This is a genomic window from Aeromonas sp. s9 (assembly GCF_040907765.1).
GTDB classification, from domain to species: Bacteria; Pseudomonadota; Gammaproteobacteria; order Enterobacterales; family Aeromonadaceae; genus Aeromonas; species Aeromonas caviae.
Map to the genome: position 1 here is coordinate 167986 of NZ_JBFOCK010000015.1, position 55331 is coordinate 223316.

Below are 55331 nucleotides of genomic sequence, written 5' to 3' on the forward strand. Positions count from 1 at the left end.
CCGAGGCGATGATCACGACGCCAAACAGATCCATCCGTCGCCGACCCGCTGCCAGCGCGCCAGTCATCCCTTCGGCCACCAGGCCGAGCAAGAAGAGTGCATGTAACATGAGATATCCCAGGGTGCGAGAAAGGCCCGCATCCTAACAACCCTGCGCTGGGGCGACAAGCTATCTTGGTTATGCATTAGATTAAGTAATGAAAAGGGGGCTTTCGCCCCCTCTTTTGATCATGATGACGCGGTTCAGCGTCCAAGTTGCTCGCTGCGGTATTGGTCTACCCACATGGCGGTGGCGCCACAGATGGCCACCGGCATCACGAAGAGATTCACCACCGGGATGGCGGAGAAGAGGGTCACCAGGGCGCCGAAGCTCAGGCACTTTCCACGACGTTGCTTGAGGGCGTCGCGCATGGTGATGAAGCCGATCTTGTGGTTGTCGAACGGATAATCGACATACTGGATCGCCATCATCCAGGCGCTGAGCAGGAACCAGAGCACGGGTGCCAGGGTCTGGCCCACTACCGGGATCAGGAAGAGGATCAGGCAGCCGATGGCCTTGGGCAGATAGTATTTCAGCTTGGTCCATTCGCGGCCGAAGGTACGGGGCACATCTTTCACCACATCCAGCATGCCGGTGTCATTCATGGCTTCACCGGTGAGGATCTGTTCCACCTTCTCTGCCAGCAGGCCGTTGAAAGGGGCAGCTATCCAGTTGGCCACCGAGCTGAAGATGAAGGAGAAGACCACCAGTATGGTGATGAGGGCGATGGGCCAGAGCAGGTAATCAAGCCAGGAGAGCCAGCTCGGGATCTGCTGGTGCAGCCAGGCGAACAGGCCGTCCAGTTGTAGCAACAGGGCGTAGAAGGCACCGGCAAAGAGCACGAAGTTGACCAGCAGGGGGATCAGCACGAAGGTGCGGATGCCGGGCTGGCGGATGAGTGAGAACCCGCGCAGGAAGTAGTCTGCACCGCTGACCGAATCTTTGACCATGTGGGGTGATTGGCTCATGTGAGCTCCATCAGTGAATGGGGAAAGTGCCAGCATATTACAAACAAGCCTTTGATTTGGTAAAGTTGCCTGCCCGCCTCCTCTTTATTTCGTTACCCACATAGGCCGCCATGCGTCTGAAATTGATCAAACTCGCCGGTTTCAAGTCGTTTGTCGAGCCGACCCGCATCGAACTCAACGCCGACATGACCGCCGTGGTGGGCCCCAACGGCTGCGGCAAATCCAACGTCATCGACGCCGTGCGCTGGGTGCTGGGGGAGAGCTCCGCCCGCCATCTGCGCGGCGAGAACATGACCGACGTCATCTTCAACGGCTCCATCAACCGCAGCGCCCATGGCCGCGCCTCGGTGGAGCTGGTGTTCGACAATCCCCACAACCGGGTACCCGGCGAGTTCGGCCGCTTTACCGAGATCTCGGTGCGCCGCGAAGTGCTGCGCGACGGCTCCAACCACTACCAGATCAACGGCCAGAAGTGCCGCCGCAAGGACGTGACCGACCTCTTCCTCGGCACCGGCCTTGGGCCCCGCAGTTACGCCATCATCGAACAGGGCACCGTCAGCCGGCTGGTGGAGTCCCGCCCCGCCGATCTCAAGCTGTTCATGGAAGAGGCCGCCGGGGTCTCCCGCTACAAGGAGCGGCGCCGCGAGACCGAGCAGCGCATCCGCCATACCCAGGAGAACCTGGAACGCCTTGGCGATATCCGTAGCGAACTGGGCTCGCGCCTCGAACATCTCAAGGCCCAGGCCGAGACCGCCGAGCGCTACAAGCAGCTCAAGAGCCGCAGTCGCGCGGCCCGCAGCGAACTGATCGGCTCGGAACTGTGGGCGCTGGAGACGCGTCTTGGCGAAGCCAAGACCGAACTGGCCCAGACTGAACAGGCGCTGGCGGCCCTCGATGCCAAGCGCACCGCCGACGAGGGGCGCCACGTCACCCTGTCGGTGGCCCGCCAGGAGGCGCAGGCCGAGCAGGCCAGCCGCCAGCAGCAGATTTTTCTCGGCGGACAAGCCATCGCCCGCCTCGAGCAGCAGCAATTGCACCAGAACGAACTCGGTCGTGACTGGCAGGCGAGGCGGCAGGCCCTCGGCGAGCGTATCGACGGCCTCAAGGCCCAGCTGGCCGGCCAGCTGGAACAGCTGAGCGACAGCACGTTGCAGGGCGAGGTCTCGTCGGCGCGCCTCGAGCAGTGTGAGCAGTTGCTTACCGACCAGCAGAGCGTGCGTGCAGCAGCGGGCGATCGGCTCGAGCAGGCGCGCCAGCGCCAGCAGCAGTGGCAGCAGCAGCTGAGCCAGTTACAGGGGCGGCTCAACCAGACCCGCGCCGAGGTGAACGGTCTGCAGGAGCTGCAGGCCAAGACCCGGCTGGCCCGTCTCAAGTTGGAGGATGAACAGGCCGGCCCCCTCGGCGGCGAAGGGGAGAACCTGCAACCGGCCCTCGATGCCCTGGCGGCGGAACTCTCGCTCTCCCGCGCCCGCCATGAGGAAGCCGATACGGCGTGGCAGGCCGGTGTGTCGCGCCATGAAGCACTCAAGGCAGAGCAGGGTCGCCAGCAGGGCCTGCTGCGCGAGCTGGAGGCGCGCCTCGCCACCCTGGATCAGATCCTGGGGGAGCAGATGGCGGGCGCGACCCTGGCGGATCGGTTGCAGGTGCCCCCCGAGTGGGCCCGGGGACTGGACAAGGTGCTCGGCCGCTGGCTCACCGCAATCCCGGCGGACGAGTGCAACCTGGCGCAACCCGGGCTCTGGATTGGCCCGGCCCAGCCAGCCAGGGCCGATACCCTGGCGGCGCAACTGGGGGGCGAGCACATTCCGGCTTTCCTCAACGCCATCTGGCTGGCAGAGAGCAGGGAGGAGGCGCTGTCCCGCCTGCACAGCCTCTCTGCCGGTGAGTCGCTGCTCACTCCCGCTGGCGACTGGTTCGGCCCCAACTGGGCGGATCTGGGGGAGGGCATGGCCCTCGGTACGCTGGCGCTGCTCGGTGAGCGTGAGCGGCTGCACACCGAGCTGGCCGCGGGTCGGGAGGCGCTGCACAGACTCGACGAGCAGCTTGTCGCCGCCGATGCAGCGCGGGCCCAGCTGCACAGCGCCCATGAGCTGGCTCAGCGCACCCTGCGCGAGCAGGAGCTGCGGTGGCAACAACTGCGCGAAGCCTGGAGTCTGCGCGAGGGGCAGCGCCAGGAGCGCTTGCAGCGCCTGGGCCAGCTGGGGGAAGAGCTGGCCCGGCTCGATAAGGAGCAGGCTGAGGAGGCGCAGCGGCTGGCGTCGGCCGGGGAGAGGCTTGAGCAGGATGAAGCGGCCCTTGGCGAGCAGCAGGAGCAGGGGGAGGTACTCGCCGAGGCGCTGCTGCTCGCCCAGGAGCAGGTGAGCGGGGCGGAGCGGGCGCTGGAAGAGGTGCGCCTTCGCCGGGAGCAGCAGCAGGCGGCCTGCCAGCGGTTGCAACTGGAGCAGCAGAACCAGCGCCAGCTCATCACGCTGCGCGAGCAGGAGCTGGCCCGTCTCGGCCTGGAGCTGGCGGAACTCAAGGAGCCAGGGGCCGCTCCGAGTCAGGATCTGTCGCCCCTGCTGGTCGAACAGCGCAATCTTGAGGCGCAGCAACTGACCTGTCACCAGCGGCTCGCAGAGCTGGATCGTCAGCTGACCGAGCTGGAGCAGGCCAGAAGCGCAGATCACAAGCAGCTGGTGAAAATTCAGGAGAAGCTGGCGACTTTGCGGCTCGAGCGCGAGCGCAACCTGACGCGCAGGCAGGGATTGCACGAGCAGTTCGAAGAGCTGGGCGTTCGCTTGGTGGACCTCGATCAGGCTGTGCTGATTGCCGCTGATCGCGGCAAGCTGCGCCAGGAGATCCAGACGCTGGAGGCGCAGGTGGAGGCGCTTGGCGCCATCAACCTGGCGGCACTGGAGGAGTATGAGGAGGCGAAAACCCGTTCAAGCTACCTGGAAAATCAGTGCCAGGATCTGGAGCAGGCCCTCGACACCTTGAGCCAAGCCATTAAAAGAATTGATAAAGAAACACAAATACGCTTCCGCGACACTTTCGATAAGGTCAATGAAGATTTAAAATCCCTGTTCCCAAAAGTGTTCGGGGGGGGCAGTGCCTGGCTTGAGCTGACCTCGGATGATCTTTTGGAGGCCGGAGTGAGCATCATGGCAAGACCTCCGGGCAAGAAGAATGCTACCATTGCCCTGCTTTCCGGGGGGGAGAAGGCGCTAACCGCCCTTGCGCTGGTTTTTGCCATCTTCAGACTCAATCCAGCACCATTTTGTCTGCTGGATGAGGTGGATGCACCGCTCGATGAAGTGAACGTCGGTCGCTTCTGTTCTCTTGTCAAAGAGATGTCGAGCACAGTACAGTTCGTTTACATCAGTCATAATAAGGTCTCCATGGAGATGGCCGAGCAGCTGGTTGGCGTCACGATGCAAGAGCCCGGGGTTTCGCGCATAGTGTCGGTCGATATCGGTGAAGCCGTCGCTTTGGCTGAGCAAAACTAGAAAGAGAAGCAGCTAATGCAGGAATTGCGTTACATCTTGGTTGCCCTGGGCGGTATTGCCATCGCGGCATTGCTCATTCACGGGTTGTGGAGCAACAGAAAGAATCGTCAGGCACCGATCAAGGAGAAACCCCTGGGTCGGATGGAGTCCAAGTCCCGTGAGCGTGACAACGACGCCTTCGACAGCGATGGCATCGGTCAGGTGCGTGTGGTGAGCGGTGGCCGTCGTGCCGAGCCCAAACTGCGCAGCGACGAGGCCCGTCAGCCCGAACCCCGCCGTGTCGCCCCCGTTCCCGCCTTCGATGATGAAGATGACGACGCCGATCTGCCGCCTCCCGTGGTGCGCAAGCCTGCCGCTCGCCCTGTCCCCCCTCAGCCTGTGTATGAGGAAGAAGAGGACTATGACGAGCCGGTTGCCGCCCCTGTTGAAGAGGCCCCTGCCGCGCCGGTGCGCAAACCTGCACAGGTGATCCGCCGTACGCCGGTACACCGTTCCCGTCCGCAGCGCGAGCCCATGATGCAGCCGCTGGACGAAGAGCCGCTGGTGGAGCCGGCCTATGCCCAGGCGCCGACCTTCGGTGCACGCGAGCCGGCACCGGTTGCCCAGCAGGCTCCCCGCTACGCCCAGCCGGCTTATGAAGAGCCCGCTTACGATGACGAGCCAGCCTATGAAGAGCCGGTTCACGCAGCCGAGTCAGAACCCGCCCCGGCCCCGGTCGAGAAGATCTGGCAGGATGTCTATGTCATCAACCTGATGGCCCGTCCCGGCCACGATCTGCAAGGTGCGACCCTGCTCTCTTCCCTGCTGGCGCTGGGCTTCAAGTTTGGCGAGATGGACATCTTCCACCGTCACGAAGATCTGGGCGGCAAGGGGGAAGTGCTCTTCTCCATGATCAACATGGTCAAGCCGGGTACCTTCAACCCCTATCGCATGGAGCAGTTCAGCACCCCGGGTGTGTCCCTCTTCATGCAACTGCCCCTTCGCAGCAATGCCGCCTTCGCCTTCGAGCACATGTTGCAGGCCGCGGATCAGCTGGCGAGCGATCTCGATGCCATGCTGACCGACGCCTCGCGCAGTCCCCTCAGCGACGACGACATCGCCCGCTACCGTCACGAGCTGGCGGCCTACGAGGCCAGCCGCGACTGATGCGCCATGGGGCTTGAACAATGAAAAGTGCGGTACCCCGGTGCCGCATTTTTGTTTCTGCCCCAGACTGAATGTTCCATCACACTTCGAGACTTTTTCATGAGCGATATCCTCTCCCGCCACCGTCAACTGTGTGAGCTGCTGACCGAGTACGGCCATCAGTACTATGTGCTGGACAACCCCACGGTGCCGGACGCCGAATACGATCGCCTGATGCGCGAGCTGATCGCGCTGGAGGCCGAGCATCCAGAGCTCAAAACCCCGGCCTCGCCGAGCGTGAGGGTGGGGGGCCAGCCGCTGACCGCCTTCAAGCAGGTACGCCACGAGATCCCCATGCTGAGTCTGGACAACGTCTTCAGCAGCGAGGAGTTGCAGGCGTTCGAGCAACGCATGGGTGATCGCCTCAAGCGGGAGGTGACTTTCACCTTCTGTTGCGAGCCCAAGCTCGACGGTCTGGCGGTGAGCCTGCTCTACGTGGATGGCCAGCTGGTACAGGCCGCCACTCGCGGGGACGGCACCACGGGGGAGGAGATCACCGAGAACGTGCGCACCATCAAGGCCATTCCTCTGACCCTGCGCGGCCAGGGGTGGCCGGCGCGGCTGGAGGTGCGTGGGGAGGTCTTCATGCCCAAGGCGGGGTTCGAGGCGATGAACCGCGATGCACTGGCGGCGGGGGAGAAGGTGTTCGTCAACCCGCGCAACGCCGCTGCCGGCAGCCTGCGCCAGCTCGATTCACGCATCACCGCCAGCCGCCCCCTCAGCTTCTATGCCTACGGCGTGGGAGTCGGTGGCGACGAGCTGGGGGAGTCTCACTTCGGTCGCCTCAATCAGCTCAAGGCCTGGGGTCTGCCGCTCAGCCCGGAAGTGAAGCTCAAAGAGGGTGCCGCCGGCTGCCAGGCGTTTCACGATGATATCCTGGTGCGCCGCGGGGATCTCCCCTACGAGATCGACGGCGTGGTCTACAAGGTGGATGACGTCGCCCTGCAAGGGGAGCTCGGTTTCGTTGCCCGCGCGCCGCGCTGGGCCACTGCCCACAAGTTCCCGGCAGAAGAGGAGATGACGGCGCTTGAGAACGTCGAGTTCCAGGTGGGCCGCACCGGTGCCATCACCCCGGTGGCCAAGCTCAAGCCGGTGTTTGTCGGCGGCGTCACCGTTTCCAACGCTACCCTGCACAATGCGGACGAGATCGCGCGCCTTGGCGTCATGATCGGCGACACCGTGATCGTGCGCCGGGCCGGGGACGTGATCCCCCAGGTCGTGGCTGTGGTGGAGGCGCAGCGCCCGGCGGATGCCCGCGCGATCCTCTTCCCGACCGAGTGCCCGGTGTGCGGCTCGGCGGTGGAGCGGCTGGAAGGGGAGGCCGTGGCCCGCTGTTCCGGCGGTCTCTTCTGCGAGGCCCAGCGGGCGGCCGCCATCAAGCACTTCGCGGCGCGTCGCGCCATGGATGTGGATGGCCTTGGCGACAAGATAGTGGAGCAGCTGGTGGACAAGGGGCTGGTGAAGACCCCGGCGGACCTGTTCAGCCTCAACGCCATCCAGCTGGCCGGGCTCGATCGGATGGGGCAAAAATCGGCCCTCAACCTGGTGGCCGCCATCGATGCCGCCCGCAGCACCACCCTGCCCCGCTTCCTGTTTGCCCTGGGGATCCGCGAAGTAGGGGAGGCGACCGCCTTGAACCTCGCCAACCACTTCCTCACCCTGGATGCCCTGCGCGCCGCCTCGGTGGAGCAGTTGCTGGAAGTGGCCGACGTGGGAGACATAGTGGCCAAGCACGTCTACTACTTCCTGCGCCAGCCCCACAACATCGAAGTGCTCGACGCCCTGCTGGCCGCCGGTATCCATTGGCCGGTCATCGAGAAGAAAGAGGCAAGCGATCAGCCCTTTGCCGGCAAGACTTTCGTGCTGACCGGCACCCTCACCGCCTTGTCCCGCAACGACGCCAAGGCGGCGCTGCAGGCCCTGGGAGCCAAGGTGGCGGGCTCGGTGTCGGCCAAGACCGACGTGCTGGTGGCGGGGGAGGCGGCAGGCTCCAAGCTCGCCAAGGCCCAGGAGCTGGGGATCACCATCTGGACCGAAGCCGAGTTGCAGGCGGCCATTCAGCCCTGAGAATGCACGTTTGAGCAGACAAACCCGGCCCACTGGCCGGGTTTGTCGTTGGTGGGCTCACTCGATGTAGCTCACCTTGTCCTGCCAGGCATCGGGAGCCGTCAGGTGCCAGCGTGCCAGTTCGCTCTTGCTGAACAGGTATTCCCCGCGGGATGCGGCGCGGGGGGAGAGGGCGCCGGGCGCCGTGCCCGAGAGGATGGCATTGGCCAGTTCGGCGGCTCTCTCTCCCTGGCTGTGGCCATCGAGCACCAGACCGCCGATGGCGGCTCCCCTGCCCACCGCAAAGGCCCAGAAACAGAACAGTGGCACCGGGCTGTTGGCGCTGGTCCATGCCAGCACCTGTTGCTCGCTCACATGCTGGCCCTGCGCGTCGGTGAGAGTGTGGTAGAGGCCGAGGAAGAGCGCCTGATAGCCGTTTTCCCGGCTGGCGAGCACTGCCTCCTGCCAGCGTCCGTAGTCGGTGAACTGGCGGCTGCTGACCCGGGTCTGGCCGATCGTCAGCTCGCCTCGCCCCTTGAACTCGTGGGCGACGGCGGTGCGGGACACCTCGCTTTCGTCAAACAGCACCAGGGCGCGCTCCAGCCCTCCCATCAACTGACTCATCTCGCTGATGCTGCGCTTTAGCAGGGGGCGTTCCAGTACGCCGGTGATCAGGGGGTGGCCGACCAGCCCCTTGGGGCGCGGATTCTCGTTCATCCCGAGAAACACCACGGGCGTTCCCCGGGCGGCGATGGGTCGGGCGAGGGCGTTGATGGCGTTGTCATCCCCCAGGATCACCAGCGCCGGCTGGTGGGTCCGGTAGGCGGCCATTCCCTTGGCGAGCAGTTCGTCACGGGTCTGGCCGGGCTGGCGCTTGGTGTCCAGATAGAGATAGCCGAGGTGATGCGCCTGCTTGAGGTGTTGCTCGAGGCCGGCACTGTAGCTCTGATCCCACTGGTTGCTCTGGTAATAGCTGCTGATCACCAGGATCTCGGCGGCCAGCAGCGGGAGGGAGAGGAGGGAGAGCAGGAGCAAGACCTTGGTCACGTGTGTTTTCCGCAAGGGAGAGACTGTTCCCCAGTATGTGCTCTCCCGCTCTCTGGCGCCTCGGTCAATTGTTGTCGGAAGGCGTGCCCCTCTCTTTTTATCCCTTGCCGGGCGGGAGCCCGCATCCCGTCTGGGGTGAGCAAAAAGAGCGCCTTTTGGCGCTGGTCGTGAACTGCCCCACTCCTTCCAAAACCTGTTCTGGATCAAGAAACAGGGTACCGCTTTGGTGCCTAATAGACCCCACATATAGGGGTAAACATAAAAAAAACACCCATATATAGTGTCATAAAGCTGTGCATAAGTGGTCGCCCTCTCAGTGTCAGCCCAGGTGTTTCAAGCCTTGGCTGACCTTGTTTGCGCCGGGGACGGGCGTGGAGAAGGGGACTCAACGAGGGTGAGCCGAGGGTGGCCACCAGGTCTTTCAATACGGGGAAAATCGATGAAACCGGTAGTGATCAAACGCGATGGATGTCGTGCACCATTCAATGGCCAACTGATCCGCGATGCGGTCAGCCGAGCGGCGGCAGCGGTCAATCAGGCCAGTCCGGCGCTGGCAGAGCGCATTGCCGCCGCTGTCAGCCAGGAGCTGGAGGGGCGAGGGGAGGTAGACATCCACGAGATCCAGAACCGGGTCGAGAACCACCTGATGGCCTCCGACGACAAGGCCATCGCCCGTGCCTACATCGAATACCGTCACGACCGGGATCAGGCCCGCGAGGCCCGGGGTCGCCTGGCCCAGGAGATCCGCGGCCTGGTGGAGCAGACCAACGCGGCCCTGCTCAACGAGAACGCCAACAAGGACTCCAAGGTGATCCCGACCCAGCGTGACCTGCTGGCGGGCATCGTCGCCAAGCATTACGCCATCAGTCACATGCTGCCCCGTGACGTGGTGCAGGCCCACGAGAGCGGCGACCTGCACTTCCACGATCTCGACTACTCCCCCTTCTTCCCCATGTTCAACTGCATGCTGATCGATCTGCAGGGGATGCTGACCCACGGCTTCAAGATGGGCAACGCGGAGATAGACACTCCCAAATCCATCAGCACCGCCACCGCGGTGACCGCCCAGATCATCGCCCAGGTGGCGAGCCATATCTATGGCGGCACCACCATCAACCGCATCGACGAGGTGCTGGCACCCTATGTGACCATCAGCTGGCACAAGCACCGGGAGGTGGCCGAGGAGTGGGGGATCCAGGATGTGGACGCCTATGCCATGGCCCGCACCGAGAAGGAGTGCCACGACGCCTTCCAGTCCCTCGAATACGAGGTCAATACCCTGCACACCGCCAACGGTCAGACGCCGTTCGTCACCTTCGGCTTTGGCCTGGGGGACAGTTGGGAATCGCGCCTCATCCAGCGCGCCATCCTTGGCAACCGCATCGCCGGCCTTGGCAAGAACAGGAAGACCGCCGTCTTCCCGAAACTGGTGTTCGCCATCAAGGATGGCCTGAACCACAAGCAGGGGGATCCCAACTACGACATCAAGCAGCTGGCGCTGGAGTGCGCCTCCAAGCGGATGTACCCGGACATCCTCAACCACGACCAGGTGGTCAAGGTGACCGGCTCCTTCAAGACCCCCATGGGGTGTCGCTCCTTCCTCGGTGCTTACGAGGAGAATGGTGAGCTGGTCCACGAGGGGCGCAACAACTTAGGTGTCGTGAGCCTCAACCTGCCGCGCATTGCCCTGAAATCCCGCGATGAAGCGGACTTCTGGGACAAGCTGGACGCCGCCCTGCGGGTGGCCAAGACAGCGCTCATGTACCGCATCAAGCGCCTGGACGGGGTCAAGGCCCGGGTCGCCCCCATCCTCTACATGGAAGGGGCCTGCGGGGTGCGCCTCAAGGCCGATGACAACATCAGCGAGATCTTCAAACATGGCCGCGCCTCCATTTCGCTGGGTTACATCGGGGTACACGAGACCATCAACGCCCTCTATGGCACAGACGTCCACCTGTTCGACAGCGAGACCCTGCGCCAGAAGGCCATCGCCATCATCGCGCGGCTCAAGGCGGCCACCGACGAGTGGAAGGAGGAGACCGGCTACGGCTTCAGCCTCTACTCCACCCCGAGCGAGAACCTCTGCACCCGTTTCTGCCGCATCGACGCCAAGGAGTTTGGCGTGGTGGTCGGGGTGACCGACAAGGGCTACTACACCAACAGCTTCCACCTGGACGTGGAGAAGCAGGTGAACCCCTACGACAAGCTGGACTTCGAGGCGCCCTATCCGCCCATCGCCAGCGGCGGCTTCATCTGCTACGGCGAGTACCCCAACATCCAGCACAACCTGGAGGCGCTGGAGAATGTCTGGGACTACAGCTATGACAAGGTGCCCTACTACGGCACCAACACCCCCATCGACGAGTGCTACGACTGCGGCTTCACCGGCGAGTTCGAGTGCACCTCCAAGGGCTTCACCTGCCCGCGCTGCGGCAACCACGACCCGGCCAAGGTGTCGGTGACACGCCGGGTGTGCGGCTATCTCGGCAGCCCGGATGCGCGCCCCTTCAACGCGGGCAAGCAGGAAGAGGTCAAACGCCGCGTCAAGCATATGTAAGCGAGCAGACCCCACCCCAGCCCTCCCCTTGGCAGGGGGGGCAAAGAAGCTCCTCCCCCTTTCGAAGGGGGAGGTTGGGAGGGGGTTGGCCGTTAACCCAGAGAACTCGAATGCACTACCACCAGTACTACCCGGTCGATGTGATCAACGGCCCCGGCACCCGCGCCACCCTGTTTGTGTCGGGTTGCGAGCACCAGTGCCCCGGTTGCTACAACCAGAGCACCTGGCGGCTCGATGGGGGCAAGCAGTTCGATGAGGCGATGAGCGATCGCATCATTCACGATCTCAACGACAGCTGCATCAAGCGGCGCGGACTGTCGCTCTCCGGCGGCGATCCGCTCCACCCCGCCAACGTGCCGCATGTGCTGGCGCTGGTGAAGCGGGTGCGGGCCGAGTGCCCCGGCAAGGACATCTGGTGCTGGACCGGCTATCTGCTGGCCGATCTCAGCCCGGCCCAGCGGGAGCTGGTGGCCTTGCTGGACGTGCTGGTGGATGGCAGGTTCGAGAAGGCCCTGGCGGATCCCGGTCTGCTCTGGCGTGGCAGCAGCAACCAGATGGTTCACGACCTCAACGCCTGGCGGAAAGGAGGAGAGCGGATCCCCTGTCTGGTTTGCAGTTGAGGCCTTGGGTGTTTATGGTTAGGCCAACCCCAAGCGCTGTTTACACGAGGAATCCCGATGAACAATCTGCTCAAGATCCTGCTGGCCATCTTTCTCCCCCCGGTCTGCGCCTTTATCCAGGTAGGCTTCAGCCTCCATTTCCTCATCAACATAGTGCTGACCCTGCTGGGCGGTCTGCCCGGCATGGTTCATGCCCTCTGGCTGGTGGTAAGCGACAAGCGCGCCTGAGCCGTGAGAGATCACAAGGCCAGCCCTCCGGGGTTGGCTTTTTTTTGCCTGCCAGATGGGGGCTTCCCGGATGAGCCCCTTTGCCTGACACTGGCGCGTCGCTCATGGAGTCGAGCGATACAACGAAGAGGGAATGTCGAGTGCGAGTGAAAGGGTTGTTGCTGTGGGCCGCCCTGGCCCTGCTCGGGGGCTGTGCCAGCCCCACCGCCAAGCTGAATCAGCCTCCGGTGGATGTCACCTGGGAAACGCTGCCCGAATACTGGGTGCTGGTGGGGGATGCCATCAGTTTTAACCCGGTCGGGGGGCTGCCGGCGAAGAGGCCGGTCAAGGGGTATGTGACCCTTCGCTACCTCATCGATTCCAATGGCACGTTGTTCAGCCCAGAGGTACTGGAGTCCCAGCCCCCCGGCGTGCTGGATCTCATCGCCATCTCCGGGCTGGCGCAGCTGCGCTACCGGCCATCAGAGCAGAATCAGCAAGCCATTCCGGCTCGGGTTGTGGCCCGATTCGAAGTGGAAGTGAAATGACAAACACCCCGGCCAGGCCGGGGTGTTTCGTGTGGGCTCTGTGCCATGACGGCGCGGATCACTGCTCCTTGCAGTCGTTGTAGCGGCTCTGCCACTCCCCGGCGTCATCACGCATCTCGACGAACCCCTCCTTGCCCTTGTTCCACCAGACCACCTCGTGATCGTCGGTATAGCGGGCGCCAGAGGCGGAAACCGCCTGGGGCAGGGTGTAATCCTTGCCATCGGGGAGGGAGAGCTTGACGAAGTTCAGGCTCTCGTCCGAGAGGGAGAAGTAGCGAACCTGCACTTTCTGGTTCTGTTCACACAGATAGGTGACGGGATCGCCGCCGGTCACTCCCAGCTTGCCGCTGCCCAGATCGCAGCCGCCGAGCAGGGTGATGGCGCACGCCCCCAGTAGAAAGAGCTTGGCGTGTTTCATGTTTGATCCTCACAACGGTGTCATATGGCCTTGAGCCTAACAGGATGAGGCACAACTGCAACCTCGTGGCGGGAGCCCTGCGTCGGGATGCGTCCGTCTCCCTCTGGTCCGTGGGGCAGGCAAAAAAACGCCCCGGCAGGCAAGCGGGGCGAAAGGGAGCCGTCCAATGGCTGCAGAAAAGGGTCAGTGGCCGAACCGTGTCGCCTCGAAGCGATTGAGCAGCCGGTGGATGAGGTAGCAGGCGAGCAGGGTGACCACGATGGCAAAGAGGATGCTGCTCACCCGATAGAGGGCGCTGAACACCAGGTCGTTGCCCGGGGTCAGGTACTGGCCGAACAGGATGCCGAGGGTGGTGAGGGCACCGAAGCCGACTCCGGAGCCGCTCGCCTCCTTCACATGGGCATAGCTGAACAGCATGGCGCCGAGCCAGAGCACCGGGGTCACCAGCAGCAGCAAGCCGGACCAGTCATAGAGCACCAGCTGCCCCAGGATGCCGAAACTCACCCCCAGCAGGGTGCCCATGGCCCGCTTGCGGGCATAGTCCAGGGCGCCGTTCCAGTGCATGGGGAAGAGCAGCAGCAGGGTGGTGGCCTGGGCGGACATGGAGTCGCGCAGATCGAAGATCTGGAACACCAGGAACGAGAGGGTTGCGATGGACGCCCCCAGCAGGGCTTCGTGGCGCATCCGGTGCGGCGCCTTGGGGGAGGGGGCCGGCCTGGGGCGCTCCTCCACGTCCGGAATGAGGGCCGTCATCAGATAGGCGATGAGCACCGACAGGACGCTGGCCCAGAGGTTGCTGAAGATGAGGTCGTTCAGATCAATCCCGGGGTAGCTGGCAAAGTGCAGCATGATGCTGAGGCTGAGCACCCCGTTGGCACCGAACAGGAACAGGCTGCCCCGGGACATGGCGGCGAAACGGTAGAGGAAGAGCAAAAAGACCAGGGGGGTCATGAGCCCCGGGTGGCCGCCGAACAGGCCGCCGAGCAGCCCCACTTCCAGACCGCACATGGCGGCGGAGGCGATGAGCTGGCGGGCGGCGTGACCGTTCATCACCGGCACCAGGCCGAGCAGCAGCACCGGGGTGACGGTGAAGAAGACCCCGTTGCTCCAGCCGAAGATCTTGCACAGCACAAACCCCAGGGTACAGCCAAAGGCGATGCGCAGACACTGGCGCAGTTCGTTGGGGGTGAGGGGTCTGTGCCACAGGTTCATGGTCGTCATCTCAATAGATGTAGTGCAGCAGGCTGAGCAGACGGATCTGGCCGCGGGCCAGCAGCCCGGTCAGGATGTTGTCCGGCAGCAGCTGCACCGTGGCGCGGGCCCCGGCCGGCAGGTGAGTGGGCAGTTGCTCCAGGGTCAGGTGCAGGCGCAGGCGCTGGGCATCCCGCACCCAGCGATCGGACTCGACAGGGTTCGCAAGCTGGCCGTTTGCGTCAAACTGGCCGGCGCTGACCCCGGCATCCAGGCTGGCGACGCGGGCCGGATAGAGACGACCGGGCTCGCCGTCGAAGGCGACGAGGGCCTGACTGCCGGCGCTGACATGGCGCAGGCTCTTCTCGCGAAAATCGGCGATCACGTCCACCTGCTCGGAGACCAGGGCCAGCAGGGGGGAGCCCGCATTGGCCACGCTGCCAGGCTTGAGCTGCAAATTGGTGATGATGCCGTCCTGGCTCGCATGAACCCGGCTGTAGGCGAGGTTGAGCTCGGCCTGGGCGAGGCGGTTGCGGGCCTGGCGCAGCAGCAGGTTGTCTTCCCCTGGCAAGCCGCGGTTAACGCGGGCCTGCTCTACCCGGGCCTGGCTGCCGAGCAGGTTGGCACGGGCGGTGCGGGCGGCGCTGTCGGCGTCATCTTTCTGCTGTTCAGAGACCATGTGACGGCGGTAGAGGGCGTCGATGCGCGCCGCTTCCCGCTGTTTCTGGTCGGCCTGGGTGCGCAGCGAGCTGTACTCCGCCTCATAGGCGGTCAGGGTCGCGTCCAGCTGGCGGTTCTGCTGCCTGGCCTGATCCAGGGCGAGCCTGGCCTGATCCACGGCGAGCTGGAAGGGTTCCGGGTCGAGGGCGAACAGCAGATCCCCCTGCTTGACGTGCTGGTTGTTGGCGACGGCGACTTCGACCACCTTGCCGCTGACCTGGGGGGCCATCCGGGTGACGACCCGGGTGGCCATGGCCTGGGGGGTCAGGGGCATCTTGATGTCGGCCAGCAGAAAGTAGCCAAACACCAGGACGAAGCAGACGATGGCCCACTTTATCCAGCGCTTGAATTGTTGATCCGGTGTCATCTTATTCTCTCTCTTCATGCTGTGCGGCTATCTTGCCGAGGGCGTTGGCGGAGATGCGGTGCACAATGTCTTCAAACTGGGCCAGCTCCTGCTGGCTGATGCCGGTGAGCAGTTCCCGGCGCACGGCGATGATGCGGCCCTCGATCTGATCGAGCAGCGCCTTGCCCGTCGGGGTCAGGGTGACGATGCGGGCCCGCTTGTCCTGGCTGCAACAATGGCGCTCGATCAGCCCCTGCTCCTCGAGCTGACCCAGGGTCCGCATCAGGGAGGGGAGCTCTATCTCCAGGGCCTCGGCCAGGGTCTTCTGGCTGAGGTGGCCGCCGAGGCGGCTGAGTTTCCACAGGGCGGTCCAGCGGGGATGGGTGAGCCCCAGAGGTGCCAGCTCGAGATCGGCCACGGTGCGCCAGAGCCGGTGCAATCGCCCCAGCTGCTCGGCGAGGGAGAGTTCTCGCAACATCTCCAGATCCTTTTTCATGACGGGCACCTCAATTACTTAGCTTGCGAAGCATTATATTTATTTCGCAGGCTAAGTAAATAGTGTGATACAGCTCACGTTCAGGTTTTTTGCCCGGGCCGTGGTGTTTAAGTTTTTATATGGCTTTGCGGGCCAGCTAACCGACAACGGCCGGAGGAGGCGTTAGAGTGGCCACCTTTGAGGTGCGCCAGGCTGGCCATTGACCCGGCCGGGGGACACCCTCACCCTGGGCTTTCCCGTCCGCTGCAAGGTTGAACGATGAAACTGCGCCACCAGCTAGTCACCCTCTCGCTTGGCTTGTCACTGCTGCTGATCCTGATCCTGGGCTGTCTGCTCGCCCTCTTCATGCGCCACCTGCTGGAGAACAACCTGAAGGAGAAGGGGAGCGATCTGGCCCGGGTGCTGGCTGCGGACAGCCGGGTGGTCCAGGCCCTGGAGAAGGGGAGCGATCCCGGGCTGCGGGATTATGTGCAGGGGATCTGCAGCCGCACCGACGCCGCCTACATGGTGGTGACCGACGAACATGCCAGGCGCCTGAGCCACCCCTCACCCGAGCTGGTGGGCCAGACCTTCCGGGGGGAGGACATCTGGCCTGCACTCCAGTCGCGCGAGAGCTACTGCTCCCGGGACGTGGGCACCTTGGGCCCCGCCATCCGCTGCTTCGCTCCCGTGGTGGGGCCCGATGGCCAGGCCATTGGTGCGGTGGCGGTGGGTTATCTGATGCGCACCGTGGAGGGCACCTATCAGGAGCGGATCGCCCTGCTGGTCGGCGCCATCGCAGCGGTGCTGGGGTGCGGCCTGCTGCTGGCGCTCTGGGTGCAGCACCTGCTGCGCCGCACCCTGCTGGATCTGGAACCGGAGACCATTGCCAATCGCTTCGCCCAGCAGGATCTGGTGCTGGAGGGGATCTCGGAGGGGATAGTGTCCCTGGACAACCAGCACAGGATCACCATGCTCAACAGCGCCGCCTTCTATCAGTTGCGACTGCCCGGCACCGGGCGCCACGCCCTGCTGGGCCGCTCCCTGGCGGAGCTGGCCCCCGGCCTCGTGCCCACGTTGCAGCAAGGGGGGGCGGTCAGGTTCACCGTGCAGGGGGATGACTTCGTCGGCCACTGGCAGGAGCTCAGCGGTCGCGAGCCGGGGCGCATGCTCATCTTCAGCCGGCCAGACGGCACCGGCAGCCTGGGCATGCAGGTGACCCACCTGCGCCAGTACGGCGAGATGCTGCGCATCCAGACCCATGAATTCGCCAACAAGCTCAGCAGCCTCTCCGGTCTGCTCCAGCTCGGCCACGTGGATCAGGCGGTAGACCTCATCCAGCAGGAGAACGAAGCCTGCCAGAACATGTTGCAGGATCTGCTGCGGGTCATCGAGAACAAGCCGGTGGCCGGGCTCATCCTCGGCAAGTTCAGCCGGGCGCGGGAGCTGGGGGTGGAGCTGGTGTTGGATGCGGGGTCGGCCCTCGGGGAGTATCCGGCCGAGGTGTCGGCGGATCTCATCACCTGCATCGGCAACCTGCTGGACAACGGCATTCGCGCCGCCTGGGGGAACCGCGAGCACGCCGCGCCCAGGGTGCTGCTCTCCCTCGATGATCTGGGGCGGCGGCTGGTGATCGAGGTGGAGGACAGTGGCGAGGGGGTGGACGAGGCGCTGGCGGATCACCTGTTCGACTACGGTGTCAGCCGCCAGACCGGGGATCACGGGGTCGGCCTCTTCCTGGTCAAGAAGACGGTGGCCAGGCGGGGGGGCGTGATAGAATGGCGCCGCACCGCCGAGCAGACGACCCTGTTCGGTATCTATTTGAATAAAAACCAATTGGTGTAAGTCATGAAGCCAATCTTCACGCTGATTATCGAGGATGACGAGCGGATAGGCGCCATGTTGGGGGAGCTGGTCTCCTCCACGGCCGGGTTCTCCCTGATGGGGCGGGCCGGCACCCTGGCCGAGGCGGATCGCCTGATGGCGGGGAGCGAGCCCCGCTTGCTGATGGTCGACATCTCCCTGCCCGATGGCTCGGGCCTGGAGTGGGTGAGCCGGCTGCGCAGCCACAACCGGGAGGTGATGGTGATGATGGTGACCGCCTCCTGCGACGTGGAGACCATACAGCAGGCCCTCAACCTGGGCGTGCAGGACTACGTCATCAAGCCGCTGCGGCTGTTTCGCATCCAGCAGAGCCTGGAGGAGATCCTGGTCCTGCATCGCCGCCTGTGCGAGCCGGGGGAGCTGGCCCAGAGCGACCTGGACCGCCTGATGGGCAAGGCGCGCAACCAGGGTCGGGAGGCGCGGGAGACCCCCAAGGGGATCGACGCCATCACCCTGCGACAGGTGCTGGATCTGCTGGCGGGGGAGCCGGACAACACCTTCTCCACCGACACCGTGGCCCTGCGCCTCTCCCTGAGTCGCACCACGGCCCGCCGCTACCTGGAGTTTCTGGAGTCAGAAGATCGGCTGGACGTGGAGCTCAACTACGGCCAGCGTGGCCGCCCGGAGCGGCGTTACCACTGGCGCCGGGAGTCGTGACCCCGTCGTGGGCACAACGCCGAAGAGGCCGCGCACACCATGCTGCGCAGGCTGCGCAGATAAAAGGGAGCCTTTGAGCTCCCTTTTGTTTTGCCCCGATGCGACCCGGCCCCTCTATCTGGGGTCGCCCGAGAAGGGGTGCAGGGCGGAGCGGGCGCGCTCGAACAGGGCGATGAGGTGATCCGCCACGGCCCGCACCCGCCGGGAGTGGGCGAGATCGCTGTGGAGCACCAGCCAGATGGGCTGATCCACCCCGAGCTCCGGCAGCAGGCAGACCAGATCCGTCTGGCGGGCTAGGTAGTGGGGCAGCACCGCGAGCCCCAGACCGGCCTGGGCGGCGGCGAGCTGGGCTGCCAGGGTGCCGGTCTCCACCCGGCAGGGACGGCCGCGCAGCATGCGGGTCATCCATCTGGCGGCGGGCAGGTGGCTCTGGGTTTCGTTCCAGCCGATGAAGTCATCCTGATCGAAGCTGGCGGCATCCACGCCGGGGCTGCGGGCATCCAGGTAGGTGCCGGTCCCGTAGAGGCCAAAGCCCAGGGTGCCCAGGCGCCGCTGGGTGAGGTGGCCGGCATCGGGCTTGACCATGCGCACCGCGAGATCGGCATCGCGCCGGTGCAGGTTCACCGTCTGCACCCCGGTGACCAGCTCCACCCTCAGCTCGGGGTGCTGGGCAAAGAGCGTCGGCAGGGAGGGGATGATGAGGGGATTGGCCAGGTTCTCGGCGGTGGCGAGGCGCACGGTGCCAGCCACCTGTCCCTGCAACTGCCCCGCCTCGCCAAAGGCCAGCCCCGCATGTTCCAGCGCTTCGGCTCGCTCAAGCAGGGCCTCCCCGTCGTCGGTCAGGCGATAGCCCTGCTGGTGGCGGCTGAACAGGGGCAGGCCGAGGGCCGCCTCCAGCCTGTCCAGGCGCCGGGAGACGGTGGCCACCCCCATGCGCAGGGCGTGGGCGGCACCGCTCAGGGTGCCGCTGCGGGCGATGGCCAGGAAGACGCGGGCGTCGTCCCAGAGCAGGGGATCGTGCATAGTGTTTCCATAATCGGAAGATAGGTTGCCAGTTACCTCTATATTTCATTCATTTTCGGAAGACCATACTCCCCTGCAACTTGTCAGGGAGAAAATGCGATGCAACGACGAACACTGGGAGCCAACCTGCAGGTCTCTGCCCTGGGGCTGGGCTGCATGGGGATGAGCGAATTCTACGGGCCGCGGGACGATGAGACGTCCTTGCGGGTGCTGGCGGAGGCGGTGGAGCGGGGCATCGACCTGCTCGACACCGCCGACATGTACGGCCCCCACCACAACGAGGCGCTGATCGGGCGTTTTCTCGCGACCCGGCGGGGGCAGGTGAAGGTCGCCACCAAGTTTGGCATCGTGCGCCAGCACGGTGAGTACAGGCGTACCCTCGACAACAGCGCCCGCTATGCGCGCCAGAGCTGCGAGGGCTCCCTGCGCAGCCTCGGCATCGAGCAGATCGATCTCTACTATGTGCACCGCCTCGATCCTGCCCATCCCGTCGAGGAGACCATGGCCGGGCTGGCGCAGCTGGTGCAGGAGGGCAAGATAGCCCGCATCGGTCTGTGCGAGGTGAGCGAGGCCACCCTGAGGCGCGCCCATGCCGTGCACCCGGTGGCGGCGGTGCAGACCGAATACTCCCTCTGGACGCGGGAGGTGGAGGCGGCGGTGCTGCCCACCTGCCGGGCGCTGGGGATTGGTCTGGTGGCCTACTCCCCCCTGGGGCGCGGGTTTCTGACCGGGCGCTACCAGCAGGAGGCGGTGTTTGAGGAGGGGGATTTTCGGGCCGGCCTGCCGCGGTTTCAGGGGGAAAACCTCGCCACCAACCGCACCCTGGTGCAGGCGGTCATGGCCCTGGCGCAGCAGAAGGGATGCTCGGCGGCGCAGATAGCCCTGGCCTGGCTGCTGGCGCAATGGGAGGGGATAGTGCCCATCCCCGGCACCCGGCGCCTGACCCACCTTGAGGATAACCTCGGCGCCCTCTCGGTGCGCCTCTCCCCTGCAGAACTCGGGGCCCTGGGACAGGCCGTCCGGACCCTGCCGGTGGCGGGGGAGCGCTACACCCCGGAGGGGATGAAGGGGGTGAACGCATGAGCGGCTCGCACACGGATCGCCGTGAACGGGCGTTCGCGCTGCTGGCCCGGCTCGATCCCCAGGCGCCCACGCGGGTCGCCGCCAGCCTGGATGCCCTGTCACCGGAGCTTGCCGAGCTGGTGCTGGGGTTTGCCTTTGCCGATGTGCTCGCCCGTCCCGGCATCGATCTCTGCACCCGCGAGATACTCACGGTGGCGACCCTGATGGGAATGGGCACGGCGCCCGGACAGCTCGAGTTCCATATCCGGGCCGCCCTCAATGTGGGGGTCAGCCGGGAGACCATCATCGAGATCCTGCTCCAGGTCGCCGTCTATGCTGGAGTGCCCGCCTGCATGAATGGCATCCGTGCGGCCCGCAGCGCCTTCGCCGCCCATGACAAGGGGCGGGGGGGCAGGGATTAAGGTGGAGACGTCACCCTGGCGAAAAGGTCAGGTGTGCCCTGACGAGGGCAGCAAGAAGGGAGCCGAGGCTCCCTTCTTTATGCTGCCACGGCGATGGCTTATGCCCCTTCCGGCAGAGGACGGCGTACCCTCGGCTTGAGCTGGGAGAGCATGACCCCGGTCAGGATGAGGCCGCCCCCCAGCAGGTGATAGCCGTGGATGGGCTCCCCCAGGGTGATGACGGCGATGAGGGCCGTGCACAGGGGCATCAGGTTCATGAAGACCGAGGTGCGCTCCGCCCCCAGGGTGGCGAGGCCGCGCATCCAGCAGTAGGCGGCGAAGATGGAGGAGGCGAGGCCGGCGAACAGCACCATGCTCCAGCCCTGGGCGGGAATGGCCAGGGAGTCGGCAGAGAGGGCCACCGGGATGAGCAGCAGCACCGCCAGCAGGATCTGCAGGTAGAGGTTGAGCCAGGGGCCGAACGGCAGTTGCCAGCGGCGGATCAAGAGGCCATAGAGGGCATAGCTGGCTGCCCCCAGCAGCATCATGCCGTCGCCGGGGTTGATGCCGCTGTGCAGCAGTGCCAGGAGGTTGCCCTGACCCAGCAGCCAGAGCACCCCGAACAGGGAGAGGCTCATGCCGAGCAGCGCCTGCTTGCCCGGCTTCTGGCCAAAGCAGCAGGCCCCGATGAGCAGGGTGAGCAGGGGCAGCAGGGAGCCGATGACCCCCATGTTGGTGGCCGAGGTGCTGTGGGCGGCGTAGTAGGCGAGGCACTGGTAGAGCACCATGCCGAGCAGGGAGAGCACCAGCAGCTTGCCGAGCCAGGGGTGGATGTCGGCCCGGCGGCGCCAGAGCTGCGGCAGGCAGAAGGGGGAGAGCGCGAGGGCGGCGATCACCCAGCGATAGAAGGAGATGGCGGCGGGATCCAGCACGCCGGCGGCGGCCTTGGAGACCACGGTATTGGCGGCCCAGATCAGGATGGCGAGCAGGGGGAAGAGAAAAGGCATAGGCACTCCTTGGTACGATGGGGAGAGTCTAGCCTTGTCTTGAACGAGGTAAGTAGCGTAAATAAGACATGTCATAACCGCTTTGGGACAATCTGCATGGGCGCCCTCACCCTGGCCGAGCAGGATCGCCTGCTGGCCGACCCCAACCCCCTCTACTTTCGCTACAGCCAGATCCAGGGGGGCAACGCCTGTGCCGAGCACGCCCACCCCTGGGGTCAGCTCAGCCTCATCAGCCTGGGGGTCATGGTGGTGGAGGTGGGGGGAGAGCGGCTGGTGGCGCCGCCGGACTACCTCATCTGGGTGCCGGCGGACCTGCCCCACACCGCCTTCAACGAGCAGACCCTGGATTACACCTCCATCTACGTGAGCCACGCCTTGGCGCCGCGCCTGCCACGGGAACCCCAGCTGCTGGCGCTCACCCCCTTGCTTCGAGCCCTGCTGGAGGATTTCACCCAGCGCCGGGTCGGCCACATGGAGGATGAGTGGGATGCCCGTCAGGGTGAGCTCTTCATCGAGAAGCTGGCCCGCACCCGTTGCCAGCCGAGCTACCTGCCCCAGAGCCGGGATCGCCTGCTGGCCCCCCTGCTGGCGGCATTGCAGGCGGCGCCGGAGGACAACCGCACGCTGCTGGAGTGGGCCAGGGTGCTGCACACCACGGAGCGCACCCTGGCGCGGCGCTGCCAGAAGGAGCTTGGCATGAGCCTCGGCCAGTGGCGCACCCGGCTGCGGCTGGTGAAGGCGCTGGACTGGCTGCGGGGTGAGATGCCGGTGCAGGAGATCGCCTGGCGCCTCGGTTACGCCTCCACCTCGGCTTTCATCGCCATGTTCCAGCGCGAACAGGGCTGCGCCCCCCAGCGCTATCGCCAGCAACTGGGCCAACCCGTGGCCTGAACCGCATGAAAAAGGGCGCCCGCAGGCGCCCTTGTGGATCACGGGATGGGCTTAGAAGAAGCCGAGGGGGTTGATGTCGTGGCTCACCAGCAGGTTCTTGGTGTTCTGGTAGTGGTCCAGCATCATCTTGTGGGTCTCGCGACCGATCCCCGACTTCTTGTAGCCGCCAAAGGCCGCGTGGGCCGGGTAGGCGTGGTAGCAGTTGACCCAGACCCGGCCGGCCTGGATGCCGCGCCCCATGCGCCAGGCCAGATTGCTGTCCCGGGTCCACAGGCCCGCCCCCAGCCCGTACTGGGTGTCGTTGGCAATGGCCAGGGCATCCGCCTCGTCCTTGAAGGTGGTGACCCCGAGCGCCGGCCCGAAGATCTCCTCCTGGAACACCCGCATCTTGTTCTGGCCCGAGAAGATGGTGGGCTGGATGTAGAAGCCCCCCTCCAGCCCGCTCACCTTGGCCGGGCCGCCGCCCAGCAGCATTTTTGCCCCTTCGCCGCGGCCGATCTCCATGTAGCTCAGGATCTTGTCGAACTGCTCGCGGGACGCCTGGGCCCCCACTTGGGTCGTGGTGTCGAGGGGGTTGCCCTGCACTATGGTGCGGGCGCGGGCCAGCACCTTGTCCATGAAGTCGTCATAGATGCTGGCCTGCACCAGGGCGCGGGAGGGGCAGGTACACACCTCCCCCTGGTTGAAGAAGGTCATCAGCATCCCTTCCACCGCCTTGTCGATGTAGCTGCTCTCGTGCTGCATCACGTCGGCGAAGTAGATGTTGGGAGACTTGCCACCCAGCTCCACGGTGGAGGGGATCAGCTTGTCGGCGGCGCAGCGCAGGATATGGGCGCCCACTTCAGTTGAACCGGTGAAGGCGAGCTTCTGGATCCGGTTGCTGGTGGCGAGCGCCTGGCCCGCCTCGGCGCCGAAGCCGTTGATCACGTTGACTACGCCAGGGGGCAGGATGTCCTTGATGAGATCCATCATCAGCATGATGGTGACCGGGGTCTGCTCGGCGGGCTTGAGCACGCTGCAGCAGCCGGCCGCCAGTACCGGGGCCAGCTTCCAGGCGGCCATCAGCAGGGGGAAGTTCCACGGGATGATCTGGCCGACCACGCCGATGGGCTCCTTGAAGTGGTAGCTGACGGTGTTCTGGTCCAGCTCGGCGGCGGAGCCCTCCTGGGCGCGGATGCAGCCGGCGAAGTAGCGGAAGTGATCCACCACCAGCGGCAGGTCGGCGGCCAGGGTCTCGCGCACCGCCTTGCCGTTCTCCCAGGTCTCGGCGACGGCGAGCCGCTCGATGTTCTGTTCGATGCGATCGGCGATGCGCAGCAGCAGGTTGCTGCGCTCGGTGACGCTGGTCTTGCTCCAGCTGGCGAACGCCTTGTGGGCCGCGTCCAGGGCGAGCTCGATGTCGGCGGCGTCGGAGCGGGCCACCTCGCAGAACACCCGGCCATCCACCGGCGAGATGTTCTCGAAATAGCGGCCGGCGCGCGGCGCCACCCAGTCGCCACCGATGAAGTTGTCATAACGGGATTTGAAGCTGACCAGGGCACCTGCCTGACCGGGAGCGGTATAAATCATCTCATCATCCTTATGTGTGTGTGGTCCTGACCGGCCTGGCGGGCAGTCCGGTTGCTTCCTGTCATCGCAAGGGGCGTGCCAGCGGGCGGCGCTCTACACAAAAAGGTTGCAAAAACGTTATCAAACGGGGTGCCAAGGGGTATCTTGGTTAACCAGTGCCCCCCAGGACGGCCCCCGAACTGTGCCGTTTCTGAACATCGGGTGTGACACTGTGCCGTTTGTGAACAGGAGACGTGATGAAGGCGCTCCCCCAAGGCGGCCCTATTCGCGAGTGTGTAGAAGGAGGTGTGATGAGCGAGTTGCCTCAATCCGGTGCCAGCCCAATCCAGCGCTCCTGGGAGCGCTGCCTGCATCAGGGGCTGAGCCGCCAGCAGAGCGCCGAGCTGGACTTGCTGCCCCAGGGGGAGCTGTCGGCTCGCCAGGAGCAGCACAGGACGCTCATCGCCTGCTTCCAGCGCTTCGTGCTGCCGCTCTTTGGCCAGTTGCTGGCGGGCAGACCCTGTCGTCTGCTGTTGTGTGACGGCGAGGGTGCCATCCTCGCGGTGAGCGGAGACGACCGGTTTGCCCGCCATGCCGAGCGCATTTTTTTGCGCAGCGGCGCCCGCTGGGGGGAGGCGAGCAAGGGCACCAACGCCATCGGCACCGCGCTGGCCGAGCAGAGCGAGGTGCAGGTGCTGGGGGCGCAGCACTTCTTCGCCCAGCACAGTTTTCTCAGTTGCAGCGCCTGTCCCCTGCTCGGGCCGGACGGGCAACTGCTCGGCGTGCTCGACATCTCCACCGATGCGGCCCACCACGGCGGCGACATGCTGGGCACCGTGCGCCTCCTGGCCATGACCCTGGAAAACGCCCTGCTGGCCCGCCAGCCGGGCTGGCTGGTGGATCTCGATCCCCAGAGCCTCTGGTCTGCCCGCCTGCTGCTGGGGGAGGGGGGCGAGTTGCTCGGGGCCAACCGGGCCGGTCGGCTCTGGCTCGGCCAGCACCCCTTCGACGGTCAGCAGTTGCTGCGCGAGCGCCGCGGCCTGCGGCTGGTGCCGGAGGCGGGGGAGCGCGCCGCCAGGCTCCCCCTGCCGAGCGCGGTTGAGGAGGAGGGATCGCAGGCGCAGCAGGTGCCGCTCAAGATGCTGGAGCGGGGCATCTCATTGCTCATCGAGGGGGAGACCGGCAGCGGCAAGGAGCACCTGGTGCGCACCCTGCACGCCCGTTCGAGCCGTCGGGAGCGGCCTCTGGTGTGCGTCAACTGCGGCGCCCTGCCAGCGGAGCTGGTGGAGGCCGAGCTGTTCGGCTACGTGGGGGGGGCTTTCAGCGGTGCCCGCAGCCAGGGCAGCCAGGGCTATCTGCGCGCCGCCCACGGCGGCATCCTGATGCTGGATGAAATTGGCGAGCTGCCGCTCCAGGCCCAGACCCGGCTGCTGCGGGTGTTGCAGGAGCGCGTCGTCACCCCGGTGGGCAGCCACAGACCCGAGGCGGTGGATTTCTGGCTGGTCAGCGCCAGCCATCGGGATCTGGCGGCCATGGTGGCGGCCGGCACCTTTCGCGAAGATCTCTACTACCGCATCTGCGGCTGGCGCCAGCAACTGGCACCCCTGCGGGCCTGGTCGGTGCCCGAGCGTCAGGGGCTGATCCTGAACCTGCTCGCCCAGATGGACCCGGCACTGCAACTGAGCCGGGAGGCGGAGCAGCGGCTGCTGGCCCACCCTCTGCCCGGCAACGTGCGCCAGCTCAAACAGGCGCTGGAGGTGGCCTGTGTACTGGCAGAGGGGCAGAGCTGGATTGAACCTGCCCATCTGCATCTGCCCGCCGTGGCGGGGGGAGCGAGCTCACCTTTGGGAGGGAGTACCCTGCGCGAGCAGAGCCGGCAGCGGGTGCAACAGACCCTGGCAGAGTGCGGCGGCAACGTGAGCGAGGCGGCGCGCCGTCTTGGCATCAGTCGCACCACCCTCTATCGGGCGCTGCGGGAGGAGGGGTGAAGGGTGTCGCGCCGTCCAGCGCTTGTGTAGACTGCGGTGGCAAGGACGTTTTTTCGTTATGTTTCCATCGCAGGGAGTGCGCAATGACCCATCTCACGACCGACGAGGCCCCCCGCCTCTCTCCCGGCGGCTGGCCGATGCCGCTTGCGCCCCATGGGGCCCGTGCCGGTTAGTCGGCACCCGTCTGCGCCCGGTGCGGCGCGTGTAATAACCTTGGATCTGGATCAGCGCGGTCCGGCGCTTCAAGGTGTAGGGTAAAAGCCCTTTTTCAGGTGTGATGCCGATGATCCCTTCCTATTCCCGCATGACGACGCTGTTGTTCTGGTGCCTGCTGGCGGCGAGCCTGCTGGCCATGGCGATATTCGAATTCGGACCCGAGCGGCGGCTCGACATCCTGAGCCAGGCAGGTTTGTCCGTGCGTGCCCAGGATGACAGGGCCCACAAGGGCTCCTCCGTCGCCACCCTGAGTCAGGGGGGCGACAGACCCGCCATCCAGTGCACTCTGCGAAGCCAATATGCCTATCCTTTCTGCGAGCTGGTTCTGACCCTGACCGATCCCGAGCAGGGGCTGGATCTCTCCGACTTCACCGGGGTGCGGGTGAGGCTGGATGTAGAAGGGCAGGGGGTACAGGCCTGGCGCCTTTATCTGCGCAACTACGATCCCGTCTACTCGACGCGGGAAGACGAGAGTTCCCACAAGTTCAACGAAGTGCTCTTCACCGCCAGGGATTTTGGTCGTGAGCAGGATGTCCCCCTGAATGTCTTTGCCCCCAGCTCCTGGTGGGTGCAGCAGTACGATATTCCGCTGGTCCAGCAGGGGCCGGATCTGCACCATGTTTAGGCCATCGAGATCGCCTCCGATGACAAGATGCTGCCGGGGGAGTACCGGTTGCGGCTCGAGCGGCTGGAGTTCTATGGCCGCTGGTGCAAGCCGGGGGACTTCTATCGCTATCTGCTGCTGGGGTGGCTTGTCTACGGCGTGCTGCTCTTCCTGGTCCAGAACCTGATGTTCGGGGATCGGCTGCGCAAGGCCAGGGAGGCGCGCCTCGCGGCTGAAGCCCTGAGTGCGAGCCTGTGCGAGCAGAACCGGCGCACCGAGGAGGAGGCCCGCTACGATCCCCTGACCGGGGCCCTCAACCGGCTCGGTGGCGAAAAGCTGCTCGGGGAGCTCGGCGAGATGCCGCTCTCCTTCATCTATATCGACATCGATCACTTCAAGGGGGTCAACGACGGTCACGGCCACCCGGTGGGGGACGAGGTGCTCAAGCACATGGTGAGCGAGCTGCTGCGCCATTGCGACAGCCTGTGCCGGCTGGTGCGCTGGGGCGGGGAGGAGTTCGTGCTGGTCTGTCTCCATTACGACGAGGGACGGGCCGCCGCCCTGGCGGAGCGGCTGAGAGGGGCGCTGGAGGGGTACAGGCACTGGCCGCTGGGGCTTGGGATCACCGCCTCCTTCGGGGTGGCGGAGCGGCGTGGGGACTCCCTGGAGCAGGCGCTCAAGCGGGCCGACGAGGCGCTCTATCAGGCCAAGCAGAATGGTCGCAACCGGGTGGAGGTGGCACCCGACTGAACCGGCGCTGGAGCCCATGGCCGGGCGGGGCTATCATGCGCCCCATCATCCATCCGAGGAGAGATGCCATGGCACAACACATTGGCGCCCTGACGCTGCTGGTGGCGGATTACGACGAGGCCATCACCTTCTTCACCCGGGGAATGGGCTTCGAGCTATTGGAAGACACCCCCCTCGACGAGCCGGGCAAACCGGGCAAACGCTGGGTGCGGGTCGCTCCCAAGGGGGCTCCCGGTTCCGCCCTGCTGCTGGCCCGCGCGGCCAACGAGGAGCAGCGCGCCGCCATCGGTCGCCAGGGGGGCGGTCGGGTCTTCCTGTTCCTCGAGACAGACGACTTCTGGGGCGATTACGAGCGGATGCAGGCCTATGGCGTTCATTTTTGTGAACAGCCGCGCCTCGAACCTTACGGCACCGTGGTGGTGTTCGAGGACATCAGTGGCAATCGCTGGGACCTGCTGCAACTCGCTGCTGCCAACTGAATCTGAAAACGTTTATCATCCCGCCCGTCATAAAGTCATAAAAGTGTCACAGAAAGTTCTAATAATTGGCGCACCCATCTTCACAGAGGAGAGAGAAGGGATATGGCTAAGCGAATTCTGGTGGTCGAGGACGAGGCACCGATCCGCGAAATGCTCTGCTTCGTGCTTGAGCAGAAGGGATATGAAACAGTAGAAGCAGAAGATTACGCCGATGGACTGGCAAAGGTGCGCGAACCCTACCCCGAACTCATCGTGCTGGACTGGATGATGCCAGGTGGCAGTGGTATCCAGTTCCTCAAGCAGCTCAAGCAGGATGAGATGACTCGCCAGATCCCGGTGGTGATGCTGACCGCCCGGGGCGAGGAAGAGGACAAGGTGCGCGGGCTCGAGGCCGGTGCCGACGACTACATCACCAAGCCCTTCTCCCCCAAGGAGCTCACCGCCCGCTTGCACGCCGTGATGCGCCGTGTCTCTCCCACCTCGGTGGACGAGGTGATCGAGGTGCAGGGGCTAAAGCTGGATCCCGTTTCCCACCGGGTCAGTGCCGAGGAGAAGGCCCTCGACATGGGGCCGACCGAATTCAAGCTGCTGCACTTCTTCATGACCCACCCCGAGCGGGTCTACAGCCGCGAGCAGTTGCTCAACAACGTCTGGGGTACCAACGTGTATGTCGAGGACAGGACGGTGGACGTGCACATTCGCCGCCTGCGCAAGGCCATCGAAGAGACGGGGCACGACAGATTGATCCAGACGGTGCGCGGGGCCGGCTACCGCTTCTCGACCCGTCTCTAGGTCAGGGCCAGTGCCGCCAGCGCCTGCCGGCGGGCATTGGACCCGGCTCTTTGCTGTCTCTAGGAGATCTTAATGTTGCAACCTTACGCCTGGCGGCGACAGTTGTGGCGAATGGCGTTCTTCTACAGCCCCTTCGTCTTGGTAGGTTGGTTAATCGATCATCTCGTTCTCTGCCTGCTGGTGGCCACGGTGCTGCACCTGGTCTGGCACTACCGCTTCCAGAAGCGGCTGTCGGACTGGCTGTGGCACGATCGCAGCCTGGTGCCGCCCCACGGCAGCGGCAGCTGGGAGCACATCTTCAACGGCATCTACAAGTTGCAGCAGCGTCACCGGGCCCGGCGCCGGGAGCTGGCGGGCCTCATCCGCCGTTTTCGGGAAGGGGCGGAGGCGCTGCCCGATGCGGCCGTGGTGTTTCGCACCGACGGCAGCATCCTCTGGTGCAATCGGCTGGCGGAGCAACTGCTCGGCTTTCGCTGGCCCGAGGATGCCGGCCAGCACATCGGCAACCTGATCCGTCACCCCGCCTTCGTCGCCTATCTTGGCAAGGGGCAGTATGACGAGCCGTTCGAGATGCACTCCCCCATCAACGAGGAGAAGTTCCTCGAATTTCGCATCATGCCCTATGCGGAGGACCAGGCCATGCTGGTGGTGCGGGATGTGACCCGGCTGCGCAGCCTGGAGAAGACGCGCAAGCACTTCGTCTCCAACGTCTCTCACGAGCTGCGCACCCCCCTCACCGTGCTCAAGGGGTATCTGGAGATGACCGAGGAGCCGCCGCCCCCCGCCATGTGGGCCAAGGCGCACAAGGTGATGATGGAGCAGACGATCCGCATGGACAATCTGGTCAACCAGCTACTCACCCTGTCGCGCATCGAGGCGGCGCCCACCGTGGATCTCTCCCATCTGGTGGACATGCCCGCCATGCTGGGGCTGCTGGAGCAGGAGGCGCGGGCGCTCTCCGGCGAGCGGGCCCACGAGATCGTCTTCATGGTCCAGCCCAATCTGCTGGTGCGCGGGGATCAGGATCAACTGCGCAGCGCCGTCTCCAACCTGGTCTACAACGCCATCCACTACACCCCGGCGGGGCGCAAGATCACCGTGGAGTGGCGCAAGCAGGGGAGCATGGCGCTGTTTGCGGTGCAGGATGAAGGGGAGGGGATCCCCCCCGAGCATCTGGCGCGGCTCACCGAGCGGTTCTATCGGGTCGACAAGGCCCGCTCGCGCCACACCGGAGGGTCCGGGCTCGGCCTTGCCATCGTCAAGCATGCCCTGAGTCATCACGATGCCCATCTCGATATCGAGAGCCGGGTCGGTGCGGGCAGCCGCTTCAGCTTTCTCATTCCCGCCCGCATGGTGCTGGTGAAATAATATTTTGTGTCAATGTGTTAGCAACGAGAGAAGGGCTGCATCGCAGCCCTTTTTTCATCCGGGCCACTCTCGGCCCATGTCATCAAAGTGTCATATAAATTCCATAAATTTGTCACTGCCAGGCCAGATACTGGCGCCGTCTTAAAGAACGGACCTTCTGTAACACTGGAGAAGGAGTGGTGCTGGCCCACGGATCATTGCGATCGGGTGTCAACCACGTTTAGACGTCAACCTGACGATTGCCTTCTGCAACCTTGGACTTGGAGAGATTGGATGAAACTCAACAAACTGGCTGGTGTCATCGGATTCACCGCAGCAACCCTGTTTTCTGTCAGCGCTCTTGCTGCCGGTGTGGATAAAGACCTGCCGGAATACACACCGACCAGCGGCATCTCGGGCAACCTGTCCTCTGTCGGCTCGGACACCCTGGCCAACATGATGACCCTGTGGGCCGAAGAATTTAAGCGCATGTATCCCAACGTCAACGTGCAGATCCAGGCCGCCGGTTCTTCCACCGCACCGACTGCCCTGACCGAGGGCGTCGCCCAGTTTGGCCCCATGAGCCGCGCCATGAAGGCCGGTGAAGAGGAGGCATTCGAGAAGCGCTACGGCTACAAGCCGACCGCCATCCGCGTCGCCGTCGATGCCCTGGCCGTGTTCGTCAACAAGGACAACCCCATCAAGGGGCTGACCATGTCGCAGATCGACGCCATCTTCTCCAGCACCCTCAAGTGCGGCGAAGCCAAGGCGGCCACCAAGTGGTCTGATCTGGGTCTGGACGGCAGCTGGTCCGGCAAGGATCTGCAACTGTTCGGTCGCAACTCCGTGTCCGGCACCTACGGTTACTTCAAGGAACACGCCCTGTGCAACGGTGACTTCAAGAGCGGCGTGAACGAGCAGCCGGGCTCCGCCTCCGTGGTACAGTCCGTTTCCTCCTCCCTGAACGGCATCGGCTACTCCGGTATCGGCTACGTCACCTCCGGCGTACGCGCCGTTCCGCTCTCCAAGGATGGCAAGACCTTCATCGAGGCGAGCTCCGACAACGCCATCACCGGCAAGTACCCGCTGTCGCGCTTCCTGTACGTCTACGTGAACAAGCATCCGAACAAGCCGCTCTCCCCGATGGAGCAGGAGTTTGTGAAGATGATGCTCTCCAAGGCGGGCCAGACCATCGTTGCCAAGGACGGCTATGTGCCGGTCCCGGCCAAGGTGGTTCAGGCCGACCTGAAGAAGCTGGGCATCATGTAACAGAACATGCCCTTGCAGAAAAACGAGCCCCATGCGGGCTCGTTTTCATTGGTGCGCCCCAGGATCTTTTTGGTCGCAGGGCGCAGCGCCCGGCTTGCGCCGGGCGGCGGCATTTCCGAGAATAGGGCAACTTCACGGCAAAGGACCCTCTCATGCGCTCATCTTCCCTCTCCAGACTGGCCCTGACGGCCTTGTGCAGCGCCCTGCTGGCCGGCTGCGCCCAGTCACCGACCGGTCGCAACCAGATGCTGCTTTTCTCCCCCCAGCAGATGAACCAGCTGGGTGCCGATTCCTTCACCCAGATGAAGCAGCAGGAGAAGGTGAGCACGGATGCCAGGATGAATGCCTATGTGGGCTGCGTGGCCAAGGCGGTGACCGCCCAGGTGCCTGCCAGCTATGGCATCACCAGCTGGGAGGTGGTGGTGTTCGACTCCAAGGAGATCAACGCCTTCGCCCTGCCCGGCGGCAAGATAGGCGTGTATAGCGGCCTGCTGAAAGTCGCCAAGAATCAGGACCAGCTCGCCACCGTCATCGGTCACGAGCTGACCCACGTGCTGGCCCAGCACTCCAACGAGCGCCTCTCCCGGGATCAGTTGACCGGTATCGGGCTGGCGGTGGCGGACGCCGCCATCGGCAGCAGCGACAGCCTCGGGGGTGCTGCCACCATGGCCGCCCTGGGCCTTGGGGTCCAGGTGGGGATAGCCCTGCCTTATGGCAGAACCCAGGAGAGCGAAGCGGACCGGCTCGGTCTCGAGCTGATGGCCCGCGCCGGGTTCAACCCGGCCGAAGCCGTCACCCTGTGGCAGAACATGAGCGCCGCCTCCGGTGGCAAGGCACCGCCCCAGCTGCTCTCCACCCACCCCAGCGACCAGAGCCGGATCGCCAACCTGCAGGCCCAGCAGGCCGAAGTGCAGCCCCTGTACCAGCAGGCGAAAGCATCAGGGCTGGTTCCCCAGTGCAAGGCGTAAGCCTGCGCCTGGCGCGTCCCGCCGATGCCGCCGCCATGACGGTGATGCAGCGGGCGAGCTGGCTGGCGGCCTACGGGGAGGTGCTGGGGGCCGACATGCTGGCCCAGCTGGCGGTGACCGACCACCTGCAGATCTGGCGACATCGGCTCGCCGAGCCCGGCCCCGTTCCCATGCTGGTCTGTCAGGACGACGTGGTCATCGGCCTGCTCTACTGGCAGCCCTCTTTGGAGGAAGGCTTGATGACGGCGCGGATCCGGGCGCTCTACCTTCATCCCGATCATTGGCGTCAGGGTCATGGCAAACGGCTGTGGCAGGCGGTGGCGGTGCAGATGCGCCGGGCCGGTTGCGAGTGCGTCAGGCTCTGGCTGCTGGATGGCAATCACATCGGCGAGGGATTCTACCTGCGCCGCGGCTTCATGTTCGACGGTCAGGAGCGCACCCTGATGAGCCTCGGACAACCTTGCCAACAGCGACAAATGTTCCGTTTGCTTTGAGCTGGCTCCCGTTTTTCGCCCCCGGTCACTTTATTTTTTTTGCGAATTAATACAATGTGCCCCATCTGGACAGACTGAGGTGGCCGGGTCCACCGCAAGGGAGTGTGGCATGTACTACGGATTTGACATTGGCGGCACCAAGATAGCGTTCGCTGTGTATGACGGCGCCTTGAATCTCTGTCACGAGGAGCGCATGAGCACTCCCGGCAATGATTACGAAGGGTTGCAGCAGCTGATCCGCGAGCGGGTCGAGGCGGCTGATGCGCGCTTCGGGGTGAAAGGGGCCGTCGGCATCGGGTTTCCGGGGATCCTCAATCGCCTCGACGGGAGCATAGTGGCGGCCAACCTGCCCGCCATCCATGGCCGCCATCTGGGGGCGGATCTGGCCGAACTGCTGGGCCGACCGGTCAAGGTCGACAATGACGCCAACTGTTTCCTCTGGTCGGAAGTGCATCAGGGGGCCGCAGACGGTGCTGGCAGCGCCCTCGGCGTCACCATAGGTACCGGCATCGGCGGCGCCGTCTACCTGGCGGGCAAGCTCATCCAGGGGCGCAACTGGCTGGCGGGGGAGTTAGGTCACTACCCGCTGCCCGCCACCATCCTGATGAAATACCCGGATTTGCCCCGTCCTCGCTGTGGCTGCGGGCGCCTGGTCTGTTTCGAAACCTATGCGTCGGGTACGGGCCTGGAGCGGCTATACCACCATGTTCATGGGGAACGGGTGAGCGGCCACCAGATCGTCGCCCGTGCCGATGCCCGTGAGGCGGCGGCCCTCTCGACCATCGACTGCTGGCTCGAGATCATCGCCGCTGGCCTCGCCACCGCCATCTCGGTGATTGATCCCGATGTGGTGGTGCTGGGGGGCGGCCTGAGCGCCCTGCCAGCCCTCTATGAGGAGTTGCCCAAACGTCTGCCCGGCCACCTGCTGCCCGGTGTCGCCCTGCCGGCGATCCGCGAGGCCCGCTTCGGTGGAGCCGGCGGTGTGCGCGGTGCAGCCCTGCTCAATCTGTGAGATCGGACAGAGGGTCTGATCTCCCCGAACAAGGAGTCATCATGACCCGTCTTGAAATCTGTATCGACAACCTCGAATCCCTGTTCACCGCCCAGGCGGCCGGCGCCGATCGCATCGAGCTCTGCTCTGCGCTGGGGCTGGGTGGCCTCACCCCCTCCTATGGCTTTATGCAGCTGGCTGCCCGCCACGCCACTGTGCCGGTGTACGCCATGATCCGTCCACGCGCCGGAGATTTTTGCTTCAACGACGGCGAGTTCGAGATGATGCTCTTGGATATCGCGGCCGCTCGTGCCGCCGGCCTGCAAGGGGTGGTGGTCGGTCTGTTGGATGAAGATGGACGGGTACCCGAAGGCAAGCTCCGGCAACTGGTCGAGGCGGCGGGGCCGCTCGGCGTCACCTTCCACCGGGCCATCGATCTCTCCTCCGACTGGCGGCTGGATCTCGAGACGATCGTCGCGGCGGGTTGCGAGCGCATTCTGAGCTCCGGCCATGCGCCGACCGCGCTGGCGGGGCTCGAAACCCTGCAGGCCATGCACCAGGCGCTGGCGGGACGGGCCAGCCTGATGCCGGGGGCCGGGGTCAACGCCGACAACGTGCGCACCATCATCGAATTCACCGGCGTCAATGAAGTGCACATGTCCGGCATGGGCTGGCGCGGCGGCATGGTGCCCCATGGTGTGAACATGGGCACCTCGGACGACGGCCGGGTCAACATCACCGACGGCGCCAAGGTCGCGGCGGTGCGGGCACTGCTGGACAAGGCCTGATGCAGACCGTGCGGCGCCATGGTGCTCTGTTTTGCTCCCTTCTCCCCTTGCGGGAGAGGGGGCGGGGATGAGGGGGGCCGATGTGAGGCGTCTCCCACCGGCGGGCAATTGAGGGGCGTCTTGGCAGCACGGTGCAAAAAAGTCTGTTATCATCCCGTCTCTTTTACCATCAGGACCCGGAGCAACCTCTCAATGTCCCAATACGACTCTATCGAACAGAAGGCCAGCTACGGCATCGGCCGCAACATGGGCGACCAACTGGCTCAGCAAGCCTTCGCCGGTCTGGATATCCCGGCCCTGCAACAAGGTCTGGCAGATGCCCTGAACGGCCTGGAGTTCGCGGTCAGCCGTGACGATATCAACGATGCCTTCCAGGTGATCACCGCCCGCATGCAGGAAGAGCAGGAAGCTGCCGCCAAGGCCGCTGCCGCCGAAGGCGAAGCCTTCCTGGCCGACAACGCCAAGCGCGCCGAAGTGAAGACCACCGACTCCGGTCTGCAATATGAAGTCATGGTCGAAGGCAATGGCGCCGTGCCGGTTGCCGGTCAGTCCGTGCGCGTGCACTACCACGGTACCTTCACCCACGGTGGCGTGTTCGACAGCTCCGTTGCTCGCGGCCAACCGGCCGAGTTCCCGGTGACCGGCGTGATCGCCGGTTGGGTGGAAGCGCTGCAGATGATGCCGGTTGGCTCCAAGTGGAAGCTCTACATTCCGCAGGATCTGGCCTACGGTGCCCGTGGCGCCGGCTCCATCCCGCCGTACTCCGCTCTGGTCTTCGAAGTGGAGCTGCTGGACATCCTGTGATCCGGCTGGTGTGATGCAAACGGCGACCCTGGGGTCGCCGTTTGTTTTTGGGCCGCCCAAACGGGCCATGTGCCTTCGGCGGGGATTTGGATATAGTCAGAGCGTCGTCCATTCCGGCCATGTGAGGGAGACACGCCATGGCAGCCATCATCGAGGTCGTCGATCTCGTCAAGCACTTCCCCGGCGTCAAGGCGGTGGACGGGCTCAGCTTTGCCATTCCCGCCGGCAGTTGTTTCGGCCTGCTCGGCCCTAACGGGGCGGGCAAGACCACGACCATAGAGCTGCTGGAGGGGATCCTCACCCCGGACAGCGGCCAGATCCTGTTTCACGGCGCCCCGCGCGGCCCGGATTATCGCTCCCGCATCGGCATCCAGTTCCAGCACACGGCGCTACAGGATTTCCTGACGGTGCGCGATACCCTGCGCCTGTTCGCCAGCCTCTACCCCAATCCCTTGCCACGGGAGCTGCTCATCGATCTGTGCGCCTTGGGCGAGTTCATCGACAGGGACAGTCGCAAGCTCTCGGGGGGCCAGCGTCAGCGCCTGCTGCTGGCTCTGGCCCTGCTCGGGGATCCCGAACTGCTGTTTCTGGATGAGCCCACCACAGGACTGGATCCCCAGGCGCGCCACCACTTCTGGCAGCGAATAGAGGCGATCAAGGCCCAGGGCAAGACGGTGGTGCTCACCACCCACTACATGGACGAAGCGCAGCAGCTGTGCGATCTGATTGCCATCGTCGATCACGGCCACCTGCTCAGTCTGGATACGCCGGCTGCCTTGCTGGCGCAACACTTCGACGGCGTGCTGGTGCGCCTTGGGGGGCACCCGGCCCTGGCTGGGCTCGGCTATCCCCTGCGTCCGGTCGGCGATCAGGTGGAGCTCTGTTGCCCCGACGTGGCGACCCTGTTGCCAGCCTTGCTGGATCTTGGTGTGCCGCTCACCGGCATGCAGGTGCGCTCCCCCAATCTGGAAGATCTCTTCCTGAACCTGACCGGTCACAGCCTGCGGAGCGGCGCATGAGAGGGATGACCGAGTTCTGTCTGACCGTGGCCTCCGTGCTGCGGTACGCCTTGCCGACATGCAATCCCGGGAGTGGACGATGAAGGGATCCCTCAAGCGCATCGGGGCGCTCTTCTATGCCCGCACCCTCGAGTTCGTACGCGATCGCGCGGCCTTGGTGTGGAACCTGCTTTTCCCGCTCCTGCTGGTCATCGGCTTCTCCCTCATCTTCTCCGGCCCGCCCAAACCGCTGGTGCAGATCGGGGTGGTGGGGGAACTGCCCGCAACCTATGCCCCGCTGCGCGCCGTGCCGCTGCTCAAGATCATCCCCTATGACGAGGCGTCGAGAGGCCAGCTCAAGGTCCGTCACCATCAGCTGGACCTGCTGCTCTCACCCGCCGGGGGGCGTTACTGGATAAACCCGGACGCCCCTCAGGGGGCCATGGCCGAGTATCTGCTGCGCCAGGCGGTGCAGGAGCCCTTGCAAAGAGAGTCCCTGAGCGGGCGCGCCATCCGCTACGGCGACTGGCTGCTGCCCGGGGTGATCGGCATGAACCTGATGTTCTCCGGCCTGTTCGGGGTCGGGTTTGTCATCGTGCGTTATCGCAAGAACGGGGTGCTGAAACGGCTGCGAGCCACGCCGCTCGGCGCGCTGGAGTTTCTCTTCGCCCAGTTGCTGTCACGGGTGCTGATCACCCTGGTGGTGAGCCTGCTGGTCTTCTGCGCGGCCTACTGGCTGCTGGATGTGCCCCTCATCGGGTCGGGGTGGCTGCTGCTGGTGATCGCTCTGGCGGGAGGAACGGCCATGGCCTCCCTTGGCCTGCTCATCGCCGCTCGCCTGCAGAACGAGGAGCTGGCGAGCGGTTTGCTCAATCTCATCAGCTTGCCCATGATGTTTTTATCCGGTGTCTGGTTCTCGCTGGAAGGCGCGCCCGCCTGGCTGCAGCAGCTTGCGGCCAGGCTGCCCCTCAGCCAGATCATCGAAGCAGCCCGCGCCGTGATGCTGGAAGGGGCGGGATGGCAGGAGGTGGCAGGCCCTCTGGGTCAGGTCATGGTGTTCGCCCTGGTGTGCATCTCGCTGGGAGCCATGCTGTTCAAATGGAGTGCAAAATGAAACCTGTTCTGTGGTTGTTGCTGGTGGCGGCCTTGCCTGTGCAGGCAGGTACCCTGCGTTGCAAGAACGCCTTGCTGACCGAGGGAGACACCACGGCAGAGCTGCTGGTTCGCTGCGGCCAGCCGATGCTCAAGGAAGATCTCACCCGCTTCGAGGAGAACGGCTTCGGGGCGAGAGTGACGGTCAAGTATGCCGAGCGCTGGACCTACAACTTCGGCAAGCGGGAATTCATGCAGTTTGTCACCGTCGAAAACGGCGTCATCACCGACATTGCGGATGGTCCACGGGGAGGATGACCTCCTGGTTTTCTGAAGCCCAGCCTGCGGGAGATGAGGTCGCCATTTTCCCGCCTTTTACCTCTTTTTCTGTTGCTTTTCCCTGCCTGTTATCGCCATTTTTCCATATGGAGTCATGCTGCCTCACTCTGGTGCTTTTGGCATAAAACTGAATCTGATGAGTCAGTTGTCAGCAGAAATGGCTGCCCCAATGCGGTGCAGCCGATTTATTTTCGAAAAATAATCCTCATGCCAAGAAGGGTTTTAAGCAGCAGGCTATTTGGCAAATAAGGGTCTACTTTTGATTCTGAGAGTGCATATTCCCCCGTTTAGATATTTTGTTCTGTTGCACCATGGTTGGGCCGGATTGCACCGATTGACAGGTTTTTCTGCGGCTGGATAAGCTGCCAAAAAGCAGGGAAACGATGGCATCTCGCTAGATTTTGATGCCTGTTCGAATCAAACCACAGGGAAGAGTGACATGAAGCAGATACACAAGGCAGGTATGGTGATGGCGCTGTCGCTGATGGCAGCCAATGCGTGGGCGGACGGTACGCTGGATGCCGTCAAGAAGAAGGGATTCGTGCAGTGCGGGGTCGGTGACGGCCTGCCCGGGTTCTCCAACCCGGATGCCAAGGGAACCTGGACCGGGCTCGACGTGGACGTGTGCCGCGCCGTGGCCGCCGCGGTACTGGGGGACGCCAGCAAGGTCAAGTATGTCTCCCTCACCGCCAAGGAGCGCTTTACCGCCCTGCAGTCCGGGGAAGTGGATCTGCTCTCGCGCAACACCACCTGGACCCTGACCCGGGATGGGTCGCTGGGCCTCACGTTCGCCGGGGTGAACTACTACGACGGGCAGGGGTTCCTGGTCAAGCAGTCCCTCGGGGTCAAGAGCGCCAAGGAGCTTGACGGTGCCGCTGTCTGCATCCAGTCCGGCACCACCACCGAGCTCAACCTGGCCGACTATTTCCGTGCCAATGGCGGCATGAAGTACACCCCAGTGGTGTTCGATACCTCGGATCAGACCGTCAAGGGCTTCGAAGCCGGCCGCTGTGACGTGCTGACCTCGGATCAGTCCCAGCTCTATGCCCTCAAGATCAAGCTCACCAAGCCAGAGGAGGCCGTGGTGCTGCCGGAGGTCATCTCCAAGGAGCCGCTGGGCCCAGCCGTGCGTCAGGGTGACGATCAGTGGTTCAAGGTGGTGCGCTGGAGCCTCAACGCCATGCTCAATGCCGAGGAGGCCGGGGTCACCTCTGCCAACGTGGACGAGATGCTCAAGTCCACCAATCCTGACATCCGTCGCCTGCTGGGGCTGGAAGAGCCCAAAGGGACTGTGCTGGGGCTGGATGACAAATGGGCCTACAACATCGTCAAACAGGTCGGCAACTACGGTGAATCCTTCGATCGCAACGTCGGTGCCGGCTCCCCCCTCAAGATTGATCGCGGCATCAATGCCCTCTGGAACAAGGGCGGTCTGATGTACGCGCCACCCATCCGCTGAGTCGACAGTCACCGGGGGGCCTGGCCCCCCATGTTATCCCTGGCTTTGTCGGAGTCATCCTCATGGCGTTACACGCATCAAACCATAGGAAAGAACAGGGCCGCTGGTGGTATGACGCCAAGGTGCGGGCGCTGCTCTTCCAGTGCCTGGCCATCGCGGCGGTTATCGGGTTTCTGTTCTACATCGTCAACAATGCCCTGACCAATCTGGCCACCCGTGGCATCACCACAGGCTTTGATTTTCTGGGCAACACGGCCGGTTTCGGCATCTTGCAGAGCCTCATCCCCTATGACGAGACCTATACCTTCGGTCGCACCTTCGTGGTGGGTCTGCTCAACACCCTGCTGGTCTCCGTGCTCGGCATCCTGTTTGCCACCCTGCTCGGGTTCGCACTCGGGGTCGCGCGCCTGTCGCGCAACTGGCTGGTGGCCAAGATAGCGGCCGTCTACATAGAGACGTTTCGCAACATCCCGCTGCTGCTGCAGATCTTCTTCTGGTATTTCTCGGTGCTGCGTACCCTGCCTTCCCCGCGTCAGAGCGTGGATATTGGCGGGCTCGCCTTCCTCAACGTGCGGGGCTTCTATCTGCCCAAGCCCCTGTTCGAAGAGGGATTCGGCTACGTGCTCTGGGCACTGGTGCTCGCGGTGCTGCTGAGCTGGGGGCTGGGCCGCTGGGCTCGCCGCCGTCAGGTCCTGACCGGCAGGATCTTCCCGTTCTGGCGCTGTGTGGCCGCCCTGGTCATGCTGCTCCCGGGGATCACCTTCCTGCTGGCGGGCAGCCCGCTCAGCTGGAGCGTGCCTGCGCTGCAGGGGTTCAACTTCCGGGGCGGGCTGACGGTGCTGCCGGAGCTCGCGGCCCTCTTGCTGGCGCTCACCATCTATACGGCGGCCTTCATCGCCGAGATAGTGCGATCCGGCATCCTGGCCATCAGCAAGGGGCAGACTGAGGCGGCTTCCGCCCTCGGGCTCTCGCCCACCAAGACGCTGCGGCTGGTGATCATTCCCCAGGCCATGCGGGTCATCATTCCTCCCTTGACCAGCCAGTATCTGAACCTCACCAAGAACTCCTCCCTAGCGACCGCCATCGGCTACCCGGATCTGGTCTCGGTGTTCATGGGGACGACTCTCAACCAGACAGGGCAGGCCATCGAGGTCATCGCCATGACCATGGGGGTCTATCTCGTCATCAGTATCACCACCTCGGTGCTGATGAACATCTACAACCGCAGAATGACGCTGGTTGAGCGCTAGGGAGCTGTCATGTTCGTGAATGAATTGCAGGAGGCGCTGCCGCCTCCCAACCACCGTCGGGGGCCGCTCGCCTGGATCAGGCAGAACCTTTTCCCCAACTGGTGGAACGGCCTGCTGACCCTGGTGCTGGCCTATCTGTTGCTGCCACTCATCTGGTCTGCACTGGACTGGGCGCTGTTCTCGGCCACCTGGCAGGGGAGCAGCCGCGAGGCCTGCGTCCAGGGCGGTGCCTGCTGGATCTTCATCGAGAGCCGGCTGGGGCAGTATCTCTATGGCTTCTACCCGGCTGATCAGTACTGGCGCATCAACCTGACCTTCGCCGGTCTGGCGGCGCTGCTGGCCCTGCTCATCTGGCCAAAGACCCCGCGCAAGGGGTGGCTGGCGCTCTTCACCCTGCTGGTGTTCCCTGTCATCGCCTTCTTCCTCATCCATGGGGGAGCGGGGCTGGAGGTGGTGGAAACGAACCGCTGGGGCGGGCTGATGCTCACCCTGGTGCTGGCGGTGGTGGGCATAGTCGTAGCACTGCCGTTCGGCATCCTGCTGGCACTGGGGCGTCGCTCCCACATGCCGGTCATCTCCAGCCTCTGTACCGTCTACATCGAGTTCTGGCGGGCGGTGCCGCTCATTACTGTGCTCTTCATGGCGTCCGTCATGCTGCCACTGTTCATGAGTACCGAGGTGGAGCTCGACAAGCTGCTGCGGGCGCTCATCGGCATCATCCTGTTCCAGGCGGCCTATGTGGCCGAGGTGGTGAGAGGGGGGCTGCAGGCGATCCCCAAGGGGCAATATGAGGCGGGGGATGCCCTCGGGCTCTCCTACTGGAAGGTGATGGGCCTCATCATCATGCCCCAGGCCCTCAAGATCACCATTCCTTCCCTGGTGAACACCTTTATTTCCCTGTTCAAGGACACCAGCCTGGTGCTGATCATCGGGCTGTTCGATCTGCTGGCCATCTCCAAGGTGGCCCTGGCGGATCCGGCCTGGCTGGGGTATTCCACCGAAGCTTATGTCTTTATCGCCATGATCTTCTGGATGTTCTGTTTTGGCATGTCCCGCTACTCCATCTATCTGGAGCGCAAACTCAACACGGGCCACAAGCATTAGGAGTCGTTCTGATATGAAAACGGACGCAGTTGTCGAACTGAAAGAGGTCAACAAGTGGTACGGTGAGTTTCACGTGCTGCGCAACATCAACCTGCAGGTGGGCAGAGGGGAGAAGATCGTCATCTGCGGACCATCGGGGTCGGGCAAGTCCACCATGATCCGCTGCATCAACCGGCTGGAAGAGCACCAGAGCGGAGACATCCTGGTCAAGGGCACGGCCCTGACCTCGGATCTCAAGAACATCGAGACGGTGCGCCGGGAGGTGGGCATGGTGTTCCAGCACTTCAACCTCTTCCCCCATCTGACCGTGCTGGAGAACTGTTGCCTGGCGCCCATCTGGGTCAAGCAGTTGCCGCGCAAGGAGGCCGAGGAGATCGCCATGAACTTCCTGCGCCGGGTGCGGATCCCCGAACAGGCGCTCAAGTATCCGGGGCAGCTCTCCGGTGGCCAGCAGCAGCGGGTCGCCATCGCCCGCAGTCTGTGCATGAATCCCCAGGTCATGCTGTTTGACGAGCCGACGTCTGCGCTGGATCCCGAGATGGTGCGGGAGGTGCTGGATGTGATGGTGGAGCTGGCCCACGAGGGGATGACCATGCTCTGCGTCACCCACGAGATGGGGTTTGCCAAGCAGGTGGCGGACAGGGTGATCTTCATGGACCGGGGGCAAATCATCGAAGAGAACGTGCCGGATCAGTTCTTTGACAACCCCCAGTCCGATCGGACCAAGCTCTTCCTCTCCCAGATCCTGCAGCACTGAGGCAGGGCACAACCTTCAGAAAAACAGCCCGCACGCTCGAATGAGCGGCGGGCAAATGTGTACATGGAAGTCGACGACAGACAGAAAGGAGTATGTCAGCCCGGCAACAGGGTGGTGGTGCGCAGATCGCGCACGGCCAGGTTGATCTGCCGGGCCAGGCTCAGCGCCTGATGACAGCTCAACGGCTTCACATCGATGATCCCCCCTTGAAACTCAAACCGCCCCAGTGCTTCAACCATGAAGCTTCCATGATGGAAGCTCTTGATATAGCGAGCAATTCGACGGGGAGACCACTGCTTGAACACCTTCATGGCAAGAGACCCTGTTGTTTGGACAGGGCACACTATGCCGACGGACCGTGACACTGATGTGACACTTGATAAAGATTTGTATGAATCTGTCTTGTGATCGACTGGCGTGCAGCCCCTGCGTTGAAAAAGTAGTGAGAGTCCGGGTCCGGGGCCCGATATACTGCGGCCATTGCAGACATGACAAAGGTGCCGCACGTGGAGTGGGTGGGCATAGTAGACGAGCAGGACAGGGTGATCGGGGTGGCCGAGCGCGCCAGGGTGCGTCAGGAAAACCTGCGCCATCGTGCCAGCTACATCCTGGTGCTGGATGAGGCTGAGCGCATCCTGGTGCAGCGGCGCACCCCGAGCAAGGATTTTTGCCCCGGCATGCTGGATGCCTGCGCCGGTGGCGTGGTGACCACGGGGGAGGCCATGGCCCTTTCCGCACGGCGTGAGCTGGCCGAGGAGCTGGGGATCCGCGACGTGCCCCTGCAGGATTACGGCACCTTCTATGCCGAAGGGGAGGCGAGCGGCAGCCGCTACCGGGTCTGGGGCGGCCTGTTCAGCTGTCACTATCAGGGGCCGCTGCAACTGCAGGCCGAAGAGGTGAGCGAGGTGCACTGGATGAGCCTGGGCGAGATAGCCGATCGGGCGGACGAGTTCACGCCTGACTCCCTGCTTGCCATCGCCACCTGGCAGGCAAGGCGCCTGCCATCAGGCCAGAAATAGGGGCGACAGGCGTTCGCTCCCCAATCGCTTTGTTGCTGCTCGATGGACCCCTTCGCCTTCTGGTGGAATGGGGTAGACTGGGCCTCTTTGAACCACAGAAGGATGCGTCATCATGATCACGGTCGGTCAATCCCTGCCCGCAGGGGAATTTACCTTTATCACCGCCGAGGGCAAGCAGGTGAAGGATACCCGGGCCCTGTTTGCCGACAAGCGGGTGGTACTCTTTGCGGTGCCCGGCGCCTTCACCCCCACCTGCTCCAACGCCCACCTGCCGGGCTACGTGGTGCTGGCCGATCAGTTCAGGGCCAAGGGGGTGGAACTGTGCTGTCTGTCGGTCAACGACGCCTTCGTGATGAAGGCGTGGCAGGAGGCACAGAACGCCGCTGACATCACCATGCTGGCGGACGGCGACGGCAGCTGGACCCGGGCACTGGGTCTTGCCAAGGAGACCGGGGCCTTCGGCGGCGTGCGGGCCCAGCGTTTTGCCCTCATCGCCAACGATGGTGTGGTGGAGCGGCTCTTCGTGGAGGCGCCGGGCAAGTTCGAGGTGTCGGATGCCCAGAGCCTGCTGGCGGCGCTGTGAAAGATTAATCGGCGTTTGATTACACCTTGAAATAGCAAGCGGCCCCGTTACACTGAGGCCGCGTTTGGATGGAGCCAGGCAACTTGCCTGGCTCTCGTGTTTGCCGTGGATGAGATAGAACAATATGACCCTGGCTTTTGTTGCCCTGATTGCCGGACTGGCGTTGCTGGTCTGGAGTGCCGACAAGTTCGTGGACGGCGCAGCCGCCACCGCCCGTTACGCCGGTATGCCGCCGCTGCTGATCGGCATGGTGATCATCGGTTTTGGTACCTCGGCCCCCGAGATGGTGGTCTCCGCGCTGGCGGCCTCCCAGGGCAATCCCGGGCTCGCGCTCGGCAATGCCTATGGCTCCAACATCACCAATATTGCCCTGATCCTGGGTCTGACCGCCCTGATCAGCCCCATCGCCGTCGCCTCCCAGGTGGTGCGCAAGGAGATCCCCATCCTGCTCGGCATCACCCTGCTCTCCGGCGCCCTGCTCATCGATGGCAATCTGGGCCGGATGGATGCCGCCATTCTGGGGGCCGTATTCGCAGTGCTGATGGGCTGGTCCATCTGGGCCGGCATGAACGGCAAGGGGGATGCGCTGGATACGGATACCGAGGAGGACATCGTCTCCGAGGGTATGTCTCTCAAGAGCGCCATCCTCTGGCTCATCGTCGGCCTGGTGCTGCTGATCGGGGCTTCCCGTCTGCTGGTGTGGGGGGCGGTGACCATCGCCCAGGGCTTTGGCATCAGCGATCTGGTGATTGGCCTGACCATAGTCGCGGTGGGGACCTCCCTGCCGGAGCTGGCATCGTCCCTCATCGCCATCCGCAAGAACGAGCACGATCTGGCCCTTGGCAACGTGCTGGGTTCCAACCTGTTCAACACCCTGGCCGTGGTGGGCATCGCCGCTGGCATCCACCCGCTCGAGGTGGCGCCCGAAGTGCTTTCCCGCGACTGGAGCATCATGATGGGGCTGACCCTGTTGCTGCTGGTGATGTGTCTGGGCCGCAAGGGGCAGGGGCGCATCAACCGGCTGGAGGGGGGCGTGCTGCTCGCCTGCTTCGTCGCCTACACCGGCTGGCTGCTGACGAGCCAGTTCATCTAGTCTGGTGATGAAATGAAAGGGGGGACGCCGCAGCGTCCCCTCTTTTTTGTGCGCGGGGCCTGGTCTCAGGCCACGGCAACCAGCTTCTGCTTCTGGGCGCTGTCCAGGATCAGGATGCTCGCCTTGGGGAAGAAGTTGAAGGTGGACGCGGAGGCCCAGGTGTAGGCCCCCATCACCCGACCCACCACCAGCTCGCCGATCTCGAGATCCGGCAGCATGATGCTGTCGCGGATGACGTCCACGCTGTCGCAGGTGGGGCCGGAGAGCACCGCATTGTGCAGTTCGCCGTGGGCATAGGGCGTGCTCACCGGGTAGGTGACGTGGTCGTAGAGCTGGCCGTTGTAGCTGCCGTAGAGACCGTCATCCAGGTAGTACCAGATCTTGTCGCCGCGGTGGGCCTTGCCCATCACGCTGGAGACCGAGGTCATGGCCGGCGCGCTGATGAAGCGGCCCGGCTCGGCAATCTTCTGCACCGTGGCGGGCAGCTTGGCCAGGGCCTCGCGGATCGGGGCGCAGAAACCGTCGATGTCGAACTCGCCGCCGTCATAGTCCACCGGGAAGCCGCCGCCGATATCCAGCACCCAGGGCTTGAGCCCTAGCTCCCAGGCCTGCTCCATGATCTCGCGGCAGGCGTCGATGGCCTGCACGTGGCGACGGGCGTGGGGCACCTGGGAGCCGACGTGGAACGACAGCCCCATCACCTTGATCCCCTTGGCCTGGGCCAGTTGCAGCAACGGCAGTGCCTGCTCCGGGGTGCAGCCGAACTTCTTGGAAAGATCGACCTTGGTCTCGGGGTTCGGGAAGCTGACCCGCAGCAGCAGTTTCACTTCATCCTTGTAGGGCAGGAACTTTTCCAGCTCCAGCGGGTTGTCATAGACAAACACGGTGCAGCCGAATTCCAGGGCATAACGGATGTCGCTGTCACGCTTGATGGGATGGGTATGGATGCAGCGTCCCGGGCGAACCCCTTGGCTGCGCACCAGATCCACTTCGCCATTGGTGGCCAGATCGAAACAGGCCCCCTCTTCCTTCAAGACAGAGACCACCGCCTCGTGGGGCAGGGGCTTGAGTGCATAATGCAAGCGCACATCGGGCAGGGCGGCCGCCAGGGCCCGATACTGTTTGCGGACGGCTGCCTTGTCGAGCAGCAGCAGGGGGGAGCCGAATTGTTCAACCAACTGACGGTAATCTTGTGCGACCAGGGTCTCGTTCATTCTCTTTTGATAGTCCTTAGGGGGCGTGATATGCCCAAGCCATATGCGATTGAACCGGCGACGGCCGGCTCAGGCGAGCGGTCCGGAGGGACCCACCAGGCACATTGCATAACTCCCTTGCAAAGTGCTTAGTTATGCGCGGGATTATCGGCTTATTGAGTTTGTGTGCAAGCATTTTGATTGGATATGTCGGCAAGTTTTTCTGGTCGAGACGAAACAGGCTCTTGATACGGGGAGCGATCAGGGCCGTGATGGGGAGCACCTCCGAAGGGAGCTTGATAAGCTGTTGATAGTTAACGAACTAATAACATCAGGCCCGGGGGTTGAGGCCAGGTAAAAAGGGGGCGCCGGGGCCAGGGAGTGCGAGACAGCTCACATTTTTTGGATTACCATGCCCGCTTCCTGATCCAAACTAGTTCGGATGAAGGTAGCAGGAGAGCGATGGGCAACCATCCACCGAAGAAGTGAATCTTTCAGGTACCGGGCAACCGGTGTGGACTGCTACTGGACGATACTCTGGAGAGACCCGTTGAATCGGGCGCCGAAGGAGCAAGGCACCGTGATTGCATCGCAATCTGGCGCCGGAAACTCTCAGGCAAAAGGACAGAGGGGATGGGATGGTTGTACCTGAGCTTGAAACTGTTCACGGTCTGTCACGAGAGGTCGTCAGCAAGGTAAAGAGCAGCGCAGGAACCGGAGTGTATGTAAATACATGAGGCTTTCGAGCAGCGCATGAGCCTTGATCACGGCCTCGCAGCAAGAGTGTGAACACGTTTTTGGCCCGCATCCGATCGCCTCTGGCCGATCGCGATACCTATGGGAAGATCATCCTTCTCCTCCTTAATCGTTGTTTTTTAAGGAGGATGCATGTCATCAATTCAATCGGCGCTCGCCGCCATCGATAGCTTTATCTGGGGTCCCCCCCTGCTGATCCTGCTGGTCGGGACCGGTATCTATCTCACCTGGCGATTGGGTCTGCTTCAGATCGTGCGTTTGCCGCTGGCCCTCAAGCTGGTCTTTGGCCGCGATCAGGGGCAGGGCAAGCAAGGGGATGTCTCCAGCTTTGGTGCCCTGTGCACCGCCCTCTCCGCCACCATCGGCACCGGCAACATCGTCGGGGTCGCCACCGCCATCAAGCTCGGCGGCCCGGGCGCCCTGTTCTGGATGTGGATGGCCGCCCTGTTCGGCATGGCCACCAAGTACGCCGAGTGCCTGCTGGCGGTGAAATATCGCCAGCAGGACGCCAACGGCCAGATGGCAGGTGGCCCCATGTACTATCTGGAGAAGGGGCTCGGCTCCAGGCCGCTCGCCAAGCTGTTTGCCCTGTTCGGCATCGGCGTCGCCTTCTTCGGCATCGGTACCTTCCCCCAGGTCAACGCCATCAGTGATGCCATGAGCCTCTCCTTCTCGGTACCCCGTGAAGTGACCGCCGTGGTGCTGACCCTGATCGTGGCGCTGGTGACCCTGGGGGGTATCCAGTCCATCTCCAGTGTGTCGAGCAAGGTGGTGCCCTTCATGGCCATCTTCTACATCGTCGCCTGTGCCGGGGTGCTGGTGAACAATGCAGGCGCCCTGCCCGATGCGGTCATGCTGGTGATCGGGAGCGCCTTCACCGGCCATGCGGCCACCGGCGGTTTCGTCGGCGCCGGCATCATGCTGGCGATCCAGTCCGGGGTGGCGCGCGGGGTCTTCTCCAACGAGTCGGGGCTGGGTTCGGCCCCCATCGCGGCGGCGGCGGCCAAGACCGATTCCTGCGTGGAGCAGGGGCTGGTCTCCATGACCGGTACCTTCATCGACACCATCATCATCTGCACCATGACCGGCCTGACGCTGGTGGTGACCGGGGTGTGGAGCGGCGATGCAAGCGGTGCGGCCATGACCAGTCTGGCCTTTGCCCAGGGGCTGGATGCCCATGTGGGTCAGTATCTGGTGAGCATCGGCCTCCTGTTCTTCGCCTTTACCACCATCCTTGGCTGGAACTACTACGGCGAGCGCTGCACCGAGTACCTGTTCGGGGTGAAGGCGATCAAACCCTACCGCCTCATCTATCTGGTGCTGGTGGCGAGCGGTGCCTTCCTCCATCTGGACCTGATCTGGCTCTTGGCCGACATCGTCAACGGCCTGATGGCGGTGCCCAACCTCATCGGTCTCATCGGCCTGCGCCACGTGGTGATTGCCGAGACCCGTGCCTACTTCAGTCGGGACCGGGATACGGAATCCGAGCCCGAGCCGCAGACGGCCTGATGAGAAGCGGGCCTGCGGGGTGCCCTGTCGCCGGGCCCCTGTCCATGGCGTCAACCGGGATCCGGGCTGGGATGGCAAAACCCGGGGCTTGATCCCGGATCCTCTGACAATATCTGTGCGAAATACGCAAAAGCCACGACGCTCATCGTGGCTTTTTTGCATTTTACGCAATGAATGGCGGCGCTTGTTGCCCCCAGGGGGTCAGGGGGAGGGAATATCTCCGGTGAGCCGCTGCGCCAGCGCTTCGCTCACCCGGCTCACCAGGGCCGCCTCATCCCCCTGCCAGCCAATGGCGTGGACCAGGGTGGTGGAGGTGCCCGGAGCAAAGCGCAGCTCGCCCCCGGCCAGTTCGTAGAAGCGGCTCGCCATCCGGGTGCCCTCGTCCACATCCCCCGCCACCAGCAGCATGGCCTGGGCCAGCACGGCGCCGTCGTGATCCCGGCCCGGCGCCAGCCAGCGCTGGGCGGTGCCGGTCACCTTGCGCCCCCCGATCACCAGGTTGTACTGGCCGTCGCAAAACGAGCCGGGCACGAAGTCGTAGCTGCCCGCAAGACCGTGTTCCTCCAGCAGGGCGAGCAGGGGCGCCCCCAGCAGCCGGTAGTAATGGGCCAGATCCGTGGTGGTGCGGGGCAGCATGAGGGAGAGGTTGAGGATGCCGGCGCCGTGGGGCACGGCGGTGCCGCCGCTGTCGCGCACGAACACCGGCCAGCCCTCGGCGGCAAGCTGCTCGCAGGCGGCCTGGTAGCGGGGCAAACGGGTGTCCTTGCGGGTGACGATGAGGCATTGGGGGCCCTGCCAGAGGAGGGCTCTGGGCTCGCCGTCACCGGCGCACTCCCGCAGCCAGCGCTGCTCCTCGGCCAGGATCTGGTCGGGTGTCTGGTGGGCGGGCGGCGGGGGCAGCAGGGTATAAGGCATGAGAGGCATCCTTTGGCAGAGGCTGCCAAGCACAGTACGCGCGGGGGCAAACAAGGTAAAGCCCCGCATGGCGGGGCTTTGGTGCAAGGATGGCGGAGTGTCAGGCCTGTGCGGCGGCGCGCCTGGGCAGCAGCAGATTGAGCAGGATGGCGGTGAGGCCGCCGGTGGCGACGCCGTAGGAGAGCACGCTCCTGGCCAGCTCCGGCAGGTGTTGCAGCACCTCGGGCACCTGGGCCACTCCGAGGCCCATGGCGAGCGACACCGCCAGGATCATCAGGGCGCGGCGGTCCAGCTCCTCCCGGGAGATGATGCGCACCCCGGCGGCGGCGATGGTGCCGAACATGACGATGGTGGCGCCGCCGAGCACGGGTTCAGGTATTTGTTGCACCAGGCTCGCCACCGCCGGGAACAGGCCGAGCAGGGCCAGCATGGCGGCGATGAAGAGGCCGACATGGCGGCTGGCCACCCCGGTCAGCTGGATGACGCCGTTGTTCTGGGCGAAGGTGGACATGGGGAAGGTGGAGAAGACCGCCGCCAGCATGGAGTTGGCGCCGTCGGCCAGCACGCCCCCCTTGATCCGCGCCATGTAGACCGGCCCTTCCAGCGGCTCGCCGGAGATGTCGGAGGTGGCGGTCATGTCGCCGATGGCTTCCAGCGCCGTCACCACGAAGATGATGGCGAGCGGCACGAACAGCTGCCAGTCAAAGCCGAGCCCGTAGTGGAGCGGAACAGGCACCATCACCAGGGGGCCGTCGAAGGTGGGGGCTGCCACCTTGCCCAGCAGCAGCGCCACCGCATAGCCCGCCAGCATGGCGATCATGATGGCGGAGAGGCGCAGCCAGGGGTTGCGACTGCGCTGCATCAGCACGATGAGGCCGAGCACCAGCAGGGAGAGAAAGAGGTTGGTGTGGCTGGCGAAGCTGCCGTCCGCCAGCGCGCCATAGCCGCCCCCCATGCTGATGAGCCCTACCTTGATGAGGGTCAGGCCGATGAGCAATACCACGATGCCGGTCACCAGCGGGGTGATGATCCGTTTGACCAGGTGCAGGAAGCGGCTCATGACGACGATGGTGAGGGCCGCTGCCAGCATGGTGCCGAACAGGGTGCCCAGCAGATCGTCGGTGGGCATGGCCGCCTGCTTGAGGGCGAGGCCGGAGGCGATGATGGGGCCGAGGAAGTTGAAGCTGGTGCCCTGTACCGAGAGCAGGCCGGAACCGAGGGGGCCGAAACGGCGGGTCTGGATGAAGGAGGCGATGCCGGACATGACCAGGGACATGGAGACGATGTAGCGGGTGTCGTCGGCGGGGAGGCCGAGGGCATTGGCGATGATGAGGGGCGGGGTGATGATGGCGACAAACATGGCGAGCATATGCTGCAGGGCGGCGAACAGGGTCTGGGGCAGGGGGGGGACATCCTCGATGCCGTAGACCAGTTCGCTGTGGGCTCGCCTGGGGGGATGGGCCTCTCGGATGGCGCTTGGGGCGGCAGCCTGTTCCATAAATACCTCGAATGTGTGGGGGGAGGGGAGAAAATTGGGCGCTATTTTAGTGATTGGCATCGCGCTTTCCAGCGCTAATTGAGCGCAAACTCGTTTATTTCCTGATGGGTTGAAACGTTTTCCTGTGGCGATTAAGATCCGCCGGTTTGTGTGAGACCGATCCCTCACAAAGGGGAGGGAGGCTGATGCATCAGGATGGGGACGGTGTAGAATGAGCCCTCGGTTCGAAGATGGAGACTCTGGATGCTGAAGCTGTCGGAGTTCTGGAGTGCCCGCGCCCACTCCGAAGATTTTACCCTGACCCGGATGGGCTTCATGACGGTGCGGCTGCGGCTGCTCACCTGTCTGCTGATGGCGGGGCTCCCGAGCTGGGCTCTGGTGGACTGGCTGACCCTGCCAGCCATCCAGTTCGAGGCGCTGTTCCAAGTCAGGATCTTCTGCCTGCTGGCCCTCTCGCCCCTCATCCCCCTCTCCTATCTCATCCACTTCAAGCGCGAGCGCATGAAGCTGGCGCTGGGCTACCTGATGGCGGTGATGATGCTCTTCTCCCTCATCTGCCTGCACAGCTTCGGCGCGGATCAGGAGATGCAGGCGGGCTACATGGCCTTCCCCTATCTGCTCATCAGCCTGTTCGCCATCTTCCCCATTCCCCTCTCCCTCAGCCTGCAACTGGCGGGGGGCATTCTGGCCACCATGCTGGCGGGCAACTGGCTGCTGGTGGGCCAGCCCCTCTGGAGCGTGCAGACCCTCAACCAGGTCTGGCTGCTGGGGCTCTTTGCCATCGCCAGCGCCTGGGTGCAGTGCGGCCAGCTCAACATGCTGCTGCAACTCTATCGGGAATCCACCACGGACGAGCTGACCGGCATGATGAACCGCCGCCTGCTGATGAAGCAGCTCGAGAAGGCGAGGGCCGCCATGATCCGCAAACAGGCCCCCTTCGCGGTGCTGCTGCTGGATCTGGACCGCTTCAAGCGCATCAACGACACCTTCGGCCATCTGGCGGGGGATGCGGTGCTCAAGGAGGTGGCGGCCACCCTGTCGGAGCAGCTGGAGCCTGGCATGGTGCTCGGGCGTTACGGCGGGGAGGAGTTTGCCATCCTGTTGCCCGGTTGCACGGATCTGGCACAGGCCAAGCGGGTGGCGGAGCGGCTGCGGGTCGCGGTGGAAGCGAGGTTGGTGAAAAGCCCCACTTCCGACGAGCTGCTGGAGGTGACGGTGAGCATCGGTCTGACCCTGGCCCAGCGTGGCGAGGGGGTGGAGGATCTGCTCAACCGGGCGGACGAGTGCCTCTACATGGCCAAGATGGCGGGTCGCAACTGCGTGGTGGCCGAGGCAGGGAAACCCGCGGGCGATGCAGGGCGCACAAAAACGGATGCCGCCTGAGGGCGGCATCCGGTGATGACGGGGCTGGCGTCAGGCCAGGGTGTATTTGCCGGAGAGCTGCTGGGCCAGCAGCTTGAACATGTTGAACACCGCCATGGTCTTGCCGGTCGGGGTGCCGTCTTCAGCCAGGAAGAACTCCCCCTTGAACACCAGAATGTCCCCCTTCTGCTCCACCGAGTCGGCGCGCATGCCGTGGATGAAGTCCTCGTGTTCACGAATGATCTTGTTGGCCATCTCCAGCAGGGCAGTCTCGGTGATCCGCTCTTTTTGTGGTTCCATGCTCGTCTCCTTAAACGACTACTGGGCAGGGGCACAAGGGTCGGCATGGCCGGCGCACCCCGCCTCTGATTGAAGAGGGGGCCAGCATACTGCAAAGCGGGATTTTCTGTCATTGATATGACCCCGCATTTTCCCGCTTTGCGCTCTTCCCTTATCCCAGCACCAGATTGCGCAGCCAGCGCCGCTGGCGAATGCGGCGCTGCACCAGCAGCACCTTGGAGAGCTCCTCCAGCAGGACCACCGCCACCACCCAGGAGAGGGGCCAGCCCAGCAGGCTGACCGCCACCCAGGCCAGCGGCAGGCCGATGCACCACATGCCGACGATGTCGATGAAGATGCTGTAGTTGACGTCCCCCCCCGAGCGCAGCACCCCGACGATCCCCACCATGTTGAACACCTTGAGCAGCATGCCGAGGCACAGGATGGCGAGCACCTGGCCGGCCTCAGTCATCAGCTCGCCCGGCAGGTTGCCGACCCATTGCAGCAGGCTGCCCTGCATCAGCCAGACGGCGGTCCCCACCAGCAGGGCGCCGACGGGGGCCAGCAGCAGGAAGAGCTGGGAGTGCTGCCAGGCTTCGTCATACTCCTCTGCCCCGAGCCGGTGACCGAGCAGGGTGGAGCAGGCCACCGCCAGCCCGAAGAAGAGGGAGATGAGGATGCTCTCCAGCGTGCCGAGGGTGGTCATGATGGCCAGGGCGTCGGTGCCGAGGTGCGCGTAGAGGAAGCCGTAGAGCAGCATGCCGAAGGCCCAGAGCCCGTCGTGCAGCAACAGCGGCAGGGCGATCAGGGTGAAGCGCACCACCTCCTTGCGCCTGAAGGCGGCGAGCCAGTCTTGCTTGCGCGGGATGAGACGGGGCTCGGTACGCCACACATAGGCAAGCAGCAGCGCGGTCTGCAGCAGGCGCGAAAGGGTGGTGCCCCAGGCGGAACCGGCTACTCCCATGGCCTCGGCGCCGAAATGGCCGAAGATGAGGGCATAGTTGAGGATGACGTTGGCGATGATGGCGATGATGCCGATACGGGTCGGCGTCGCGGCATTGCCCACCGAGCGCAGGGCCGACTCCAGGGGCACCACCACGGCGGTGCAGAGGATGGTGGCGCCGGTGATCATCAGGAACTCGTCGGCCAGCTCGCGCAGCGCAGGCTCCTGGCTGGCAAAGCCGAGCACGCTGCCCGGTGAGAGCACATAGACGAGGGCAAAGGGCAGGCTCACCGCCAGGGCGCCCACCAGGGCCAGGGCCAGGGAGCGGCGCACCCCGGCCATCTCGCCACGGCCGAAATATTGTGCTGCCAACACCGAGACCCCGCCCGAGAGCCCCGCTATCACCAGCAGATTGAAGAAGAAGACCCGGTTGCCCAAGCCGACCGCCGCCACAGCCGTGGTGCCGAGCTGGCTCACCATCATGATGTCGATGAGGCCGAGCAGGGAGAACATCATGGATTGCAGCGAAACCGGCAGGGCCAGTCGCCACAGTCGCGTCATGAACTCGCGATCGGTGGTTTGTTTTAAAATCGCTTGCCAATAATTCATTTATGTTAACCGGGTTGGTAAAAATCAGGGTTTGTCGTGGGTATGATAGGGGTGATATCGGGAGGCTTCACTGTGAGCCTCTCTCGGCTTTCTTGTGCAAAACTATCCTGTTGAGGTGCTATGCCATTTATCAGCGAGTGTCTGGAAATCGCCCCGGCCTGCGAAGAGCGGATGCTGGGACGCGAAGGGCTGCCCCTGCTTGGGGAGGCGGGCGTCTTCCTGACCGGCCTCTCGACGATACGGGAGCACTACCTTATCCGCCGCAACCGACCGGAGTTTCACATCCTGATGGTGAGCCATGACGAGGGGGGCGCCCTGCTCACCGATGGCGGGGAGCAGCCCATCCCGGCGGGAGCCCTGGTCTTTCTCCCGGCCGCCGTGCCGGGGGGCCTCAGGCTGGTGGGGGAAGCCTGGCATACCAGCTGGATCCTGCTGGACGACGTGCCGCGCTGGCAGCATCTGCACCGGCTTGGCCATCGCATCTGGCAGGGGGAGGAGGGGGAGCAGCTCTACCATCTGCTCAGCCTGATGCAGGGGGAGGGAATACGTTCGCCACTCCAGCCCCAGCTGCTGAGCCTGCTGCTGGCGCTCTTGGAGCGAACCCTGCAGGGGGAGGTGCGCGGCACGCCGGAGCTGCGGCTACAGGCGCTGTTTCGGCGGGTGGAAGCACGTCTGGACGAGTCCTGGAGCGTGGCCCTGCTGGCCGACCAGATGGCCTGCTCGGTGCCCCATCTGCACCGGCTCTGCCAGCAGGTGT

The 55331-nt window shown here is 64.2% G+C and carries 53 protein-coding genes and 1 riboswitch (2 of these 54 only partly in view); of the genes, 37 read left to right on the forward strand and 16 right to left on the reverse strand.

Translation table 11 applies throughout. The features are described 5' to 3' along the window. A protein-coding gene (locus AB5Y54_RS02895) for a trimeric intracellular cation channel family protein (RefSeq protein WP_010673446.1) crosses the window boundary here: on the reverse strand, positions 1–109 show its 5' end (the start). The gene continues 506 nt to the left of window position 1, outside the view; the window shows 109 of its 615 coding nt (coding positions 1–109); its start codon is at positions 107–109; the stop codon falls past the left edge of the window. Between the two features lie 134 nt (positions 110–243). Continuing rightward, complete coding sequence (cysZ, locus tag AB5Y54_RS02900; RefSeq protein WP_010673447.1) at positions 244–1008, reverse strand: sulfate transporter CysZ; 765 nt, start codon at positions 1006–1008, stop codon at positions 244–246. 110 nt (positions 1009–1118) lie between these two features. Between cysZ and AB5Y54_RS02905 the strand changes: the two genes are divergently transcribed. The 3 genes from AB5Y54_RS02905 to ligA all read left to right on the forward strand — a co-directional run bounded on the left by AB5Y54_RS02905 (position 1119) and on the right by ligA (position 7745). Then, a complete protein-coding gene (locus tag AB5Y54_RS02905) occupies positions 1119–4493 on the forward strand; it encodes an AAA family ATPase (RefSeq protein ID WP_368153204.1) in 3375 nt (1124 codons plus the stop codon). Between the two features lie 15 nt (positions 4494–4508). Then, on the forward strand, positions 4509–5639 hold the full coding sequence (gene zipA, locus AB5Y54_RS02910; RefSeq protein WP_368153205.1) for a cell division protein ZipA: 1131 nt from the start codon (positions 4509–4511) through the stop codon (positions 5637–5639). 99 nt (positions 5640–5738) lie between these two features. Next, positions 5739–7745 (forward strand): NAD-dependent DNA ligase LigA, encoded by a 2007-nt coding sequence (gene ligA, locus AB5Y54_RS02915; RefSeq protein WP_368153206.1) that lies wholly within the window; start codon positions 5739–5741, stop codon positions 7743–7745. 57 nt (positions 7746–7802) lie between these two features. Here ligA and AB5Y54_RS02920 read toward each other — a convergent pair whose 3' ends face one another. Beyond that, positions 7803–8771: an ABC transporter substrate-binding protein gene (locus AB5Y54_RS02920; RefSeq protein ID WP_368153207.1), complete on the reverse strand. Its 969-nt coding sequence runs from the start codon at positions 8769–8771 to the stop codon at positions 7803–7805. A gap of 439 nt (positions 8772–9210) precedes the next feature. On the opposite strand from AB5Y54_RS02920, the gene nrdD reads away from it, so the two are divergent. From nrdD to AB5Y54_RS02940, 4 genes are all read left to right on the forward strand, one after another. Continuing rightward, on the forward strand, positions 9211–11328 hold the full coding sequence (gene nrdD, locus AB5Y54_RS02925; RefSeq protein WP_368153208.1) for an anaerobic ribonucleoside-triphosphate reductase: 2118 nt from the start codon (positions 9211–9213) through the stop codon (positions 11326–11328). 110 nt (positions 11329–11438) lie between these two features. Continuing rightward, the gene (nrdG, locus tag AB5Y54_RS02930; RefSeq protein ID WP_368153209.1) at positions 11439–11948 is read left to right on the forward strand and encodes an anaerobic ribonucleoside-triphosphate reductase-activating protein; all 510 of its coding nucleotides are present in this window, start codon (positions 11439–11441) and stop codon (positions 11946–11948) included. Positions 11949–12005: 57 nt separating this feature from the next. Beyond that, positions 12006–12176: a YqaE/Pmp3 family membrane protein gene (locus AB5Y54_RS02935; protein ID WP_010673454.1), complete on the forward strand. Its 171-nt coding sequence runs from the start codon at positions 12006–12008 to the stop codon at positions 12174–12176. A gap of 146 nt (positions 12177–12322) precedes the next feature. Continuing rightward, on the forward strand, positions 12323–12703 hold the full coding sequence (locus AB5Y54_RS02940) for an energy transducer TonB (RefSeq protein ID WP_223931061.1): 381 nt from the start codon (positions 12323–12325) through the stop codon (positions 12701–12703). Between the two features lie 58 nt (positions 12704–12761). On the opposite strand, the gene AB5Y54_RS02945 is transcribed toward AB5Y54_RS02940, so the two are convergent. The 4 genes from AB5Y54_RS02945 to slyA all read right to left on the reverse strand — a co-directional run bounded on the left by AB5Y54_RS02945 (position 12762) and on the right by slyA (position 15874). After that, positions 12762–13121: an MliC family protein gene (locus AB5Y54_RS02945; protein ID WP_368153210.1), complete on the reverse strand. Its 360-nt coding sequence runs from the start codon at positions 13119–13121 to the stop codon at positions 12762–12764. A gap of 183 nt (positions 13122–13304) precedes the next feature. Then, complete coding sequence (locus AB5Y54_RS02950; RefSeq protein WP_010673457.1) at positions 13305–14333, reverse strand: DUF2955 domain-containing protein; 1029 nt, start codon at positions 14331–14333, stop codon at positions 13305–13307. A 10-nt stretch (positions 14334–14343) separates the two neighbouring features. Next, a complete protein-coding gene (locus tag AB5Y54_RS02955) occupies positions 14344–15399 on the reverse strand; it encodes an HlyD family secretion protein (RefSeq protein WP_368153211.1) in 1056 nt (351 codons plus the stop codon). A 1-nt stretch (position 15400) separates the two neighbouring features. Then, on the reverse strand, positions 15401–15874 hold the full coding sequence (slyA, locus tag AB5Y54_RS02960; RefSeq protein WP_368153212.1) for a transcriptional regulator SlyA: 474 nt from the start codon (positions 15872–15874) through the stop codon (positions 15401–15403). A gap of 258 nt (positions 15875–16132) precedes the next feature. Here slyA and AB5Y54_RS02965 point away from each other — a divergent pair, with 258 nt between their 5' ends. Both AB5Y54_RS02965 and AB5Y54_RS02970 read left to right on the forward strand, forming a co-directional pair. After that, positions 16133–17698: a sensor histidine kinase gene (locus tag AB5Y54_RS02965; protein WP_104451731.1), complete on the forward strand. Its 1566-nt coding sequence runs from the start codon at positions 16133–16135 to the stop codon at positions 17696–17698. Positions 17699–17701: 3 nt separating this feature from the next. Then, the gene (locus tag AB5Y54_RS02970) at positions 17702–18394 is read left to right on the forward strand and encodes a response regulator (protein WP_039039279.1); all 693 of its coding nucleotides are present in this window, start codon (positions 17702–17704) and stop codon (positions 18392–18394) included. A 114-nt stretch (positions 18395–18508) separates the two neighbouring features. On the opposite strand, the gene AB5Y54_RS02975 is transcribed toward AB5Y54_RS02970, so the two are convergent. Further along, complete coding sequence (locus AB5Y54_RS02975) at positions 18509–19417, reverse strand: LysR family transcriptional regulator (protein WP_368153213.1); 909 nt, start codon at positions 19415–19417, stop codon at positions 18509–18511. A gap of 99 nt (positions 19418–19516) precedes the next feature. On the opposite strand from AB5Y54_RS02975, the gene AB5Y54_RS02980 reads away from it, so the two are divergent. Then, on the forward strand, positions 19517–20500 hold the full coding sequence (locus AB5Y54_RS02980; protein WP_368153214.1) for an aldo/keto reductase: 984 nt from the start codon (positions 19517–19519) through the stop codon (positions 20498–20500). Next, positions 20497–20901, forward strand: a complete 405-nt coding sequence (locus AB5Y54_RS02985) for a carboxymuconolactone decarboxylase family protein (RefSeq protein ID WP_143237894.1) — start codon at positions 20497–20499, stop codon at positions 20899–20901. The genes AB5Y54_RS02980 and AB5Y54_RS02985 overlap by 4 nt, the downstream gene beginning before the upstream one ends. Before the next feature lie 98 nt (positions 20902–20999). Here AB5Y54_RS02985 and AB5Y54_RS02990 read toward each other — a convergent pair whose 3' ends face one another. Next, entirely contained in the window at positions 21000–21887 is an 888-nt protein-coding gene (locus AB5Y54_RS02990) for a DMT family transporter (protein WP_368153215.1), read from the reverse strand. A gap of 96 nt (positions 21888–21983) precedes the next feature. Between AB5Y54_RS02990 and AB5Y54_RS02995 the strand changes: the two genes are divergently transcribed. Then, positions 21984–22778, forward strand: coding sequence for a helix-turn-helix transcriptional regulator (locus AB5Y54_RS02995; protein ID WP_331403313.1), 795 nt, complete (start codon positions 21984–21986; stop codon positions 22776–22778). 51 nt (positions 22779–22829) lie between these two features. Here AB5Y54_RS02995 and AB5Y54_RS03000 read toward each other — a convergent pair whose 3' ends face one another. Next, the gene (locus tag AB5Y54_RS03000; RefSeq protein WP_324032911.1) at positions 22830–24347 is read right to left on the reverse strand and encodes an aldehyde dehydrogenase family protein; all 1518 of its coding nucleotides are present in this window, start codon (positions 24345–24347) and stop codon (positions 22830–22832) included. 290 nt (positions 24348–24637) lie between these two features. Between AB5Y54_RS03000 and AB5Y54_RS03005 the strand changes: the two genes are divergently transcribed. From AB5Y54_RS03005 to AB5Y54_RS03095, 19 genes are all read left to right on the forward strand, one after another. After that, complete coding sequence (locus tag AB5Y54_RS03005; protein WP_257711529.1) at positions 24638–26314, forward strand: sigma-54-dependent Fis family transcriptional regulator; 1677 nt, start codon at positions 24638–24640, stop codon at positions 26312–26314. A 283-nt stretch (positions 26315–26597) separates the two neighbouring features. Beyond that, entirely contained in the window at positions 26598–27155 is a 558-nt protein-coding gene (locus tag AB5Y54_RS03010; RefSeq protein WP_257711530.1) for a hypothetical protein, read from the forward strand. 27 nt (positions 27156–27182) lie between these two features. Next, positions 27183–27884 (forward strand): GGDEF domain-containing protein, encoded by a 702-nt coding sequence (locus tag AB5Y54_RS03015; protein WP_257711531.1) that lies wholly within the window; start codon positions 27183–27185, stop codon positions 27882–27884. A 68-nt stretch (positions 27885–27952) separates the two neighbouring features. Further along, entirely contained in the window at positions 27953–28363 is a 411-nt protein-coding gene (locus tag AB5Y54_RS03020) for a VOC family protein (RefSeq protein WP_049636300.1), read from the forward strand. A 102-nt stretch (positions 28364–28465) separates the two neighbouring features. Further along, complete coding sequence (phoB, locus tag AB5Y54_RS03025) at positions 28466–29155, forward strand: phosphate regulon transcriptional regulator PhoB (protein ID WP_010673471.1); 690 nt, start codon at positions 28466–28468, stop codon at positions 29153–29155. A gap of 72 nt (positions 29156–29227) precedes the next feature. Next, entirely contained in the window at positions 29228–30523 is a 1296-nt protein-coding gene (phoR, locus tag AB5Y54_RS03030) for a phosphate regulon sensor histidine kinase PhoR (RefSeq protein WP_042014623.1), read from the forward strand. Between the two features lie 273 nt (positions 30524–30796). Further along, complete coding sequence (locus AB5Y54_RS03035; RefSeq protein ID WP_039039286.1) at positions 30797–31771, forward strand: PstS family phosphate ABC transporter substrate-binding protein; 975 nt, start codon at positions 30797–30799, stop codon at positions 31769–31771. Positions 31772–31923: 152 nt separating this feature from the next. Beyond that, a complete protein-coding gene (locus AB5Y54_RS03040) occupies positions 31924–32739 on the forward strand; it encodes a M48 family metallopeptidase (RefSeq protein ID WP_202006977.1) in 816 nt (271 codons plus the stop codon). After that, entirely contained in the window at positions 32727–33233 is a 507-nt protein-coding gene (locus AB5Y54_RS03045) for a GNAT family N-acetyltransferase (RefSeq protein WP_039039287.1), read from the forward strand. Before AB5Y54_RS03040 ends, AB5Y54_RS03045 begins: the two co-directional genes overlap by 13 nt. Positions 33234–33342: 109 nt before the next feature. Further along, positions 33343–34245 (forward strand): ROK family protein, encoded by a 903-nt coding sequence (locus AB5Y54_RS03050; protein WP_368153216.1) that lies wholly within the window; start codon positions 33343–33345, stop codon positions 34243–34245. Positions 34246–34286: 41 nt separating this feature from the next. Beyond that, positions 34287–35012 (forward strand): copper homeostasis protein CutC, encoded by a 726-nt coding sequence (locus AB5Y54_RS03055; RefSeq protein WP_049636301.1) that lies wholly within the window; start codon positions 34287–34289, stop codon positions 35010–35012. Between the two features lie 192 nt (positions 35013–35204). After that, a complete protein-coding gene (locus tag AB5Y54_RS03060; protein ID WP_010673478.1) occupies positions 35205–35816 on the forward strand; it encodes an FKBP-type peptidyl-prolyl cis-trans isomerase in 612 nt (203 codons plus the stop codon). 137 nt (positions 35817–35953) lie between these two features. Then, a complete protein-coding gene (locus AB5Y54_RS03065) occupies positions 35954–36835 on the forward strand; it encodes an ABC transporter ATP-binding protein (RefSeq protein ID WP_042015023.1) in 882 nt (293 codons plus the stop codon). A 79-nt stretch (positions 36836–36914) separates the two neighbouring features. Next, the gene (locus AB5Y54_RS03070) at positions 36915–37928 is read left to right on the forward strand and encodes an ABC transporter permease (protein WP_053288161.1); all 1014 of its coding nucleotides are present in this window, start codon (positions 36915–36917) and stop codon (positions 37926–37928) included. Next, positions 37913–38224, forward strand: coding sequence for a DUF2845 domain-containing protein (locus AB5Y54_RS03075; protein WP_029313965.1), 312 nt, complete (start codon positions 37913–37915; stop codon positions 38222–38224). The genes AB5Y54_RS03070 and AB5Y54_RS03075 overlap by 16 nt, the downstream gene beginning before the upstream one ends. Positions 38225–38684: 460 nt before the next feature. Further along, positions 38685–39704, forward strand: coding sequence for an amino acid ABC transporter substrate-binding protein (locus AB5Y54_RS03080; RefSeq protein ID WP_010673482.1), 1020 nt, complete (start codon positions 38685–38687; stop codon positions 39702–39704). A 62-nt stretch (positions 39705–39766) separates the two neighbouring features. Continuing rightward, positions 39767–40954: an amino acid ABC transporter permease gene (locus AB5Y54_RS03085; protein ID WP_241656683.1), complete on the forward strand. Its 1188-nt coding sequence runs from the start codon at positions 39767–39769 to the stop codon at positions 40952–40954. A gap of 9 nt (positions 40955–40963) precedes the next feature. Further along, the gene (locus AB5Y54_RS03090; RefSeq protein ID WP_010673484.1) at positions 40964–42058 is read left to right on the forward strand and encodes an amino acid ABC transporter permease; all 1095 of its coding nucleotides are present in this window, start codon (positions 40964–40966) and stop codon (positions 42056–42058) included. A gap of 13 nt (positions 42059–42071) precedes the next feature. After that, positions 42072–42815: an amino acid ABC transporter ATP-binding protein gene (locus AB5Y54_RS03095; protein ID WP_010673485.1), complete on the forward strand. Its 744-nt coding sequence runs from the start codon at positions 42072–42074 to the stop codon at positions 42813–42815. A gap of 95 nt (positions 42816–42910) precedes the next feature. Here the strand turns inward: AB5Y54_RS03095 and AB5Y54_RS03100 are convergent, their stop codons facing one another. Then, complete coding sequence (locus AB5Y54_RS03100; protein ID WP_010673486.1) at positions 42911–43126, reverse strand: DUF1107 family protein; 216 nt, start codon at positions 43124–43126, stop codon at positions 42911–42913. A gap of 177 nt (positions 43127–43303) precedes the next feature. On the opposite strand from AB5Y54_RS03100, the gene yfcD reads away from it, so the two are divergent. The 3 genes from yfcD (at position 43304) to AB5Y54_RS03115 (ending at position 45510) form a co-directional block, all read left to right on the forward strand. Further along, complete coding sequence (yfcD, locus tag AB5Y54_RS03105; protein WP_368153217.1) at positions 43304–43834, forward strand: NUDIX hydrolase YfcD; 531 nt, start codon at positions 43304–43306, stop codon at positions 43832–43834. A 112-nt stretch (positions 43835–43946) separates the two neighbouring features. Next, positions 43947–44417 (forward strand): peroxiredoxin, encoded by a 471-nt coding sequence (locus AB5Y54_RS03110; RefSeq protein WP_041213349.1) that lies wholly within the window; start codon positions 43947–43949, stop codon positions 44415–44417. A 124-nt stretch (positions 44418–44541) separates the two neighbouring features. Then, a complete protein-coding gene (locus tag AB5Y54_RS03115; RefSeq protein WP_010673489.1) occupies positions 44542–45510 on the forward strand; it encodes a calcium/sodium antiporter in 969 nt (322 codons plus the stop codon). Between the two features lie 65 nt (positions 45511–45575). Here the strand turns inward: AB5Y54_RS03115 and AB5Y54_RS03120 are convergent, their stop codons facing one another. Then, entirely contained in the window at positions 45576–46724 is a 1149-nt protein-coding gene (locus AB5Y54_RS03120; RefSeq protein WP_010673490.1) for a type III PLP-dependent enzyme, read from the reverse strand. Positions 46725–47230: 506 nt separating this feature from the next. After that, a riboswitch (glycine riboswitch) is annotated at positions 47231–47341 on the forward strand. A 250-nt stretch (positions 47342–47591) separates the two neighbouring features. On the opposite strand from AB5Y54_RS03120, the gene AB5Y54_RS03125 reads away from it, so the two are divergent. Then, positions 47592–48968: a sodium:alanine symporter family protein gene (locus AB5Y54_RS03125; protein WP_045523510.1), complete on the forward strand. Its 1377-nt coding sequence runs from the start codon at positions 47592–47594 to the stop codon at positions 48966–48968. A 201-nt stretch (positions 48969–49169) separates the two neighbouring features. On the opposite strand, the gene AB5Y54_RS03130 is transcribed toward AB5Y54_RS03125, so the two are convergent. Continuing rightward, positions 49170–49883, reverse strand: a complete 714-nt coding sequence (locus AB5Y54_RS03130) for a protein ligase (RefSeq protein WP_368153218.1) — start codon at positions 49881–49883, stop codon at positions 49170–49172. Between the two features lie 100 nt (positions 49884–49983). Next, positions 49984–51381 carry a nucleobase:cation symporter-2 family protein gene (locus AB5Y54_RS03135; protein ID WP_102948784.1) on the reverse strand — a complete coding sequence of 466 codons (1398 nt, stop codon included), beginning with the start codon at positions 51379–51381 and terminating at the stop codon, positions 49984–49986. Positions 51382–51624: 243 nt separating this feature from the next. Here AB5Y54_RS03135 and AB5Y54_RS03140 point away from each other — a divergent pair, with 243 nt between their 5' ends. Beyond that, positions 51625–52764, forward strand: a complete 1140-nt coding sequence (locus tag AB5Y54_RS03140; RefSeq protein WP_010673494.1) for a diguanylate cyclase — start codon at positions 51625–51627, stop codon at positions 52762–52764. A gap of 30 nt (positions 52765–52794) precedes the next feature. Here AB5Y54_RS03140 and AB5Y54_RS03145 read toward each other — a convergent pair whose 3' ends face one another. Further along, on the reverse strand, positions 52795–53043 hold the full coding sequence (locus AB5Y54_RS03145) for a YciN family protein (RefSeq protein WP_143237887.1): 249 nt from the start codon (positions 53041–53043) through the stop codon (positions 52795–52797). A 151-nt stretch (positions 53044–53194) separates the two neighbouring features. Continuing rightward, positions 53195–54574, reverse strand: coding sequence for an MATE family efflux transporter (locus AB5Y54_RS03150; RefSeq protein WP_368153219.1), 1380 nt, complete (start codon positions 54572–54574; stop codon positions 53195–53197). Positions 54575–54694: 120 nt separating this feature from the next. On the opposite strand from AB5Y54_RS03150, the gene AB5Y54_RS03155 reads away from it, so the two are divergent. Continuing rightward, positions 54695–55331, forward strand: the 5' portion of a protein-coding gene (locus AB5Y54_RS03155; protein ID WP_185975468.1) for an AraC family transcriptional regulator. The gene runs 221 nt beyond the window's last position; 637 of the gene's 858 nt are visible here — the first part of the coding sequence; it begins with the start codon at positions 54695–54697; its stop codon lies off the right edge, out of view.

Excerpts from the sequence above, each read along its gene's own strand:
- nrdG (WP_368153209.1), top strand. The coding sequence starts at position 11,439 with ATGCACTACCACCAGTACTACCCGGTCGATGTGATCAACGGCCCCGGC.
- AB5Y54_RS03110 (WP_041213349.1), top strand. The coding sequence starts at position 43,947 with ATGATCACGGTCGGTCAATCCCTGCCCGCAGGGGAATTTACCTTTATC.
- AB5Y54_RS03015 (WP_257711531.1), top strand. The coding sequence starts at position 27,183 with ATGCTGCCGGGGGAGTACCGGTTGCGGCTCGAGCGGCTGGAGTTCTAT.
- AB5Y54_RS03095 (WP_010673485.1), top strand. The coding sequence starts at position 42,072 with ATGAAAACGGACGCAGTTGTCGAACTGAAAGAGGTCAACAAGTGGTAC.
- AB5Y54_RS02985 (WP_143237894.1), top strand. The coding sequence starts at position 20,497 with ATGAGCGGCTCGCACACGGATCGCCGTGAACGGGCGTTCGCGCTGCTG.
- AB5Y54_RS03080 (WP_010673482.1), top strand. The coding sequence starts at position 38,685 with ATGAAGCAGATACACAAGGCAGGTATGGTGATGGCGCTGTCGCTGATG.
- phoB (WP_010673471.1), top strand. The coding sequence starts at position 28,466 with ATGGCTAAGCGAATTCTGGTGGTCGAGGACGAGGCACCGATCCGCGAA.
- AB5Y54_RS02965 (WP_104451731.1), top strand. The coding sequence starts at position 16,133 with ATGAAACTGCGCCACCAGCTAGTCACCCTCTCGCTTGGCTTGTCACTG.
- AB5Y54_RS03055 (WP_049636301.1), top strand. The coding sequence starts at position 34,287 with ATGACCCGTCTTGAAATCTGTATCGACAACCTCGAATCCCTGTTCACC.
- AB5Y54_RS02945 (WP_368153210.1), bottom strand. The coding sequence starts at position 13,121 with ATGAAACACGCCAAGCTCTTTCTACTGGGGGCGTGCGCCATCACCCTG.
- AB5Y54_RS03010 (WP_257711530.1), top strand. The coding sequence starts at position 26,598 with ATGATCCCTTCCTATTCCCGCATGACGACGCTGTTGTTCTGGTGCCTG.
- AB5Y54_RS03090 (WP_010673484.1), top strand. The coding sequence starts at position 40,964 with ATGTTCGTGAATGAATTGCAGGAGGCGCTGCCGCCTCCCAACCACCGT.
- ligA (WP_368153206.1), top strand. The coding sequence starts at position 5,739 with ATGAGCGATATCCTCTCCCGCCACCGTCAACTGTGTGAGCTGCTGACC.
- AB5Y54_RS03125 (WP_045523510.1), top strand. The coding sequence starts at position 47,592 with ATGTCATCAATTCAATCGGCGCTCGCCGCCATCGATAGCTTTATCTGG.
- AB5Y54_RS02950 (WP_010673457.1), bottom strand. The coding sequence starts at position 14,333 with ATGAACCTGTGGCACAGACCCCTCACCCCCAACGAACTGCGCCAGTGT.
- AB5Y54_RS02980 (WP_368153214.1), top strand. The coding sequence starts at position 19,517 with ATGCAACGACGAACACTGGGAGCCAACCTGCAGGTCTCTGCCCTGGGG.
- slyA (WP_368153212.1), bottom strand. The coding sequence starts at position 15,874 with ATGAAAAAGGATCTGGAGATGTTGCGAGAACTCTCCCTCGCCGAGCAG.
- AB5Y54_RS02995 (WP_331403313.1), top strand. The coding sequence starts at position 21,984 with ATGGGCGCCCTCACCCTGGCCGAGCAGGATCGCCTGCTGGCCGACCCC.
- AB5Y54_RS03145 (WP_143237887.1), bottom strand. The coding sequence starts at position 53,043 with ATGGAACCACAAAAAGAGCGGATCACCGAGACTGCCCTGCTGGAGATG.
- AB5Y54_RS03020 (WP_049636300.1), top strand. The coding sequence starts at position 27,953 with ATGGCACAACACATTGGCGCCCTGACGCTGCTGGTGGCGGATTACGAC.
- AB5Y54_RS03050 (WP_368153216.1), top strand. The coding sequence starts at position 33,343 with ATGTACTACGGATTTGACATTGGCGGCACCAAGATAGCGTTCGCTGTG.
- AB5Y54_RS03140 (WP_010673494.1), top strand. The coding sequence starts at position 51,625 with ATGCTGAAGCTGTCGGAGTTCTGGAGTGCCCGCGCCCACTCCGAAGAT.
- AB5Y54_RS03135 (WP_102948784.1), bottom strand. The coding sequence starts at position 51,381 with ATGGAACAGGCTGCCGCCCCAAGCGCCATCCGAGAGGCCCATCCCCCC.
- AB5Y54_RS03130 (WP_368153218.1), bottom strand. The coding sequence starts at position 49,883 with ATGCCTTATACCCTGCTGCCCCCGCCGCCCGCCCACCAGACACCCGAC.
- AB5Y54_RS03150 (WP_368153219.1), bottom strand. The coding sequence starts at position 54,574 with ATGAATTATTGGCAAGCGATTTTAAAACAAACCACCGATCGCGAGTTC.
- AB5Y54_RS03070 (WP_053288161.1), top strand. The coding sequence starts at position 36,915 with ATGAAGGGATCCCTCAAGCGCATCGGGGCGCTCTTCTATGCCCGCACC.
- AB5Y54_RS03035 (WP_039039286.1), top strand. The coding sequence starts at position 30,797 with ATGAAACTCAACAAACTGGCTGGTGTCATCGGATTCACCGCAGCAACC.
- AB5Y54_RS02935 (WP_010673454.1), top strand. The coding sequence starts at position 12,006 with ATGAACAATCTGCTCAAGATCCTGCTGGCCATCTTTCTCCCCCCGGTC.
- AB5Y54_RS03115 (WP_010673489.1), top strand. The coding sequence starts at position 44,542 with ATGACCCTGGCTTTTGTTGCCCTGATTGCCGGACTGGCGTTGCTGGTC.
- AB5Y54_RS02955 (WP_368153211.1), bottom strand. The coding sequence starts at position 15,399 with ATGACACCGGATCAACAATTCAAGCGCTGGATAAAGTGGGCCATCGTC.
- cysZ (WP_010673447.1), bottom strand. The coding sequence starts at position 1,008 with ATGAGCCAATCACCCCACATGGTCAAAGATTCGGTCAGCGGTGCAGAC.
- AB5Y54_RS03075 (WP_029313965.1), top strand. The coding sequence starts at position 37,913 with ATGGAGTGCAAAATGAAACCTGTTCTGTGGTTGTTGCTGGTGGCGGCC.
- AB5Y54_RS02990 (WP_368153215.1), bottom strand. The coding sequence starts at position 21,887 with ATGCCTTTTCTCTTCCCCCTGCTCGCCATCCTGATCTGGGCCGCCAAT.
- AB5Y54_RS03100 (WP_010673486.1), bottom strand. The coding sequence starts at position 43,126 with ATGAAGGTGTTCAAGCAGTGGTCTCCCCGTCGAATTGCTCGCTATATC.
- AB5Y54_RS03060 (WP_010673478.1), top strand. The coding sequence starts at position 35,205 with ATGTCCCAATACGACTCTATCGAACAGAAGGCCAGCTACGGCATCGGC.
- AB5Y54_RS02970 (WP_039039279.1), top strand. The coding sequence starts at position 17,702 with ATGAAGCCAATCTTCACGCTGATTATCGAGGATGACGAGCGGATAGGC.
- AB5Y54_RS02975 (WP_368153213.1), bottom strand. The coding sequence starts at position 19,417 with ATGCACGATCCCCTGCTCTGGGACGACGCCCGCGTCTTCCTGGCCATC.
- phoR (WP_042014623.1), top strand. The coding sequence starts at position 29,228 with ATGTTGCAACCTTACGCCTGGCGGCGACAGTTGTGGCGAATGGCGTTC.
- AB5Y54_RS03065 (WP_042015023.1), top strand. The coding sequence starts at position 35,954 with ATGGCAGCCATCATCGAGGTCGTCGATCTCGTCAAGCACTTCCCCGGC.
- AB5Y54_RS02905 (WP_368153204.1), top strand. The coding sequence starts at position 1,119 with ATGCGTCTGAAATTGATCAAACTCGCCGGTTTCAAGTCGTTTGTCGAG.
- AB5Y54_RS03005 (WP_257711529.1), top strand. The coding sequence starts at position 24,638 with ATGAGCGAGTTGCCTCAATCCGGTGCCAGCCCAATCCAGCGCTCCTGG.
- zipA (WP_368153205.1), top strand. The coding sequence starts at position 4,509 with ATGCAGGAATTGCGTTACATCTTGGTTGCCCTGGGCGGTATTGCCATC.
- AB5Y54_RS03000 (WP_324032911.1), bottom strand. The coding sequence starts at position 24,347 with ATGATTTATACCGCTCCCGGTCAGGCAGGTGCCCTGGTCAGCTTCAAA.
- AB5Y54_RS03040 (WP_202006977.1), top strand. The coding sequence starts at position 31,924 with ATGCGCTCATCTTCCCTCTCCAGACTGGCCCTGACGGCCTTGTGCAGC.
- AB5Y54_RS03085 (WP_241656683.1), top strand. The coding sequence starts at position 39,767 with ATGGCGTTACACGCATCAAACCATAGGAAAGAACAGGGCCGCTGGTGG.
- AB5Y54_RS03120 (WP_010673490.1), bottom strand. The coding sequence starts at position 46,724 with ATGAACGAGACCCTGGTCGCACAAGATTACCGTCAGTTGGTTGAACAA.
- nrdD (WP_368153208.1), top strand. The coding sequence starts at position 9,211 with ATGAAACCGGTAGTGATCAAACGCGATGGATGTCGTGCACCATTCAAT.
- yfcD (WP_368153217.1), top strand. The coding sequence starts at position 43,304 with ATGACAAAGGTGCCGCACGTGGAGTGGGTGGGCATAGTAGACGAGCAG.